Source organism: Streptomyces angustmyceticus (genome assembly GCF_040701845.1).
GTDB lineage: Bacteria > Actinomycetota > Actinomycetes > Streptomycetales > Streptomycetaceae > Streptomyces > Streptomyces angustmyceticus_A.
In genome coordinates this window covers 57240-114910 of the sequence record NZ_JBFBHQ010000020.1, presented here as the reverse complement: position 1 = coordinate 114910, position 57671 = coordinate 57240, and the positions used below count along the sequence as shown (strand labels likewise).

The window sequence follows — 57671 nt, the reverse complement described above, 5'->3', positions numbered from 1 at the left end:
CAACCGTGCCGCCTCGGACGTCCGCGTCGCCATGACCCGCAACGGCGGTTCGATGGCCGACCCGGGTTCGGTGTCGTACCTGTTCAACCGCAAGGGCGTGGTGATCGTCCCCAAGGGTGAGCTGACCGAGGACGACGTCCTGGGTGCGGTCCTGGACGCCGGCGCCGAGGAGGTCAACGACCTCGGCGAGTCCTTCGAGGTGCTCAGCGAGGCCACCGACCTGGTCGCGGTCCGCAGTGCCCTCCAGGAGTCGGGCATCGACTACGACTCGGCCGACGCCAACTTCGTCCCGACCATGCAGGTCGAGCTGGAGGAAGAGGGCGCGCGCAAGATCTTCAAGCTGATCGACGCGCTGGAGGACAGCGACGACGTGCAGAACGTCTTCGCCAACTTCGACGTCTCGGACGATGTGATGGCCAAGGTCGACGCCTGACAGGCGTGGCACGCTCGGTCGACTGACGGGCCGACGGGGACACACCCCGTCGGCCCGTCGGTTTGTCAGTGGCAGCCGTTACTGTGCTGATCAGGGGGCATCCGCCCCCACGAGCAGGAACAGCCGGGCGACAGTGCGAGGGGCGGGGACCGATGAAGGTGCTGGGGGTGGACCCGGGGCTGACGCGCTGCGGGGTCGGCGTGGTCGACGGGGTCGCGGGGCGCCCGCTGACGATGGTCGGTGTCGGCGTCGTCCGCACGCCCGCCGACGCCGACATCGCGCACCGCCTCGTCGAGATCGAGCGCGGAATAGACGCCTGGCTCGACGAGTACCGCCCGGAGTACGTCGCTGTGGAGCGGGTCTTCAGCCAGCACAACGTCCGTACGGTCATGGGCACCGCCCAGGCCAGCGCGGTCGCCATGCTGTGCGCGGCGCGGCGCGGACTGCCGGTCGCGCTGCACACCCCCAGTGAGGTCAAGGCGGCCGTCACCGGATCGGGCCGGGCCGACAAGGCCCAGGTGGGCGCGATGGTCACGCGTCTGCTGCGGCTCGACGCCCCGCCGAAGCCGGCCGACGCCGCCGACGCCCTGGCCCTCGCCATCTGCCACATCTGGCGCGCTCCCGCGGTCAACCGCCTCCAGCAGGCGCATGCCGCGGCCCGCCGCGCCGCTCCCGCCACCGTCCCGTCCGCCGCCCCGCGCCGGGCGGCTCCCCAGAAGGGCACCCGATGATCGCCTTCGTCTCCGGTCCGGTCGCGGCCCTCGCCCCGGACACCGCCGTCGTCGAGGTCGGCGGTGTCGGCATGGCCGTCCAGTGCACGCCGAACACCCTGTCGGCCCTGCGCATCGGACAGCAGGCCAAGCTCGCCACCTCCCTCGTCGTCCGCGAGGACTCGCTCACGCTCTACGGCTTCGCCGACGACGACGAGCGCCAGACCTTCGAGCTGCTGCAGACCGCCAGCGGCGTCGGCCCCCGCCTCGCCCAGGCGATGCTGGCCGTGCACTCCCCGGACACCCTGCGCCTGGCCGTCTCCCATGGCGACGAGAAGACCCTCACCGCCGTCCCCGGCATCGGCAAGAAGGGCGCGCAGAAACTGCTCCTGGAGCTCAAGGACCGGCTCGGGGAGCCGGTCGGCGGCGGCCGCGCGGGTGTCGGCAGCGCCGTCACGGCCGGCTGGCGCGACCAGCTGCACGCCGCCCTGATCGGCCTCGGTTACGCCACCCGCGAGGCGGACGAGGCGGTCGCCGCGGTGGCCCCGCAGGCCGAGGCGGCCGTCGCCGAGGGCGGCACGCCCCAGGTGCCGCAGCTGCTCAAGGCGGCCCTGCAGACCCTGAACCGGACGCGATGACCGTCGCCGGACGGGCCGCGCGCCCCCGACCGTACGACCACGCAGGCGGCCCGGCCGCCCCGACCCCGCGAGGCAATCCGCAGTGAACTGGGACGACACCGCACCGCACACCGCCGAGGACGCCCCGGGCGCGCCCGACCGGCTGGTCGGCGCCGACGCGGACGGCGAGGACACCGCCGTCGAGGCCGCGCTGCGGCCCAAGGACCTCGAGGAATTCGTCGGCCAGGAGCGGGTGCGCGAACAGCTCGACCTGGTGCTGCGCGCCGCCCGCGCCCGCGGCGCCACCGCCGATCACGTCCTGCTGTCCGGGGCGCCGGGCCTCGGCAAGACGACCCTCTCGATGATCATCGCCGCCGAGATGGGCGCCCCGATCCGGATCACCTCGGGCCCCGCCATCCAGCACGCCGGCGACCTCGCGGCGATCCTCTCCTCCCTCCAGGAGGGCGAGGTCCTCTTCCTCGACGAGATCCACCGGATGTCCCGGCCCGCCGAGGAGATGCTCTACATGGCGATGGAGGACTTCCGCGTCGACGTGATCGTCGGCAAGGGTCCGGGAGCCACCGCCATCCCGCTCGAACTCCCCCCGTTCACCCTGGTCGGGGCCACGACCAGGGCCGGTCTGCTGCCGCCCCCGCTGCGCGACCGCTTCGGCTTCACCGCCCATATGGAGTTCTACGCCCCCGCGGAGCTGGAGCGGGTCATCCACCGCTCGGCCGGGCTGCTGGACGTCGAGATAGAACCCGAGGGCGCCGCGGAGATCGCCGGCCGCTCCCGCGGCACGCCCCGTATCGCCAACCGCCTGCTGCGCCGCGTCCGCGACTACGCCCAGGTCAAGGCCGACGGCCTGATCACCCGCGAGATCGCCTCCCAGGCCCTCGGGGTCTACGAGGTCGACGCCCGCGGCCTGGACCGCCTCGACCGCGCCGTGCTCACGGCCCTGCTCAAGCTGTTCGGCGGCGGCCCGGTGGGCCTGTCCACCCTCGCGGTCGCGGTGGGGGAGGAGCGGGAGACCGTCGAGGAGGTCGCCGAGCCGTTCCTCGTACGGGAAGGACTGCTGGCCAGGACGCCCCGTGGCCGGATCGCGACGCCGGCGGCGTGGACGCATCTGGGGCTGGTGCCGCCGCAGCAGCAACCGGGCGCAAGCGGACAGCAGGGCTTGTTCGGGGCGTGACGGCGCGGGGACTCGCCCGGTCAGGAACTGCGGTGGGATGCTGTGCGTTGTTCCACTGGTGGGGACTCGCCTAGACTCCGCCGATGCCGTTCGTATGGGCGGCATACCCACCCCCGTATATGAGATCGCGCATCCGCGGTCGTGCGAAGGATTTCCGTCCCGTGAATATCGTGACTCTCCTCCCGTTCATCGTCCTCATCGGGGCCATGTTCCTGATGACGCGGTCCGCCAAGAAGAAGCAGCAGGCGGCCGCGCAGATGCGCAACGAAATGCAGGCCGGCACCGGCGTCCGGACGATCGGCGGCATGTACGCCACCGTCAAGGAAGTCCACGACGAGACCGTCCTTCTCGAGGTGGCCCCCGGCGTGCACGCCATCTACGCGAAGAACGCCATCGGCGCGGTGATCGCGGACGAGGAGTACAACCGCATCCTGGACGGTGCCGACCCGCTGCACGCCGACGAGCCGGTCGTCCCGGACGACGCCTCCTCGCTGACCGCCGGTGCGGCCACCGGAAAGGGTGACAAGATCGACCTGGGCAAGGCCGAGACCCCGGCCGCCGAGCCCGCCGGGGACAAGCCCGCCGCCGAGGCCGAGGACACCAAGGCCGCCGGCGATGCCAAGGACAGCGTCAAGGCCGACGCGGACACCGCCAAGGACGACAAGAAGTCCGGCGACGACGAAGCGAAGTAGTCCGCCCCACGGAACCGCGGAGCACGCGTGGTGAGTCGTGCGCCGCGGTTCCGGGACGGTCTAGGCTCCGGCGGGGGCACGTCCCCACAAGACTTCGTGGCCCCTCGGCCGGCATCCCTGGCCGAGGGGTTGGACAGGGAGATACGAGAAGGTGGCAGCACCGAAGAAGGGCCGCAGGGCGCCCGCGAGCCAGGGACATCCGGGCCGCACCCTGATCCTGGTCCTGATCGCCATGGCGGGGCTGATCGGAGGGATGTTCTACTCCGGCACGCTGACGCCGCGACTGGGCATCGACCTGGCCGGCGGCACCAGCTTCACGCTGGCGGCCCAGAACCAGCCGGGCAAGCCCAACGCGATCAACGAGACCAACATGAACACCGCCGCCGGCATCATGGAGCGACGGGTCAACGGTCTCGGTGTGACCGAGTCCGAGGTCCAGACGCAGGGCAGCAACCACATCATCGTGAACATCCCCAAGGGGACGGACGCGAAGCAGGCCCGCCAGCAGGTCGGCACCACCGCCCAGCTCGGGTTCCGGCCGGTGCTGACCACCACCGCGGGCACCAAGACCCCCGAGCCCAAGCCGAGCCCCTCCTCCAAGGGCGGCGCGAACGGCAAGGGCGACAAGGCCGCCGGTGACCAGGCGAAGAACACGCCGGGCACCCAGCAGAACGCCTCGTCCTCCCCGACGCCGGGCTCGAAGCCGACGACGCAGGGCCGCGCGGTGACGGACTCGCTGAAGAAGGCGCCGTCCGCCAAGCCCACTCCCTCCGGCCCGGCCAAGCCCTCCACGCCCCCGGCACCGACGCCCCCGGGCGGCGCGGACATCCCGCCGGCCCTCCAAAAGCAGCTCAACGCGCTGGACTGCTCCACCAAGAAGAGCCGCGCCGCCGCCGGTGAGAAGGCCGCCAACACCAAGCCGTCCGACCCGGTCGTGGCCTGCAAGGACGACGGCAGCCAGAAGTACGTGCTCGGCCCGGTCGGCGTCGAGGGCACGGACGTCAGCAGCGCCAAGGCCGTGTTCGACAGCCAGCAGGGCCAGGGCTGGATCGTCCAGATGGACTTCACCTCCGAGGGCGGCAAGAAGTTCGCGGACGTCACCGGCAAGCTCGCCAGCAAGGCGCCGCCGCAGAACCAGTTCGCGATCGTCCTGGACGGCGCGGTGGTCTCCGACCCGCGCGTCAACGAGCGGCTCAACGGCGGCAACGCCACCATCTCCGGCGGCTTCACCCAGCAGTCCGCCGAGGACCTGGGCAACATGCTGTCCTACGGTGCCCTGCCGCTCTCCTTCAAGATCGACGACGAGACCACGGTCACCGCGGCGCTCGGCGGCGAGCAGCTGCACGCCGGCCTGATCGCCGGTGCCATCGGCCTCGCGCTGGTCGTCATCTACCTCGTCGCCTACTACCGCGGGCTGGCGCTGGTCGCGCTGGCGAGCCTCGGCGTCTCGGCGGTCCTGACGTACACGATCATGACGTTGCTGGGCCCGGCCATCGGGTTCGCGCTGAACCTCCCGGCGGTCTGCGGCGCCATCGTGGCCATCGGCATCACCGCCGACTCGTTCATCGTCTACTTCGAACGCATCCGGGACGAGATCCGCGAGGGACGCACCCTGCGCCCGGCCGTCGAGCGCGGCTGGCCCCGGGCCCGCCGCACGATCCTGGTCTCCGACTTCGTGTCGTTCCTGGCCGCCGCGGTGCTCTTCATCGTCACCGTCGGCAAGGTGCAGGGCTTCGCCTTCACGCTCGGCCTGACCACCGTCCTCGACGTCGTCGTGGTCTTCCTCTTCACCAAGCCCCTGATGACGCTGCTGGCCCGCCGGAAGTTCTTCTCCGAAGGACATTCCTGGTCCGGCCTCGACCCCAAGCGCCTGGGCGCCAAGCCGCCGCTGCGCCGTCGTCGCGGCGCCGCCCCCACCACGAAGGAGGCGTGAGATGTCCAAGCTCGGCACCATCGGCGCCCGGCTCTACCGCGGCGAGGTCGGCTACGACTTCATCGGCAAGCGGAAGATCTGGTACGGCCTCTCGATCCTCATCACCATCGTGGCCATCGTCGGCCTCGGGGTGCGCGGCCTGAACATGGGCATCGAGTTCTCCGGCGGCGCGGTCTTCACCACCCCGAACACCTCCGTCTCCGCCTCGGAGGCGCAGCACAAGGCCGAGTCGGCGGCCGGCGGCCACCAGGCCGTGGTGCAAAAGCTCGGCGGCGGCGCGCTGCGCATCCAGATCAGCGGTCTGGACACCAAGCAGTCGGTGCCCGTCCAGGAAGAGCTCGCCAAGGACCTGAACGTCCCGGTCAAGGACGTCAATACCCAGCTGGTCGGCCCGAGCTGGGGCGAGCAGATCGCCAACAAGGCGTGGCTGGGCCTGGGCATCTTCATGGTCCTGGTGGTGCTCTACCTCGCCGTCGCCTTCGAGTGGCGGATGGCGGTCGCCGCCCTGATCGCGCTGATCCACGACCTGACGATCACGGTCGGCATCTACGCCCTGGTCGGCTTCGAGGTCACGCCCGGCACGGTCATCGGTCTGCTGACGATCCTCGGTTACTCCCTCTACGACACGGTCGTCGTCTTCGACAGCCTCAAGGAAGCCTCCAAGGACATCACCAAGCAGACCCGCTTCACCTACGGCGAGATCGCCAACCGCAGCATCAACGGCACCCTGGTGCGCTCCATCAACACCACCGTCGTGGCGCTGCTCCCGGTCGCCGGTCTGCTGTTCGTCGGCGGCGGTGTCCTGGGCGCGGGCATGCTCAACGACATCTCGCTGGCCCTGTTCGTCGGTCTCGCCGCCGGTGCGTACTCCTCGATTTTCATCGCGACCCCGCTGGTCGCCGATCTCAAGGAGCGCGAGCCGCAGATGAAGGCCCTGGCCAAGCGGGTCAAGGCGAAGCGTGCCGCGGCCGCCGCCAAGGGCGAGGGCCAGGAGGACGCGCAGGACGGGGCGGCGGACGCCGAGGACGACGACGGCACCGCGGTCGTCGGCCCGCGCCGGCAGCCCGCCTCCCGCAACCGCGGACGCGGCCGCCCGTCGGGCAAGCGCCGATGATCGCCGCGGCCGACCTGCGCGCGCTGCTGCTCAGCCGGATCGCGGACGTACCGGACCACCCGCAGCCGGGGGTGGTGTTCAAGGACATCACCCCGCTGCTGGACGACCCGGCCGCCTTCGGTGCGCTGACCGAGGCGTTCACCGACCTGTGCGGGCGCTACCGGGTCGACAAGGTCGTCGGCCTGGAGGCCCGTGGCTTCATCCTCGCCGCCCCGGTGGCGCTGCGGGCCGGCGTCGGCTTCGTCCCCGTGCGCAAGGCGGGCAAGCTGCCCCGCGAGACGCTGCGTCAGGCGTACGAGCTGGAGTACGGCACCGCCGAGATCGAGATCCACGCCGATGCGCTGGCCCCGGGCGAGCGGGTGCTGGTGATCGACGACGTCCTCGCCACCGGCGGCACCGCCGACGCCGCGCTGCAGCTGATCCGCCGCGCGGGCGCGGAGGTCGCGGGCGTGGCGGTCCTGCTGGAGCTGGGCTTCCTGGCCGGGCGGGAGCGGCTGGAGCCGGGTCTGAAGGGCGCTCCGCTGGAGGCCCTGATCACGGTCTGAGCCGCAGGCGCACCGCACCATCGAGCAAACAGGGGCATCCGGAAGAATTCGGGTGCCCCTGCTGCTGTGTCATGTACGGAACGGCGGCCGCGGGGGAGCGGCGGCCCCGAGGTCGATACCATGGCACCCCGGCCCGTTCGAGGTGCTGGGGTCCGGAACCGCCTGAGGAGTGCTCTTGCCAGACGAGGCCCAGCCGCTCTCCCCCGGACTGCGTCCGGCGGGATCCGACGCCGCGCGCCCGGACGAGCCGAAGCCGGCGAACGCGGCGTCCTCCGACGCGCCCCAGCCGGAGCGGCAGAGCGCGTCCGGCGGCACCGCCACGCCCCCGCCGCCGGCCGGCGGGTCCGCCGCGTCCCAGGCCCCCGCCGAACGGCGTACCGCGCCCAAGCCGGGGCCCGCCGCCTCGTCGCCCCAGCCGGCACAGCCGTCCCGCGCGCCCAAGCCGCCGGCCAAGGCCGACCAGCCCGCCCCGCCCAAGCCGCCGGCGCCCGCCCCCGTGGGCCGCTCCGGCTCACCCAACCGGGTCCGGGCCCGCCTCGCCCGGCTGGGCGTCCAGCGTTCCAGCCCGTACAACCCGGTCCTGGAGCCGCTGCTGCGGGCCGTCCGCGGCAACGACCCCAAGATCGAGACGGGCACGCTGCGCCAGATCGAGCGCGCCTATCAGGTCGCCGAGCGCTGGCACCGCGGCCAGAAGCGCAAGAGCGGCGACCCGTACATCACCCACCCCCTCGCGGTGACCACGATCCTCGCCGAGCTGGGCATGGACCCGGCGACCCTGATGGCCGGCCTGCTGCACGACACCGTCGAGGACACCGAGTACGGCCTGGACACCCTGCGGGGCGACTTCGGCGACCAGGTCGCGCTGCTGGTCGACGGCGTCACCAAGCTCGACCGGGTCAAGTTCGGCGAGGCCGCGCAGGCCGAGACGGTGCGCAAGATGGTCGTCGCGATGGCCAAGGACCCCCGCGTCCTGGTCATCAAGCTCGCCGACCGGCTGCACAACATGCGCACCATGCGCTACCTCAAGCGGGAGAAGCAGGAGAAGAAGGCCCGCGAGACGCTGGAGATCTACGCTCCGCTCGCCCACCGCCTGGGCATGAACACCATCAAGTGGGAGCTGGAGGACCTCGCGTTCGCGATCCTCTACCCCAAGATGTACGACGAGATCGTCCGGCTGGTCGCCGAGCGGGCGCCCAAGCGCGACGAGTACCTGGCCATAGTGACCGACGAGGTCCAGGCCGACCTGCGGTCCGCCCGCATCAAGGCCACCGTCACCGGCCGACCGAAGCACTACTACAGCGTCTACCAGAAGATGATCGTGCGCGGCCGCGACTTCGCCGAGATCTACGACCTGGTGGGCATCCGCGTCCTCGTCGACACCGTCCGCGACTGCTATGCCGCCCTCGGCACCATCCACGCGCGGTGGAACCCGGTCCCCGGCCGGTTCAAGGACTACATCGCGATGCCCAAGTTCAACATGTACCAGTCGCTGCACACGACGGTGATCGGCCCCAGCGGCAAGCCCGTCGAGCTCCAGATCCGCACCTTCGACATGCATCGCCGCGCCGAGTACGGCATCGCCGCGCACTGGAAGTACAAGCAGGAGGCGGTCGCCGGCGCGTCCAAGGTCCGCACGGACGTGCCGAAGAACGCCGGCAAGGGCCAGGACACGGTCAACGACATGGCCTGGCTGCGGCAGTTGCTCGACTGGCAGAAGGAGACCGAGGACCCGGGCGAGTTCCTGGAGTCGCTGCGCTTCGACCTGTCGCGCAACGAAGTCTTCGTCTTCACGCCCAAGGGCGACGTGATAGCGCTCCCGGCCGGCGCCACCCCGGTCGACTTCGCGTACGCGGTGCACACCGAGGTCGGTCACCGCACGATAGGGGCACGGGTCAACGGGCGCCTCGTCCCGCTCGAATCGACCCTGGACAACGGCGACTTGGTGGAGGTCTTCACCTCCAAGGCGACGGGCGCCGGGCCCTCCCGCGACTGGCTCGGCTTCGTCAAGTCCCCCCGCGCCCGCAACAAGATCCGCGGCTGGTTCTCCAAGGAGCGCCGCGACGAGGCCATCGAGCAGGGCAAGGACGCCATCGCGCGGGCCATGCGCAAGCAGAACCTGCCGATCCAGCGGATCCTGACCGGCGACTCGCTGGTGACCCTGGCGCACGAGATGCGCTACCCGGACATCTCCTCGCTCTACGCCGCCATCGGCGAGGGCCATGTCGCCGCCCAGGGCGTCGTCCAGAAGCTGGTGCAGGCGCTCGGCGGCCAGGACGAGGCCACCGAGGACATCGCCGAGTCCACGCCGATCCGGCCGCGCTCCAAGCGGCGTTCCAGCGCCGACCCCGGTGTGGTCGTCAAGGGCGTCGACGATGTGTGGGTCAAGCTCGCCCGCTGCTGTACGCCGGTGCCGGGCGATCCCATCATCGGCTTCGTCACCCGCGGCAACGGCGTCTCGGTGCACCGCGCCGACTGCGTCAACGTCGACTCGCTGTCCCGGCAGCCGGAACGGATCCTGGACGTCGAGTGGGCGCCCACCCAGTCCTCGGTCTTCCTGGTCGCCATCCAGGTCGAGGCGCTGGACCGCTCCCGCCTGCTGTCGGACGTCACCCGCATCCTGTCCGACCAGCACGTCAACATCCTGTCGGCCGCCGTCCAGACCTCCCGCGACCGCGTGGCCACCTCCCGCTTCACCTTCGAGATGGGCGACCCCAAGCACCTGGGGCATGTCCTGAAGGCCGTGCGGAGCGTGGAGGGCGTCTACGACGTGTACCGGGTGACGTCGGCCCGGCGGCCGTAGCGCCGCACACACGAAGGGCCCCGGTACGGAAATCCGTACCGGGGCCCTTCGCACCGGGTGCCTCAGCCATCAAGTGAGGAACCGCGACGGTGAGTACCACCTCCGCGAGAGCGGCGGTGGCTCAGCCGCAACGAGGGCATCAACCGCCGAACTCCTCCAGGCCCTTGACCGCCTGGTCCAGCAGCGCCTTGCGGCCCTCCAGCTCCCGGCCGAGCTTGTCGGCCTTGGCGTTGTTGCCCGCCGCCCGGGCCGTGTCGATCTGCTTCTCCAGCTTGTCGACCGCGTCCTGGAGCTGGCCGGTCAGCCCCGCGGCGCGGGCCCGCGCCTCGGGGTTGGTACGCCGCCACTCGTTCTCCTCGGCCTCCTGGATGGCGCGCTCGACGGCGTGCATCCGGCCCTCGATCTTGGGGCGGGCGTCCCGCGGGACGTGGCCGATGGCCTCCCACCGCTCGTTGATCGAGCGGAAGGCCGACCGCGCGGCCTTCAGGTCCGAGACGGGGAGCAGCTTCTCGGCCTCGACGGCCAGCTCCTCCTTGCGGGTCAGGTTCTCCCGCTGCTCGGCGTCCCGCTCCGCGAAGACCTCGCCGCGCGCCTGGAAGAAGATGTCCTGGGCGCCGCGGAAGCGGTTCCACAGGTCGTCCTCGTGCTCGCGCTGGGCGCGGCCCGCGGCCTTCCAGTCGGCCATCAGCTCGCGGTAGCGGGCCGAGGTGGCCCCCCAGTCCGTCGACTGCGACAGCGACTCGGCCTCGGCGACCAGCTTCTCCTTCGCCTTGCGGGACTCCTCGCGCTGGGCGTCCAGCGACGCGAAGTGCGCCTTGCGGCGCTTGGAGAACGCCGAGCGGGCATGCGAGAAGCGGTGCCACAGCTCGTCGTCCGCCTTGCGGTCGAGCCGCGGCAGGCCCTTCCAGGTGTCGACCAGCGCGCGCAGCCGCTCGCCGGCCACCCGCCACTGCTCGCTGGCCGCCAGCTCCTCCGCCTCGGCGACCAGCTTCTCCTTGGCGTGCCGGGCCTCGTCGTGCTGCCTGGCCTTCTGCGCCTTGCGCTCCTCGCGGCGCGACTCGACGGCCTCGACGAGCTTGTCCAGCCGCTTGCGCAGCGCGTCCAGGTCGCCCACCGCATGGTGTTCGTCGACCTGGGTGCGCAGATGATCGATCGCGGTCGTCGCGTCCTTCGCCGACAGGTCGGTGGTCTTGACCCGGCGCTCGAGGAGGCCGATCTCGACGACCAGGCCCTCATACTTGCGCTCGAAGTAGGCGAGGGCCTCCTCGGGAGTTCCCGCCTGCCACGATCCGACGACCTGCTCGCCGTCGGCGGTACGCACGTACACGGTCCCCGTCTCGTCGACGCGGCCCCATGGGTCGCTGCTCACAGCGCCTCCTCCACATGATGCCGACGGGGGCGTGCGGCCCCCCGGCATCGTCCACAGTTTCTGTCCGGCAGGGCCGCGCCCTGGCCGGTCCGACGGGCTGAATCGCGGGTGAGGGTGGCAGCCGTCGGAGCAGGCACCCTACCCAACGCCAATCTAGGCGACCGGCCGTCCGCTGTCCGCATCCAGCACGACGAATTTCCACGGTTCGCACGGGGCGGCGCCACCGCGCCGCCCCAGGTCGCCCGGCCGGTCAGGACTTCTGCACGGACGCCTTGTCGATCACGACGGTGGCGTTGGGCGCGCTGTTGCCGGTCTGCGGGTCGGTCGTCGCACCGGCCTTGGCGATCTTTTGCAGCACGTCCATACCGCCCGTGATCGTGCCGAACGGTGTGTAGTTCGGCGGCAGCTTGCTGTCCCGGTAGACGAGGAAGAACTGACTGCCGCCGGAGTTGCGGGTCTTCTCGCTGGTCCCGTCATAGCGGTTCGCCATCGCGACGGTGCCCGCCGGATAGACGCCGCCCTTGAGCCGCGGGTCCTTGAGGTTCTCGTCCGGGATCGTGTAGCCGGGGGTGCCGCGGCCGGTGCCCTTCGGGTCGCCGCACTGCAGGACGTAGAGGCCCCGGTCGACGAGGCGGTGGCACCTGCTGTGGTCGAAGTAGCCCTGGCCGGCCAGGAAGGCGAAGGAGTTGACCGTATGCGGCGCCTTGCCGGCGTCCAGTGTGATGCCGATGGTGCCGCAGGTGGTCGTCAGCTTCGCGGCGTAGGAGGCGGAGGTGTCGATCGACATCGCCGGCTCCTTCGGCCAGGTCTTCTTCGACGGGCTGCCCTTCGCGGGCCGGTCGCAGGGGTCCGGCGCCCTGGACGGCTTCGGGGCCGCGGCCCGGTCCTCCTGGTCGCTGCCGCCCGCGAGGCCCGCGGAGACGTAGACGACGGCGCCGGCGGCCAGGGCGACGGCCGCGACGGAGGCGATGATCACGTTGCGGCGTTTGGCCTTCACCTGGGCCGCGGACCGCCGTTGCTGCTGACGCTCGTACTTCTCGCGGGCGAGCTGCCGCCGCCGCTGATCTTTGCTGACCACCGGTCGTCTCCTTGTCCGATCATCGATCGCGCTCGTGCGCCGTGGCCGTACGGTATACGGGTTCGCCCTGCCGGGAGTCCCGCCGGTAGGCTCTGGAGCTGCCGAGATGTCCGGGAGGAGCGGCCTTGCCGGCCGACCTCCACACCGACCTTTAAGGACGAACGTGCTGATTGCCGGGTTCCCCGCCGGGGCCTGGGGCACCAACTGCTACTTGGTCGCCCCCGCCGCAGGCGAGGAGTGCGTCATCATCGACCCGGGCCACCAGGCGGCCCAAGGTGTCGAGGACGCGGTGAAGAAGCATCGGCTCAAGCCCGTCGCGGTCGTTCTCACGCATGGTCACATCGATCACGTCGCCTCGGTCGTGCCGGTGTGCGGCGCGCACGACGTCCCGGCCTGGATCCACCCCGAGGACCGCTACATGATGAGCGACCCGGAGAAGGCCCTCGGCCGCTCCATCGGTCAGCAGCTCATGGGCGAGCTCACGGTGGGCGAGCCGGACGACGTCAAGGAGCTGAGCGACGGTGCCGCCCTGGAACTCGCCGGGATGGAGTTCTCCGTCGCGCACGCGCCGGGCCATACCAAGGGGTCGGTGACCTTCCGGATGCCCGAGCGGGCCGACGTTCCGCCGGTCTTCTTCTCGGGCGACCTGCTGTTCGCCGGCTCCATCGGACGCACCGACCTGCCGGGCGGCGACCACGCCGAGATCCTGCAGTCGCTGGCGCGTGTGTGCCTGCCGCTGGAGGACTCCACCGTCGTCCTGTCCGGCCACGGCCCCCAGACCACCATCGGCCGCGAGCGCGCCACCAACCCCTTCCTGCGGGAAGTGGCCGCCGGCCTCGGAGACGGCTTCAGCGCCGCTCCACGACGAGGAATGTGACGAGAGCTTCCGTGAGCACCTTCAAGGCCCCCAAGGGCACGTACGACCTGATTCCGCCGCAGTCCGCCACCTATCTCGCGGTGCGCGAGGCGATCGCCGCGCCGCTGAAGAACTCCGGGTACGGCTACATCGAGACGCCCGGCTTCGAGAACGTGGAGCTGTTCGCGCGCGGTGTCGGGGAGTCCACCGACATCGTGACCAAGGAGATGTACGCCTTCGAGACCAAGGGCGGCGACCAGCTGGCGCTGCGCCCCGAGGGCACCGCGTCCGTGCTGCGCGCCGCGCTGGAGGCCAACCTCCACAAGGCGGGCAACCTCCCCGTCAAGCTCTGGTACTCCGGCTCGTACTACCGCTACGAGCGTCCGCAGAAGGGCCGTTACCGCCACTTCTCCCAGGTCGGTGCCGAGGCCATCGGTGCCGAGGACCCGGCGCTGGACGCCGAGTTGATCATCCTGGCCGACCAGGCCTACCGCGCGCTGGGGCTGCGGAACTTCCGCATCCTGCTCAACTCCCTGGGCGACAAGGAGTGCCGTCCCGTCTACCGTGCCGTGCTGCAGGACTTCCTGCGCGGGCTCGACCTGGACGAGGACACCCGGCGCCGGGTCGACATCAACCCGCTGCGCGTCCTGGACGACAAGCGCGAGGCGGTGCAGAAGCAGCTCGACGGGGCGCCCAAACTCCGCGACTACCTCTGCGAGGCCTGCAAGGCGTACCACGAGCAGGTGCGCGAGCTGCTGACCGCGGCGGGCGTGGCCTTCGAGGACGACGAGAAGCTGGTCCGCGGCCTGGACTACTACACCCGCACCACGTTCGAGTTCGTCCACGACGGCCTCGGCTCGCAGTCCGCGGTGGGCGGCGGCGGCCGCTACGACGGCCTCTCCGAGATGATCGGCGGCCCCGCGCTGCCGTCCGTCGGCTGGGCGCTGGGCGTCGACCGCACGGTGCTGGCCCTGGAGGCGGAGGGCGTCGCGCTCGACATCCCCGCCGCCACCGCCGTGTACGCCGTCCCGCTCGGCGAGGAGGCCCGCCGGGTGCTGTTCGGCGTGGTCACCGAGCTGCGCCGGGCCGGGGTCGCCACCGACTTCGCGTTCGGCGGCAAGGGCCTGAAGAACGCCATGAAGTCCGCCAACCGCTCGGGCGCGCGGCTGGCGCTCGTCGCGGGGGAGCGGGACCTGGCCGAGGGCCTGGTCCAGCTCAAGGACCTGGAGAGCGGCGAGCAGACCGCCGTGGCGCTCGACGGCGTGGCCGGGGAGGTCCGGCGCAGGCTGGGCTGAGCCCGCGCGCGGCACGACAGCGAGGGGCCCGGCGGCGATCTGCCGTCCGGGCCCCTCGTGCTGCCCGGCCCCCGGTGTCAACGCCGGCGGCGCCGTCATCCCGGCGGAGGGATTTGGGCGCGCCGCGCCACCGGCGGCGGCCGGCCCGCACCGGGCCGCGGGGCGGGCCGGAGGGCCGCGAACCTGAGAGAACCCTGTGTACGGAGGGTTCGGCTTTATGTTCATCGCACGGCAGGTCATGGTGGAGTTGGGGCAGAATGAACGGCGGTGCCGCGCTTGCGGACCCGCTTGCTCAGCCTCATCTCCCAAGGGATCGACGGAACGGCGATATGACGACGACAGCGCTTGACGACGTGTCCACCGACGACGACCACGCGAGCGGCGCGGGCACCATCGGTTCCGGCCGCGGCCTTGCGCTCCTCCTGGTGATCACCGGCGCGCTGGGCATCCTCGCGGCCTGGATCATCACCCTGGACAAGTTCGAGCTGCTGAAGGACCCGAGCTTCAAGCCGGCCTGCAGTCTCAACCCGATCATCTCCTGCACCAACGTCATGCAGAGCAAGCAGGCGGAGGTCTTCGGCTTCCCGAACCCGATGGCCGGGCTGGTCGGCTTCGGCGTCATCGTCGCGATCGGCATGGCCCTGCTGGCCGGCGCCCGCTTCCGCCGCTGGTACTGGATCGGCCTGAACATCGGCACCGGGCTCGCCTCGGTCTTCTGCATGTGGCTGATGTCCCAGTCGCTGTACAGCATCAACTCGCTGTGCCTGTGGTGCACGCTGACCTGGTGCGTCACCATCCTGATGTTCTGGTACACCACCGCGCACAACCTCAAGCACGGCATCATCCCGGCGCCCGAGGGGCTGCGCGCCGCGGTGGTCGAGTTCCACTGGGTCGTGCCCGTGCTCTGGTACGGCGTGATCGCGGTGCTGATCCTCACCAAGTGGTGGTCGTTCTGGAGCACGCTGCTCTAGTCGTCCGCGCGCATCCGCCGCACGCCCCGGCCGCCGTCAACGGCGCCCGGGGCGTTGTCAGTGGGGTGGCATAGGCTCGTGGACGTGGAGCCCGACCTGTTCACCGCCGCTGCCGAAGACCGTCAGGAGAAGGACCCCGCGGGGTCCCCGCTCGCCGTGCGGATGCGTCCGCGCACCCTCGACGAAGTCGTGGGCCAGCAGCATCTCCTCAAGCCGGGCTCGCCGCTGCGCCGGCTGGTCGGCGAGGGCAACGGCGGACCTGCCGGGCCGTCGTCGGTGTTCTTGTGGGGGCCGCCGGGGATCGGCAAGACGACCCTCGCGTACGTCGTCAGCCAGGCCACCAACAAGCGCTTCGTGGAGCTCTCGGCGATCACCGCGGGCGTCAAGGAGGTCCGCGCCGTGATCGACGGCGCCCGGCGCGCCTCGGGCGGTTTCGGCAAGGAGACCGTGCTCTTCCTGGACGAGATCCACCGCTTCAGCAAGGCCCAGCAGGACTCCCTGCTGCCCGCCGTGGAGAACCGCTGGGTCACCCTGATCGCCGCGACGACCGAGAACCCGTACTTCTCGGTGATCTCCCCGCTGCTGTCCCGCTCCCTGCTGCTGACCCTCGAACCCCTCACGGACGACGATCTGCGCGGACTGCTGCGCCGCGCGCTGACCGATGCGCGCGGGCTGGCGGGCGCGGTCACCCTCCCCGAGGACACCGAGGGGCATCTGCTGCGGATCGCCGGCGGCGATGCCCGGCGGGCGCTGACGGCCCTGGAGGCCGGGGCGGGATCCGCGCTGGCCAAGGGGGAGAAGGAGATCACCCTCCAGACGCTGGAGGAGTCCGTCGACCGGGCGGCGGTGAAGTACGACCGGGACGGCGACCAGCACTACGACGTCGCCAGCGCGCTGATCAAGTCCATCCGGGGCTCGGACGTCGATGCCGCGCTGCATTACCTGGCGCGCATGATCGAGGCGGGGGAGGACCCGCGCTTCATCGCCCGCCGGCTGATGATCTCGGCGAGCGAGGACATCGGCCTGGCCGATCCGACGGCCCTGCAGACCGCGGTGGCCGCGGCCCAGGCCGTGGCGATGATGGGCTTCCCGGAGGCCCGGATCACGCTGAGCCAGGCCACCATCGCGCTCGCCCTGGCCCCGAAGTCGAACGCCGCGTACACCGCGATCGACGCCGCCCTTGCGGACGTCCGGGCGGGCCAGGCGGGTGCGGTGCCGCCGCATCTGCGCGACAGCCACTACAAGGGCGCCCAGAAGCTCGGCCACGGCCAGGGCTATCAGTACCCGCACGACCTGCCGGGCGGTATCGCGGCCCAGCAGTACGCGCCGGACGAGGTGCACGGCAAGCGCTACTACGAGCCCACCCGCCACGGCGCCGAGGCCCGCTACGCCGATGTCGTGGAGCGGGTCCGCGTCCGCCTGCGCTCGGCCTCCGGCGAGGGCACCGCCGACTAGTCTCCGCACGGGCCGGGCGGGCGCGTGCGGGCCGGGACGGGGGAGCGCCGACCGGCCGCGGGCGACTCCCCGGACGGCCGTCCGCCCCGCCCCTACTCCGCCGATGCCTCGAAGAGCAGATGCATCGCCCGCCGCAGCTCCCTCACGTCCCGCACCGGCTCGGGGAAGTCGAACCGCGCGTCGAAGGACCGCTGCTCGGCGTCCGTGAAGCGGACCCGCAGCCCGAAGCGGTCCAGGCCCACCGGCACGGCCCGGTCGCGCAGCCCGCAGGCCTGCCCGCGGTCGCCCAGCAGCGCGCACAGCCCGCCCACCTGCTCGCTGTGCGCCGTGTGCAGATGCTGCAGCAGCTCCGCCTCGTGGGCGGCCAGCGGGTCGGGGGCCGCGTCGGCGAAGTCGTCGGGCTCGACGGACTCGGCGCCCCACAGGTCGTCCACCGCGCCCTCGCCGACCTCCAGGCGCAGCATCATCCAGGCGGTCCGCCCGTACAGGCCCGGACCGGGCTCCGGCTGCAGCGCCTCGCCGATGCCCAGCAGCTCGCCGACCGGGTGCCGCTCGGCGAGCAGCATCGCGGCCTCGGCGCGCTGGTCATTGCGTACGGGGGTCAGCCAGCCGGCCACCCAGGCCCGTCCGCGGATGCGATGAGGCACCGAAACGGGTGCGACGTCCGTGATCTCCATCACGGCTGTGAGGTCGTCGTCCTGTGCGTGTGCGGCCGCCCGAGCCGCCGCGGAGTCCCCAGGAACCAGCAACAGCACGTCTCCACCGGGTGTTACTGTCCGGCAGACGGGAGCCGAGAGGCCAGCTTCGTCGGGGTCCTCGACACCGGGGATGCTCAAGGACGCCATACCATGGGACTCGACGAGGGTTCGTATGCGCTCGGCGGCCGACGGCTGCTGGGCGTCTTCCACGGGACGCGGCTGACCCGCCTCGGTGCGGTGTGCACTGGGCAGGGGGATCCCAGGTCGAAACATGCGTCCTCCTCGCGCTAAGGTAAGCCTCACCTAACTTACATGGAGGAACGTTCCACGTGAACCAGTCGCGTCCCAAGGTCAAGAAGTCCCGCGCGCTCGGCATCGCGCTGACGCCGAAGGCCGTCAAGTACTTCGAGGCCCGTCCCTACCCGCCCGGCGAGCACGGCCGTGGCCGCAAGCAGAGCAGTGACTACAAGGTCCGTCTGCTCGAGAAGCAGCGCCTGCGTGCGCAGTACGACATCAGCGAGCGCCAGATGGCGCGTGCCTACGACCGCGCTCGGAAGGTCGAAGGCAAGACCGGCGAAGCGCTGATCATCGAGCTTGAGCGCCGTCTGGACGCGCTCGTCCTGCGGTCGGGCATCGCCCGCACCATTTACCAGGCCCGTCAGATGGTCGTCCACGGCCACATCTCGGTGAACGACCGCAAGGTCGACAAGCCGTCCTTCCGCGTCCGCCCCGGCGACGTCGTGATGGTCCGCGAGCGCAGCCGCGAGAAGCACCCCTTCCAGGTCGCGCGTGAGGGTGGCTACGCCCCCGACGGCGAGACCCCGCGCTACCTGGAGGTCAACCTGCAGGCTCTGGCGTTCCGCCTCGACCGGGACCCGAACCGCAAGGAGATCCCGGTGATCTGCGACGAGCAGCTCGTCGTCGAGTACTACGCCCGCTAAGCACCACCGCAGGCGCAGCACCACGCTCAGCCCGCCGTCTCCCCGCCGCTCGCGGAGGGGGAGGCGGCGGGCTCGTTCGTGCCCGGCGCGGGCCGCTGGGCGGGCAGCAGGCCGGCGGGCCGGAGGATCCGGGCCACCGCCGCGTCCAGGTCGAGCCGTTCGCCCGCGCGCCGGCAGTGCTCGTAGCGCTCGGCGCCCAGCAGCTCGCGCGCCTGCTCCTCGCACCGTGCGTGCGGCTGGTTGAAGTGGCGCGAGCCGAACAGCGGCAGCCCCACCGACGGCCAGATCCGCCCGGCGGCGCCCTGCAGCACCGCCGCCTCCTCCGCGTCGCCCTCGCCCAGCGTCACCATCGCCAGCAGCTCGATCGCCAGCACCGCCCCGAGCAGGTCGTGGAAGGTGTGGTCGATGGCCAGGCACTCCTCCAGCAGCCCGCGGGCCCGCTCGCCGTCGCCGCGGGTCCAGGCCGCGAAGGCCAGGACGTACTGGGCGTACGCCAGCGTCCAGCGCTCGCCGTGCTCCTCGCAGACCTCCAGGACGTCCTGGCACAGCCGCACCGCGTCCGCCAGCCCGCCCTGGAAGGCCAGCGCCATCGCCAGCTCGACCTGCCCCATCAGCACATTGCTGTTGAGTTCCCCGATCTCCTGGTAGCGCAGCAGGGCCGCGCGCAGCAGCCGCTCGGCGCGCGGCAGGTCGTCGCTGACCAGCGCCAGACAGCCGGTGCGGTGCAGGGCGTAGGCGGCCGCGGTGGCGTTGCCGGTCCGCTCGGCTCCGTCCCGGCACTCCTGCAGGGCCGCCAGCGCGCCGACGGTGTCCCCCTGGATCACCGCGACGTAGCCGGCCACCCACAGCGCCTTCAGCCGGGCCTCGTCGTGGTTGCTCTCCAGCTCCAGGGCCCGGTCCAGCCAGTGCCGGCCCTCCGAGAGCCGGCCGCAGCCCACCCAGTAGAACCACAGGGTGCCCGCCAGGTACTGGCCCAGGTGGGTCTCGGCGGGGCTCTCCAGGCTCTGCTCCAGGGCCACCCGCACATTGGGCAGCTCGGCCTCGATCCGGGCCGCGATCTCCGCCTGCCGGGAGCTGAACCAGTCCAGTTCGCACCAGGTCGCCAGCCCCAGGTACCAGTCGCGGTGCCGGCGCCGCAGCCGGTCGCCGTCGGGGGTCGCCGCCAGCCAGCCCGCGCCGTAGGCCCGTACGGTCTCCAGCATCCGGTAGCGCACCCCGGTCGGGGTCTCCTCGCGCACCAGGACCGACTGGGCGACCAACTCCGTGAGGACGTCGAGGAGTTCACCGGCAGGCAGCTCCGGGCCCGCGCAGACGTATTCGACGGCGTCCAGATCGAACTGCCCGGCGAAGACCGACAGCCGGGCCCACAGCAGCCGTTCCTCGGGCGTGCACAGCTCATGGCTCCAGCCGATCGCGCAGCGCAGCGTCTGGTGGCGGGGCGGGCGTCCGCCCTGCTCGGGCAGGTCCCCGTGCGCGGGCGGCGCAGGGGGCGGGTCCCGGCGCTCGGGTGCGCGCCGCGGGCGGGTGCCGGTCAGCAGCCGGAAGCGGTCGTCGAGCCGGTGCAGCACCTGGGCAGCGGACAGGGCGCGCAGCCGCCCGGCGGCCAGCTCCAGCGCGAGCGGGATGCCCTCCAGACGCTCGCAGAGCTCGGTGACCACGGCCTCGTCGGAGGGCCCGACGGTGAATCCGGCGACGACGGCGGCGGCGCGGTCGGCGAACAGGGCGGTGGCATCGGCGGTGTTCATCGGCGGCAGCGGCAGGTTCCGCTCGCCGTCCAGCCCGAGCGGCCGCCGGCCCGCCGCCAGCACCCGCAGCCCCGGGGCGCGGCGCAGCAGTTGTCCGGTCAGCTCGGCGCAGGCGTCGACCAGGTGCTCGTAGCCGTCCAGGACGAGCAGCAGGTCACGGTCGGCGAGGTGGTCGCCCAGGGAGGAGCGGGCCGGGCGGCCGCTGTGGTCGGCCACCCCCAGCGCCTCGGCGACCGCGTGGTCCAGGAGGTGCGGCTCGCGCAGGTCGGCCAGCTCGACCAGCCACGCCCCATCGCAGAAGCGATCCTGCAAGATCGCAGCAGCATGGCGGGCGAGCCGCGATTTCCCGATGCCGCCGAGACCGGTGAGCGTCACCAGGCGCGCGGATTCCAGCTGTCGCGCCAGTGTGGCCAGTTCGTCGTGGCGGCCGAAGAAGCCGTTGAGCTCCGCGGGAAGGTTCCCGGGCGGCTCCGGCGTCCGTAGCTGCGCCGGGGAGGGGCGGAAGACAGGGCCGGGGCGCGTGAGGCGTCGCATGGCACACGGAGCGTACTCGGCAGGATGCGGACCGTACAATCACGCCTCCGGATTCCTCCGGCGTCCGCTCCGCCGCACGGGGAACGGGGTACGGACGGACAGTCACGGCGCGATAAGGTCAAGGTTGCCGTTCGAGCAGGACGAAACCAGACCGAACCAGTCGGAGAGTGGTGCCAACGTGTCCGGTGGAGAGGTGGCCGGGATCCTCGTGGCCGTCTTCTGGGCCATCCTTGTGTCGTTCCTCGCCCTCGTGCTGGTGAGGCTCGCACAGACCCTCAAGGCGACCACCAAGATGGTGGCCGAGGTGTCCGAGCAGGCCGTGCCGCTCCTGGCCGACGCCTCCGCGACCGTCCGCTCCGCGCACACCCAGCTGGCCCGCGTCGACGCCATCGCCGCCGACGTCCAGGAGGTCACCGCCAACGCCTCCGCGCTCTCCTCGACCGTGTCCTCCGCCTTCGGGGGCCCGCTGGTCAAGGTGGCGGCGTTCGGCTACGGCGTGCGCCGCGCGATCGGCAAGAAGGGCGAGGCAGCCCCCGCCGCTGCGCGCGCACAGCGCACCGTCGTCCCCGGCCGTATCCTGCCCGGCGCCCGCCGCGGCGGGCGCCGCAACCGTCGCTCCAAGGACTGATCACAGCGATGTTCCGCCGCGCATTCTGGTTCACCACCGGCGCCGCCGCCGGCGTGTGGGCCACCAACAAGGTCCACCACAAGCTGCGCAAGCTGCAGCCCGACAGCCTCGCCGCGCAGGCCGCGGACAAGGCCGTCGAGACCGGACACCGGCTGCGCCAATTTGCATTGGACGTACGGACCGGAATGGCGGACCGTGAAGAGCAGTTGCACGAAGCCCTGGGCCTCGGCAGCACGGACGAGGCGCGCGAGCTGCCCGCGCCGCGCCGCGCGGTGCTCGAACCGCAGTACCGCACCACGAGAACAACCGGACACACCGGTCTGACCGGACCGACTGGAAAAGAGGACCACTGATGGAGTCGGCTGAAATCCGCCGCCGCTGGCTGCGCTTCTTCGAGGAGCGCGGGCACACCGTCGTGCCGTCGGCGTCGCTCATCGCGGACGACCCGACGCTGCTGCTCGTCAACGCGGGCATGGTCCCCTTCAAGCCGTACTTCCTCGGCGAGGTCAAGCCGCCCGCCGCGCGTGCCACCAGCGTCCAGAAGTGCGTCCGCACGCCGGACATCGAAGAGGTCGGCAAGACCACCCGGCACGGCACGTTCTTCCAGATGTGCGGCAACTTCTCCTTCGGCGACTACTTCAAGGAAGGCGCCATCAAGTACGCCTGGGAGCTGCTGACCGGCTCCCAGGCCGACGGTGGCTACGCCCTCGATCCGGAGCGCCTCTGGATCACCGTCTACCTGGAGGACGACGAGGCCGAGCGCATCTGGCACGAGGTCATCGGCGTGCCCAAGGAGCGCATCCAGCGCCTGGGCAAGAAGGAGAACTACTGGTCCATGGGCGTCCCGGGCCCCTGCGGCCCGTGCTCCGAGATCAACTACGACCGCGGCCCGGAGTTCGGCGTCGAGGGCGGCCCGGCCGTCAACGACGAGCGGTACGTGGAGATCTGGAACCTCGTCTTCATGCAGTACGAGCGGGGTGCGGGCACCGGCAAGGAGGACTTCGAGATCCTCGGCGAGCTGCCCAGCAAGAACATCGACACCGGCCTCGGCCTCGAGCGCCTGGCGATGATCCTGCAGGACGTCCCGAACATGTACGAGACGGACACCCTCCGTGTCGTCATCGACAAGGCCACCGAGCTCTCCGGCGTCCACTACGGCGACTCGCACGACTCCGACGTCTCGCTGCGCGTAGTCGCCGACCACATCCGTACGTCCACGATGCTCATCGGCGACGGCGTCACCCCCGGCAACGAGGGCCGCGGCTACGTCCTGCGCCGCATCATGCGCCGCGCCATCCGCAACATGCGCCTGCTCGGCGCCAGTGGCCTGGTCATCGGCGAGCTGCTGGACGTGGTCATCAAGACCATGGGCCAGCAGTACCCGGAGCTGCTGGAGGACCGCCGCCGCATCGAGACGGTCGCCCTCGCCGAGGAGGCCGCCTTCGTCAAGACGCTGAAGGCCGGCACCAACATCCTCGACAGCGCCGTCACCGACACCAAGACCGCCGGCGGCACGGTCCTGCCCGGCGAGAAGGCCTTCCTGCTCCACGACACCTGGGGCTTCCCGATCGACCTCACCCTCGAAATGGCCGCCGAACAGGGCCTTTCGGTGGACGAGGACGGCTTCCGCCGCCTGATGAAGGAGCAGCGCGACCGCGCCAAGGCCGACGCCCAGGCCAAGAAGAGCGGCCACGCCGACCTGTCCGCCTACCGCGAGGTCGCCGACAAGTCCGGCGCCACGGAGTTCACCGGCTACGGCGCCACCGAGGGCGAGTCCAGCATCGTGGGCCTGCTGGTCAACGGTGCTCCGGCGCCCGCCGCCCACGAGGGCGACGAGGTCGAGGTCGTCCTGGACCGCACCCCCTTCTACGCCGAGGGCGGCGGCCAGCTCGCCGACACCGGCCGGATCAAGCTGGACTCCGGCGCCGTCGTCGAGGTCCGCGACGTCCAGCAGCCGGTGCCCGGCGTCACGGTCCACAAGGGCGTCGTCCAGGTCGGCGAGGTGGTGCTCGGCTCCGCCGCGTACGCCACCATCGACGTCACCCGCCGGCGTGCCATCGCCCGCGCCCACAGCGCCACCCACCTCACCCACCAGGCGCTGCGCGACGCCCTGGGCCCGACGGCCGCGCAGGCCGGTTCGGAGAACTCCCCGGGCCGCTTCCGCTTCGACTTCGGCTCGCCGACGGCCGTGCCCGGCACGGTGCTGACCGACGTCGAGCAGAAGATCAACGATGTGCTCGCCCGTGAGCTCGACGTCCACGCCGAGGTCATGAGCATGGAGGACGCCAAGAAGCAGGGCGCCATCGCCGAGTTCGGCGAGAAGTACGGCGACCGGGTCCGCGTGGTCACCATCGGCGACTTCTCCAAGGAGCTGTGCGGCGGCACCCACGTCCACAACACCGCCCAGCTGGGCCTGGTGAAGCTGCTCGGCGAGTCCTCCATCGGTTCCGGCGTGCGCCGGGTCGAGGCGCTGGTCGGTGTGGACGCCTACAAGTTCCTGGCCCGTGAGCACACCGTCGTCTCGCAGCTCACCGAGCTGGTCAAGGGGCGCCCGGAAGAGCTGCCCGAGAAGATCTCCGGCGTCCTGGCCAAGCTGAAGGACGCCGAGAAGGAGATCGAGAAGTTCCGCGCGGAGAAGGTGCTGCAGGCCGCCGCCGGGCTGGCCGAGGGCGCCAAGGACGTCCGCGGTGTGGCGCTGGCCGCCGGCCAGGTCCCGGACGGCACCTCCGCCGACGACCTGCGCAAGCTGGTGCTCGACGTGCGCAGCCGGATCCAGGGCGGCCGCGCCGCGGTCGTGGCCCTGTTCACCGTCGCCAATGGCCGCCCGGTCACCGTCATCGCCACCAACGAGGCCGCCCGTGAGCGCGGCATCAAGGCCGGTGACCTGGTCCGCACCGCCGCCAAGACGCTCGGTGGCGGTGGCGGCGGCAAGCCGGACGTCGCCCAGGGCGGCGGCCAGAACGCCGCCGCGGTGCCCGAGGCCATCGAGGCCGTCGAGCGCCTCGTCGCCGAGGCGGCCTGACGGCGTGAGTGAGATGCGACGCGGACGGCGCATCGCGGTGGATGTCGGGGACGCCCGTATCGGGGTCGCCTCGTGCGACCCCGACGGGGTCCTCGCCACCCCCGTCGAGACCGTGCCGGGGCGTGACGTCCCGGCGGCGCACCGCCGGCTCCGGGCGATCGTCGAGGAGTACGAGCCGCTCGAAGTCGTGGTCGGCCTGCCCCGCTCCCTCAACGGGGGAGAGGGGCCGGCCGCGGCCAAGGTCCGGGCCTTCGCCCAGGAGCTGGCCCGGAACATCGCCCCCGTGGGGGTCCGGCTGGTCGACGAGCGGATGTCGACGGTCACCGCGACCCACGGCCTGCGGGCCTCGGGCGTGCGCAGCAAGAAGGGCCGCTCGGTGGTCGACCAGGCGGCCGCGGTGGTGATCCTGCAGAGCGCACTGGAGACCGAACGGGCCTCGGGGGCGCCTCCGGGCGAGAGCGTCGAAGTGGTCATCTGATCGCGGTACGGTAACGTTCCGCGCGATGTGCGGCGTTCGAACAGCCGCGCGTGCAAGTAGAGGCGGGTCGGATACAGCAAGCGCGCTGCCGGTCCGGAGCGCACCGCCTCTCGGCTCTAGGGGATCGATGACCGAGTATGGCCGGGGCTACGGCTCCGAACCGTGGCATCCCGAGGACCCGCTCTACGGTGAGCAGGGCTCCTCCAGAGGCCAGGCGCAGCAGCCCCCGTGGGACGGGCAGCAGGCCGCCGGGTACCCCCAGCAGCAGGCCGACCCGTATGCCCAGCACCAGTACAACAACGGGGGCTGGGACGGTACGCAGGGCGGGCAGCTGCCGTACGACCCGTACGACCCCTACGGGCAGCAGCCGCCGGTCGACCCGTACAGCGGGGCGAGCCCCGACTACTACGCCACACCCGACGCCTATCCGCCGCCCCAGCCCCAGCATCTGCAGCAGCAGGCGCAACAGCAGCAGGCGCAACAGCAGCAGATGCAGCAGCAACAGCACTACCAGCAGCCGCAGCAGCAGGACCCGTATCCGCCGCAGGCGGAGCCGCCCTACGGCGAGCACGACGGCTCCGGCGACGACTGGCGTGCCGACCCCGGGCCCCGCGAGCCGGAGCCGGAGCACGCCTTCTTCGCGGGCGACGGCGGGGACGACGACCACGACGACAACGACCCGCGCGAGGCGCGCCGGGCCGGCCGCGAGCGCCGCAACAAGAAGAACAAGCGGCGCAGCGGTACCGCCTGCCTGGTCGTCACGCTGGTCTTCGCCGGCGCCGTGGGCGTGGTCGGCTACTTCGGCTACGACTTCTTCATGGCGCACTTCGGCTCGGCCCCCGACTACGAGGGGGAAGGGTCCGGCGAGATCCAGGTCGACATCCCGGACGGTTCGCCGCTCTCGGAGATGGGCCAGATCCTCCAGCGCGAGGGCGTCCTCAAGAGCGCCGGCGCCTTCACCGAGGCGGCCGGCGAGAACCAGAAGGCGAAGAGCCTGCAGGCGGGGACGTACACCCTGCGCAAGCACATGTCGGGTGCCGCGGCCATCGAGCTGATGCTGGACCCCAAGAGCCGCAACGGCCTCACGATCCGCGAGGGGCTGCGGTCCGGCGACGTCTACAAGCTCATCGACACGAAGCTGCACCTCAAGGCGGGGACGACCAAGGCCGTCGCCAAGAGCGACGCCAAGAAGCTCGGGCTGCCGTCCTGGGCCGACGACTCGCCGAAGATAAAGGACCCGCTGGAGGGCTTCCTCTACCCGTCGACCTACAGCGTCGGCGGCAAGGCGAAACCGGCCGAGGTCCTGAAGCAGATGGTGGCGCGGGCGAACCAGGTCTATACGAAGTACGACCTGGAGGGCAACGCCCGCAAGCTCAAGCTCGACTCGCCGATGCAGCTGCTCACCGTCGCCAGCCTCACGCAGGCCGAGGGCAAGTACAAGCATGACTTCGTCAAGGTCGCGCGGGTCGTCTACAACCGCCTCAAGCCGGACAACACCGAGACGTACGGCCTGCTGGACTTCGACTCGACGGTGAACTACGCGAAGTCCCAGAGCACGCTGGACACCGGGTCCGTCGACAACCTGCGGAACTTCAACGACCCCTACAACACCTACAAGTTCAAGGGGCTGCCGCCGGGTCCGATCGGCAACCCGGGCGAGGTGGCGCTCAAGTCGGCCATCGACCCGGCCAAGGGCAACTGGTACTACTTCGTCTCGATCAACCCGGAAAAGACGCTGTTCGCCGAGACGAACGAACAGCACGAGCGCAACCGGCGCATCTACGAAAAGGAACAAGAGAAGAACAAGCAATGAGCGCCACCCGTCGAGCCGCGGTGCTCGGCTCCCCGATCGCCCACTCCCTCTCGCCGGTGCTGCACCGCGCCGCCTACCGGGAACTCGGGCTGAACGACTGGACGTACGACCGGCACGAGGTCGACGAGGCGGCGCTGCCCGCCTTCATGGAGCGCCTGGACGCCACCTGGGCGGGCCTGTCGCTGACCATGCCGCTCAAGCGGGCGGTGATCCCGTTGCTCGACGAGATCAGCCCCACGGCGGCCTCGGTCGAGGCGGTGAACACCGTCGTCCTCACCGGCGACGGGCGCCGCCTCGGCGACAACACCGACATCCCCGGCATGCTCGCCGCACTGCGCGAGCGCGGGGTGCGGCAGGTCGAGCGGGCGTCGGTGCTGGGCGCCGGCGCCACCGCCTCCTCGGCGCTCGCCGCGCTCGCCCGCATCTGCACCGGCGAGGTCACCGCGTACGTCCGCAGCCGGACGCGCGCCGACGAGATGCGCGGCTGGGGCGAGCGGCTGGGCATCCCGGTCCGCACCGCCGCCTGGGAGGACGCCGGCGCGGCCTTCGAGGCGCCGCTGACCGTCGCCACCACCCCGGCGGGCACGACCGACGCGCTCGCCGCCGCCGTTCCCGAGCGGCCCGGCACGCTCTTCGACGTCCTCTACGAGCCCTGGCCGACGACGCTCGCCACCGCCTGGGCCGCCCGCGGGGGCGCCGTGGTGGGCGGCCTGGACCTGCTGGTCCACCAGGCCGTGCTGCAGGTGGAGCAGATGACCGGGCGGTCCCCGGCGCCTCTCGACGCGATGCGCACGGCCGGGGAGGCGGCGCTCGCCGCCCGCTGACCCGTCCGGTGTGCCCCTTTCGCCCCCGCTGTCCGCGCACGCCCGGTCCGCCCCCTGGACTGGGCGCCGCCCGCCGTGCGCGACGTGGGAGGATCGGGGGGAGACACCGTACGCGGATGAGCAGTACATGAGGAGCACCGTTGAGCAGGTTGCGCTGGCTGACGGCGGGGGAGTCGCACGGCCCCGCACTCGTGGCGACGCTGGAGGGCCTTCCGGCCGGAGTCCCGATCACCACGGAGCTGGTGGCGGACGCCCTGGCCCGGCGCCGGCTCGGCTACGGCCGCGGTGCCCGGATGAAGTTCGAGCAGGACGAGGTCACGTTCCTGGGCGGGGTGCGGCACGGCCTGTCGCTGGGCTCGCCGGTGGCCGTGATGGTCGGCAACACCGAGTGGCCCAAGTGGGAGCAGGTGATGGCGGCCGACCCGGTGGACCCGGAGGAGCTGGCCGCGCTGGCCCGTAACGCGCCGCTGACCCGTCCCCGCCCCGGCCACGCCGACCTCGCCGGCATGCAGAAGTACGGCTTCGACGAGGCCCGCCCGATCCTGGAACGCGCCTCGGCCCGCGAGACCGCCGCCCGGGTCGCCCTCGGCGCGGTCGCCCGCTCCTTCCTCAAGGAGACGGCCGGTATCGAGATCGTCTCGCACGTCGTCGAGCTGGCCGCGGCCAAGGCCCCGTACGGGGTCTACCCGCAGCCCTCCGACGTGGCGAAGCTGGACGCCGACCCGGTGCGCTGCCTGGACGCGGACGCGAGCAAGGCGATGGTCGCCGAGATCGACCAGGCCCACAAGGACGGCGACACCCTCGGCGGTGTGGTCGAGGTGCTGGCGTACGGCGTGCCGGTGGGCCTCGGCTCGCACGTCCACTGGGACCGGCGCCTGGACGCCCGGCTGGCCGCCGCCCTCATGGGCATCCAGGCGATCAAGGGCGTCGAGGTCGGTGACGGCTTCGACCTGGCGCGGGTGCCGGGCTCGAAGGCCCACGACGAGATCGTCTCCACCGACGACGGCATCAAGCGCAGCTCGGGCCGCTCCGGCGGCACCGAGGGCGGGCTGACGACCGGCGAGCTGCTGCGGGTGCGCGCCGCGATGAAGCCGATCGCGACGGTGCCGAAGGCGCTGGCGACCATCGACGTGAGCACCGGCGAGGCGGCCAAGGCGCACCACCAGCGCTCGGACGTCTGCGCCGTGCCGGCCGCGGGCATCGTCGCCGAGGCGATGGTGGCCCTGGTCCTGGCCGACGCGGTGGTGGAGAAGTTCGGCGGCGACAGCGTGCCCGAGACCCGCCGCAACGTGCGGACCTACCTCGACCACCTGGCGATCCGATGACCTCGCCGGTCGTCGTGCTGATCGGCCCGCCCGGGGCCGGCAAGTCGACGGTGGGCGCGCTGCTGGCCGAGCGGCTGGGCGTCGGCTACCGGGACACCGACGCCGACATCGTCGCCACGGCCGGCCGGCCGATCGCCGAGATCTTCATCGACGAGGGCGAGCCGTACTTCCGCGAGCTGGAGCGGACGGCGGTGCGCGAGGCGCTGGAGAGCCACCCCGGTGTGCTCTCGCTCGGCGGCGGCGCGATCCTGGACGGCGGCACCCGCACGCTGCTGACCGGGCTGCCGGTGGTCTTCCTGGACGTGCAACTCGCCGACGCCGTCAAGCGGGTGGGCCTCGACGCGCCCCGCCCGCTGCTGGCCGTCAACCCCCGCAAGCAGTGGCGCGAACTGATGGAACACCGCCGCCCGCTGTACACCGGGGTCGCGCGCGCCGTGATCGGAACGGGGGAGCGCACCCCCGAGCAGGTCGCCGAGGCGATCCTGGACGCTTTGGAGCTAGGGCAGGCCGCGGGAAGCCCGCAGGCCGCCCACAGGGAGGAACAGGCATGACGGAGCAGGCCACCCGTATCCAGGTCGGCGGCACGGCGGGCACCGACCCGTACGAGGTGCTCGTCGGGCGGCAGCTGCTCGGCGAGCTTCCGGGCCTGATCGGCGAGAGTGCGAAGCGGGTCGCGGTGCTGCACCCGGAGGCGCTGGCCGCCACCGGCGAGGCGCTGCGCGAGGACCTGGCCGGCCAGGGCTACGAGGCGATCGCCATCCAGCTCCCGAACGCCGAGGAGTCCAAGACCGCCGAGGTCGCGGCCTACTGCTGGAAGGCGCTGGGCCAGTCCGGCTTCACCCGCAGCGACGTGATCGTCGGGGTCGGCGGCGGCGCCACCACCGACCTCGCCGGTTTCGTCGCCGCGACCTGGCTGCGCGGGGTGCGCTGGATCGCGGTGCCGACCACCGTGCTCGGCATGGTGGACGCCGCGGTCGGCGGCAAGACCGGCATCAACACCGCCGAGGGCAAGAACCTCGTCGGCGCCTTCCACCCGCCGGCCGGGGTGCTCTGCGACCTGGCCGCGCTGGACTCGCTGCCGGTGCACGACTACGTCTCCGGCCTGGCCGAGGTCATCAAGGCCGGTTTCATCGCCGACCCGGCGATCCTCGAACTGATCGAGTCCGACCCCGAGGCCGCCAAGCGCCCGGACGGCGCCCACACCGCCGAGTTGATCGAGCGGGCGATCCGGGTCAAGGCCGAGGTCGTCTCCGCCGACCTCAAGGAGTCCGGTCTGCGCGAGATCCTCAACTACGGCCACACCCTGGCGCACGCCATCGAGAAGAACGAGCGCTACAACTGGCGGCACGGCGCCGCCGTCTCCGTCGGCATGGTCTTCGCCGCCGAACTCGGCCGGATCGCCGGCCGCCTGGACGACGCCACCGCCGACCGCCACCGCTCCGTCCTGGAGTCCGTCGGACTGCCGCTGACCTACCGCGGCGACCAGTGGCCCAAGCTGCTGGAGACCATGAAGGTCGACAAGAAGTCCCGCGGCGACCGGCTGCGCTTCATCGTCCTGGACGGCCTCGCCAAGCCGACCGTCCTGGAGGGCCCGGACCCGGCGATGCTGCTCGCCGCCCACGCGGAGATCGCCGCATGACCCGGCGGGTGCTGGTCCTCAACGGGCCCAACCTCGGCCGGCTGGGCTCCCGCGAGCCCGACGTCTACGGCGCCACTTCCTACGCCGGACTGGTCCAGGAGTGCGCCCGGCTCGGCAAGGAGCTGGGGTTCGAGGCCGAGGTCCGGGAGACCAACGACGAGGGGGAGATGATCCGCTGGCTGCACGAGGCCGCCGACGGATCGGTCCCGGTCGTCATCAACCCCGGTGCCTTCACGCACTATTCGTACGGCATGCGGGACGCGGCCGCCCAGCGCACCGCCCCGCTGATCGAGGTGCACATCTCGAACCCGTACGCGCGCGAGGAGTTCCGCCACAACTCGGTCCTCGCGGCCGTCGCCAGCGGTACGGTCGCCGGCTTCGGCATCGGCTCGTACCGCCTCGCGCTCCGTGCGCTGGCCGAGGAGCTCGACGCCTGACGCCCCTCGGGCACGTTGTCCCGCCCCCGGCCGTTCACCCAGCGGGCGCCGGGGGCACCGGGCGCTTGTGCCGCGTCCGGGAGGGTACCGTTCGCAGCAGTACCCCCCCCACGGCGGCGGCCGTGGGGCCCAACGGCCCTCCGGGGCCGGTGGGTTACCGCCCCGCGCACCGGGCCGCCGGTCCCGGCGCCCGGGCACCCCCGCCCGGGAGGGACCGGGGGGAGCACCGCACCACACCGACCGCACGAGACGGAGAGCCACCGGATGCAGTACGCAGTGGGGGCTCCGCTGCCACCGCCCCGCGGGCAGGCATCACCGGGGGCCGCCATGAACTGGACGCCCCAGCAGGGACCGCACACCCCGCCCCTCTCGCCGCAGGCCCCCGCCGTCCCGCCCCCGCCCGCGCAACAGCCCGCCCCCGGTCAGGGCTGGCACGGGCCCGCGCCCCAGCAGGCCCCGCCCCCGCAGCACAGCGCGGAGGTCACCGGCCAGGTGCAGCTGCCCCCGGGCGCCCCGGTGCCGCTGCCCAGCCCGCCCACCGACACCGCGGCGCCGGACGCCTCGCACGCCGCCGTCGCGGTGCTGCTCATCGGCCCGGCCGGCGCGGGCAAGACCAGCGTGGCGCGCCACTGGGCCGACACCCGGCGGGTCCCGACCGCGCACATCAGCCTCGACGACGTCCGCGAATGGGTCCGGTCCGGCTTCGCCGACCCGCAGGCCGGCTGGAACGACCACTCCGAGGCGCAGTACCGTCTCGCCCGTCGGACCTGCGGCTTCGCGGCCCGCAACTTCCTCGCCAACGGCATCTCCTGCATCCTCGACGACGCCGTCTTCCCCGACCGGCCGGTCGTCGGCCTCGGCGGCTGGAAGCGCCACGTGGGACCCGGCCTGCTGCCGATCGTGCTGCTGCCCGGTCTGGAGATCGTCCTGGAGCGCAATGCCCGGCGCAGCGGCAACCGCAGGCTGTCCGACGAAGAGGTGGCCAGGATCCACGGCCGGATGGCCGGCTGGTACGGCTCCGGCCTGCCGATCATCGACAACTCCCAGCACGACGTCGCCACGACGGTGCGGGTGCTGGACGACGTCGTCGCCCGCAGCATCGCCAGCCCGCCGAGCTGGTAGCGGCCGCAAGCGGCCCTCCCCCGGGCGGCCCCGCTCGACCGGCCGCCTCGGGGGAGCCGCCGTACGCTCGTGATATGTCCGAGTTGTACGCGGTCCGACGCACGCGGCTGCGCGACCGCTGTGCCGCAACCGGAAGCGCCGCCGCCCTGATCTCGCGCCCCGCGAACGTCCGCTACCTGACCGGTTGCGCACCGCCCGGTGCCGCGCTGCTGCTCGGCCCGGCCGACGATGTGCTGCTGTGCGGCAGACCGTTGAGCGGCGATCCCGCCGAGGGGCGGCCGGCCGACGACGTACGGGTCTCGGTGCTGCCGACCCGTGGCGGCGACCCGGTGGTGGCCGGCGCCGACCTGGCCGCGACGGCCGGCGCGGACACCCTGGCCGTCGAGGAGCACCACCTCACCGTCACCCGGCACCGTGCGCTCTCCCAGGTCGCGCCCCGGCTGCGGCTGACCGACCTGGCCTGCGCGGTCGAGGGGCAGCGGCTGGTGAAGGACGACGACGAGATCGCCTGTCTGCGGATCGCCGCCGAGATCGCCGACCAGGCCCTGGGCGAGCTCCTGGAATCGATCCTGGTCGGCCGCACCGAGCGGCACCTCGCCCTGGAACTGGAGCGCCGTCTGGTGGACCACGGGGCGGACGGGCCGGCCTTCCCCACATCCGTCGCGACCGGCCCGAACGCCGGCCGCCCCGGACATCTGCCCACCGACCGGCGGGTCGAGGAGGGCGACTTCCTCAGCGTCTGCCTGGGGGCCAATTACCGCGGCTACCGCTGCGAGATCGGCCGGACCTTCGTCATCGGCACCACCCCCTCGGACTGGCAGATCGAGTTGTACGATCTCGTTTTCGCAGCCCAGCGGGCCGGGCGCGAGGCGCTCGCGCCGGGTGTGGAGTGCCGCGAGGTGGACCGGGTGACCCGCCACGTACTGGACGCCGCGGGCTACGGGGAGCGGCTCGGACCGTGGACCGGGCACGGTGTGGGGCTCGAAATCGACGAGGACCCTCAATTGTCGCCTGCCGCCATGGGTAAACTGGACGCTTGCGTGCCGGTCACCGTCGAGCCGGGGGTTCACATCCCGGGCCGTGGGGGTGTCCGGATCGACGACACACTCGTCGTCCGCCCCGAGGCGGACGGCGGGCCCGAGCTACTCACGATCACGACCAAGGAGCTGCTCGCACTCTGAGCCGTAGGGGTTCGGCGTGTGCGTGCTCCGGGGTCCCACCACCTGCAGTCCAGGAGATTCCGCAACCGTGGCATCCACGAACGACCTCAAGAACGGCATGGTGCTCAAGCTCGACGGCGGCCAGCTCTGGTCCGTCGTCGAGTTCCAGCACGTCAAGCCCGGCAAGGGCCCGGCCTTTGTCCGCACCAAGCTCAAGAACGTGCTGTCCGGCAAGGTGGTGGACAAGACCTTCAATGCCGGCGTGAAGGTCGAGACGGCCACCGTCGACAAGCGCGGGATGCAGTTCTCGTACATGGACGGCGACTACTTCGTCTTCATGGACATGGACACCTACGACCAGCTGCACGTCGACCGCAAGGCCGTCGGCGACGCCGCGAACTACCTCATCGAGGGCTTCGAGGCGGTCGTGGCGCAGCACGAGGGCGAGGTGCTCTACGTCGAGCTGCCCGCCGCGGTCGAGCTGACCATCAAGCACACCGAGCCCGGTGTCCAGGGCGACCGCTCCACCGGCGGTTCCAAGCCCGCCGAGCTGGAGACCGGCTACTCCATCCAGGTGCCGCTCTTCATCACGACCGGCGAGAAGATCAAGGTCGACACCCGCACGGGCGACTACCTCGGCCGGGTGAACAGCTAACCGTGGCTGCCCGCACCAAGGCCCGTAAGCGCGCCTTCCAGATACTCTTCGAGGCCGACCAGCGCGGTGCCGATGTGCAGTCCGTGCTCGCGGACTGGATGCGGCACGCCCGGACCGACTCCCGACAGCCGCCGGTGAACGAATACACCCTGCAGTTGGTCGAGGGGTACGCGGACCATGTCGCCCGGATCGACGAACTGATCTCCACCTACGCGGTCGACTGGGACCTGGACCGGATGCCCGCGGCCGACCGCAGCATCCTGCGGCTCGGCGCCTATGAGCTGCTCTGGGTGGACGAGACGCCGGACGCGGTGGCGATCGACGAAGCCGTGCAGCTCGCCAGGGAGTTCTCCACGGACGACTCCCCGGCCTTCGTCAACGGCCTGCTCGGCCGGTTCAAGGAGCTGAAGCCGGGCCTGCGGCGCGAGGCGCAGTAGGCGGTCGGCAGAGCGTGTGAACGGGCCCGGAGCGATGGGTGATGCTCCGGGCCCTTCGCATGCCCGCAGAACGGCGTACGGGGGCTCTCCTGGCGCCCTGTGCGCCCCCGGCGTGCGCCGCCAGTGCGCCGGTACACGAAAACCGCCGCCCCGGAAGCCCGGAGCGGCGGTACGTTTCTGCAGGTGGTGCAGGGGTTCAGAGCTCGTCGTGCTGCACGGCGCGGCGCGCCTCGGCGTCGAGCACGCCCCAGCTGATCAGCTGCTCGGTCAGCACCGAGGGCGACTGGTCGTAGATCACCGCGAGGGTGCGCAGGTCGTCCTGGCGGATCGAGAGGACCTTGCCGTTGTAGTCACCGCGCTGGCTCTGGATGGTGGCGGCGTAGCGCTGCAGCGGGCCGGCCTTCTCCTGCGGGACATGGGCGAGGCGCTCCAGGTCGAGCACCAGCTTCGGCGGCGGCTCGGCCGCTCCGCCCGGTGTCGTGCCCGGCAGCAGCTCCTGCACCGGGACGCCGTAGAAGTCCGCCAGCTCGGCAAGGCGCTGCACGGTCACGGCGCGGTCACCGCGCTCGTACGAACCGACCACCACGGCCTTCCAGCGGCCCTGGGACTTCTCCTCGACGCCGTGGAGAGAAAGGCCCTGCTGGGTGCGGATGGCGCGGAGCTTGGCCCCGAGCTGTTTGGCGTATTCGCTGGACATAAAACTCCCCAGACGGCTGTATCGACATGCGGCTCCGCCGCGGGCTGGTAACTCACTGTGAGGTTACGCAGCGTAATCTGACTTCGTCAAGCGGAACGGGGCAGACCCTCACCCGTCAGGGGTGCGGACGGGCCCCGGGAGGGCCCCTGGTAACCTGACCGCGTAATTCCGACGTCCTTTAAGGTCCGTCCCGTGAGGCGGAGAAGGAGGTCCGTTTCATATGGACGCAAGCAGTTCCGACACGAGGGCTCAGCTCCCCGCCCGGCCGGTGCTCGAAGGCCCGGACATCGCGCGGATGCTCACCCGTATCGCCCACGAGATCGTCGAGCGCGCCAAGGGCGCGGACGATGTGGTGCTCCTGGGGATCCCCACCCGCGGCGTGTTCCTCGCCCGACGGCTCGCCGCCAAGCTCGAAGAGATCACCGGCCGCACGGTCCCGGTCGGCTCGCTCGACATCACGATGTACCGCGACGACCTGCGCCTGGGCCCGGCCCGCACGCTCGCCCGCACGGACATCCCCGCCGACGGCATCGAGGGCCGCGTCGTCCTCCTCGTCGACGACGTCCTCTTCTCCGGCCGCACCATCCGCGCCGCGCTGGACGCCCTGGGCGACATCGGCCGGCCGCGCGCCGTACAGCTCGCGGTCCTCGTCGACCGCGGCCACCGCGAACTGCCGATCCGCGCCGACTACGTGGGCAAGAACCTCCCCACGTCGCTGCGGGAGACGGTCAAGGTCCAGCTCACCGAGGAGGACGGCCGGGACGCCGTGCTGCTCGGCGTGAAGCACACCGCCCCGGCCGGCGAGCGCTGACGCATCGCGCGCGGACCCGGTGATCCCGGGCCCGCAGGCATGCCCGCTCGACGGACATTCCCGTACACCTCCATCACTCACGGAGAAAACCGGATGAAGCGTCACCTCATCTCGGCCGCCGACCTCACGCGCGACGACGCCGTCCTGATCCTCGACACCGCCGAGGAGATGGCCCGGGTCGCCGACCGGCCGATCAAGAAGCTCCCCACCCTGCGCGGACGCACCGTCTGCAACCTCTTCTTCGAGGACTCGACCCGGACCCGGATCTCCTTCGAGGCCGCCGAGAAGCGGCTCTCCGCGGACGTGATCAACTTCGCGGCGAAGGGATCCAGCGTCTCCAAGGGCGAGTCCCTCAAGGACACCGCCCAGACCCTGGAGGCGATGGGCGTGGACGCCGTCGTCATCCGGCACAGCGCCTCCGGCGCCCCCTACCGGCTCGCCACCTCCGGCTGGATCGACGCCCCGGTCATCAACGCCGGTGACGGCACCCACCAGCACCCCACCCAGGCCCTGCTCGACGCCTTCACCATGCGCCGCCGGCTGATCGGGCCGGACGCCGGGCTCGGCCAGGACCTCGCCGGCCGGCAGATCACCCTGGTCGGCGACGTCCTGCACAGCCGGGTCGCGCGCTCCAACGTCGACCTGCTGCACACCCTGGGCGCCGAGGTCACCCTCGTCGCGCCGCCCACCCTGGTGCCGGTCGGGGTGGAGAACTGGCCGTGCGAGGTCTCCTACGACCTCGACGCGGTGCTGCCCAAGTCCGACGCCGTGATGATGCTGCGGGTGCAGCGCGAGCGGATGAACGCCGCCTTCTTCCCGACCGAGCGGGAGTACTCGCGCCGCTACGGCCTGGACGGCGAGCGGATGGCGCGGATGCCCGGGCACGCGCTGGTGATGCACCCCGGCCCGATGGTCCGCGGCATGGAGATCACCGCCGAGGTCGCCGACTCCGACCGCTGCACGGTCATCGAGCAGGTGACCAACGGCGTCTCCATCCGGATGGCCGTCCTGTACCTGCTCCTGGGCGGCAACGAGCCCGCCCTCACCCACCCCCGTACCGAGGAGAAGTAAGAACCATGAGCAAGATCCTGATCCGCGGTGCCAGGGTGCTGGGCGGGGAGCCGCAGGACGTCCTGATCGACGGGGAGTTCATCGAGGCCGTCGGTACCGGGCTGAGCGCCGAGGGCGCCGAGGTCGTCGAGGCCGACGGCAAGATCCTGCTGCCCGGGCTCGTCGACCTGCACACCCACCTGCGCGAGCCCGGCCGCGAGGACTCCGAGACGGTGCTCACCGGCACCCGGGCCGCCGCCTCCGGCGGCTACACCGCCGTGTTCGCCATGGCCAACACCTTCCCGGTCGCCGACACCGCCGGCGTCGTCGAGCAGGTCTACCGGCTCGGCAAGGAGCACGGCTACTGCGACGTGCAGCCCATCGGCGCGGTGACCGTCGGCCTGGAGGGCAGGAAGCTCGCCGAGCTGGGCGCCATGCACGAGTCCGCGGCCGGCGTCACGGTCTTCTCCGACGACGGCAAGTGCGTCGACGACGCCGTGATCATGCGCCGGGCGCTGGAGTACGTGAAGGCCTTCGGCGGCGTCGTCGCCCAGCACGCCCAGGAGCCGCGGCTGACCGAGGGTGCCCAGATGAACGAGGGCGTGGTCTCCGCCGAGCTGGGGCTGGGCGGCTGGCCGGCCGTCGCCGAGGAGTCGATCATCGCCCGCGACGTGCTGCTCGCCGAGCACGTCGGCTCGCGGGTGCACATCTGCCACCTGTCGACCGCCGGGTCCGTGGAGATCGTGCGCTGGGCCAAGTCCCGCGGCATCGACGTGACCGCCGAGGTCACCCCGCACCACCTGCTGCTGACCGACGAGATGGTGCGCAGCTACAACCCCGTCTACAAGGTCAACCCGCCGCTGCGCACCGAGCGCGACGTGCTGGCCCTGCGCGAGGCGCTGGCCGACGGCACGATCGACATCGTCGCCACCGACCACGCCCCGCACCCGCACGAGGACAAGGACTGCGAGTGGGCCGCCGCCGCCATGGGCATGGTGGGCCTGGAGACCGCGCTCTCCGTCGTCCAGCGGACGATGGTCGACACCGGCCTGCTGACGTGGGCGGACGTCGCGGACCGGATGTCCTTCGCGCCGGCCCGGATCGGCAGCGCGGCCGGCCACGGCCGTCCCGTCTCGGCCGGTGAGCCCGCCAACCTCACGCTGGTCGATTCCGCTTACCGTGGAGAGGTGGACCCCGCGGGCTTCGCCTCCCGCAGCCGCAACACCCCCTACGAGGGCCGTGAGCTGCCGGGACGCGTCACCCACACCTTCCTGCGGGGCCGGGCAACGCTCGTCGACGGGAAGCTGGCGTGACACCTGCACTGAGCATTCTGGCCGCGGCGCCGCACTCGGCGCCGGTCACCGACTGGGCCGGGCGGATCGCCTGGGTCGCCGGCCTCCTGGTCTTCGTCGTCTTCGTCTACTGGCTGATGCGCCAGGGCTGGAAGTGGCGCGGCACGCTCCAGGGCGACCTGCCCGAGCTGCCCACCGCTCCCGCCGACGCGGGCGAGCCGCAGCTGACCCTGTCCGGCCGCTACCACGGTTCCACCACCGCAGGGCAGTGGCTCGACCGGATCGTGGCGCGCGGCCTGGGGACCCGCAGCCGCGCCGAGCTGACCCTGACGGAGCAGGGCCTGGACGTCGTACGGCCGGGCGCGACGGACTTCTTCGTGCCGGCCGCCGCACTCCGCGGCGCCCGCCTCGACAAGGGCATCGCCGGCAAGGTCCTGACCGAGGGCGGCCTGCTGATCGTCACCTGGGAGCACGGCGGCCGGCAGATCGACTCCGGCTTCCGCTCCGACCGGGCGGAGACACACCCGGCCTGGGTCGGGGCCGTCAACCGGCTGAGCACCACCGAGCACACCACCAGCACCACCGAGCACACCGAAACGGAAGGCGCACGATGACGACCTCCACCAGGGGCACCGCCCACGGCACAAGGGGGCTGCCCGCCGTACTCGTCCTGGAGGACGGCCGCTCCTTCCGCGGCCGCGCCTACGGCGCCGTGGGGGAGACCTTCGGCGAGGCGGTGTTCTCCACCGGCATGACCGGCTACCAGGAGACGCTGACCGACCCCTCGTACCACCGCCAGGTGGTCGTCATGACCGCCCCGCACATCGGCAACACCGGTGTGAACGACGAGGACCCCGAGTCGCAGCGGATCTGGGTCTCCGGCTACGTCGTCCGCGACCCCGCCCGCATCCCGTCCAACTGGCGCTCGGTGCGCTCGCTCGACGACGAACTGGTCGCCCAGGGCGTCGTCGGCATCAGCGGCGTCGACACCCGCGCCCTGACCCGCCATCTGCGCGAGCGCGGTGCCATGCGGGTCGGCATCTTCTCCGGCGACGCGCTGCCCGACGAGGGCACGATGCTGGCCAAGGTCCGCCAGGCCCCCGAGATGCAGGGCGCCGACCTGTCCACGCAGGTCGCCACCAAGGAGTCCTACGTCGTCCCGGCGATCGGCACCAAGAAGTTCACCGTCGCCGCGATCGACCTGGGCATCAAGGGCATGACCCCGCACCGGATGGCCGAGCGCGGCATCGAGGTGCACGTCCTGCCGGCCACCGCCACCGTCGAGGACGTCTACGCGGTGAACCCCGACGGCGTGTTCTTCTCCAACGGTCCCGGCGACCCGGCCACCGCCGACCACCCGGTCTCCGTGATGCAGGGCGTCCTGGAGCGGAAGACGCCGCTGTTCGGCATCTGCTTCGGCAACCAGATCCTGGGCCGCGCGCTGGGCTTCGGCACGTACAAGCTCAAGTACGGGCACCGCGGCATCAACCAGCCGGTGCAGGACCGCACGACCGGCAAGGTCGAGGTCACCGCGCACAACCACGGGTTCGCCGTCGACGCCCCGCTCGACAAGGTCTCCGACACCCCCTTCGGCCGCGCCGAGGTCTCCCACGTCTGCCTCAACGACAACGTGGTGGAGGGCCTGCACCTCCTCGACCAGCCGGCCTTCAGCGTCCAGTACCACCCCGAAGCCGCCGCGGGTCCGCACGACGCCGCGTACCTCTTCGACCGCTTCGTTTCCCTGATGGAGGGCCAGCGTGCCTAAGCGCACCGATATCCAGTCCGTCCTGGTCATCGGCTCCGGCCCGATCGTCATCGGCCAGGCCGCCGAGTTCGACTACTCCGGCACCCAGGCCTGCCGGGTCCTCAAGTCCGAGGGCCTGCGCGTCGTCCTGGTGAACTCCAACCCGGCGACGATCATGACCGACCCGGAGATCGCCGACGCCACCTACGTCGAGCCGATCACCCCGGACTTCGTCGAGAAGATCATCGCCAAGGAGCGCCCCGACGCGCTGCTGCCGACCCTGGGCGGCCAGACCGCGCTCAACACCGCGATCTCGCTGCACCAGTCCGGCACCCTCGACAAGTACGGCGTCGAGCTGATCGGCGCGAACGTCGAGGCGATCAACAAGGGCGAGGACCGCGACCTGTTCAAGGAGGTCGTCGCGGCGGTCAACGCCAAGATCGGCCACGGCGAGTCCGCCCGCTCGGTGATCTGCCACTCCATGGACGACGTCCTGGCGGGCGTCGACGAGCTCGGCGGCTACCCCGTCGTCGTCCGCCCCTCCTTCACCATGGGCGGCGCCGGCTCCGGCTTCGCGCACGACGAGGAGGAGCTGCGCCGGATCGCCGGCCAGGGCCTGACGCTCTCGCCGACCACCGAGGTGCTCCTGGAGGAGTCCATCCTCGGCTGGAAGGAGTACGAGCTGGAGCTGATGCGCGACAAGAACGACAACGTCGTGGTCGTCTGCTCCATCGAGAACTTCGACCCGATGGGTGTGCACACCGGCGACTCGATCACCGTCGCGCCGGCGATGACGCTCACCGACCGTGAGTACCAGACCCTGCGGGACGTCGGCATCGCCGTGATCCGCGAGGTCGGTGTCGACACCGGCGGCTGCAACATCCAGTTCGCGGTGAACCCCGAGGACGGCCGGGTCATCGTCATCGAGATGAACCCCCGCGTCTCGCGCTCCTCGGCGCTGGCGTCCAAGGCCACCGGCTTCCCGATCGCGAAGATCGCCGCCCGGCTCGCCGTCGGCTACACCCTCGACGAGATCCCCAACGACATCACCGAGAAGACGCCGGCGTCCTTCGAGCCGACCCTCGACTACGTCGTCGTCAAGGTGCCCCGCTTCGCCTTCGAGAAGTTCCCGGCCGCCGACGCCACCCTCACCACGACCATGAAGTCGGTCGGCGAGGCGATGGCCATCGGCCGCAACTTCCCCGAGGCGCTCAACAAGGCCCTGCGCTCCCTGGAGAAGAAGGGCAGCCAGTTCGACTTCGTCGGCGAGCCGGGCGACAAGGCCGCGCTGCTGGAGAAGGCCCGGATCCCCACCGACGGCCGGATCAACACCGTCATGGCGGCGATCCGCGCCGGTGCCACGCCCCAGGAGGTCTTCGACGCCACGAAGATCGACCCCTGGTTCGTCGACCAGCTCTTCCTCGTCAAGGAGATCGCCGACGAGATCGCCGCCGCCGAGAAGCTCCACCCGGAGATCCTTGCGGACGCAAAGCGCTACGGCTTCTCCGACGCCCAGATCGCCGCGATCCGCGGACTGCGCGAGGACGTCGTCCGCGAGGTCCGGCACGCCCTCGGTGTCCGCCCGGTCTACAAGACGGTCGACACCTGCGCCGCCGAGTTCGCCGCGAAGACCCCGTACTTCTACTCGTCCTACGACGAGGAGACCGAGGTCGCCCCGCGCGAGAAGCCGGCCGTGATCATCCTCGGCTCCGGCCCCAACCGCATCGGCCAGGGCATCGAGTTCGACTACTCCTGCGTCCACGCCTCGTTCGCGCTCAGCGACGCCGGCTACGAGACCGTGATGGTCAACTGCAACCCGGAGACCGTCTCGACGGACTACGACACCTCCGACCGCCTGTACTTCGAGCCGCTGACGCTGGAGGACGTGCTGGAGATCGTGCACGCCGAGACCCAGGCGGGCCCGGTCGCCGGCGTCGTCGTCCAGCTCGGCGGGCAGACCCCGCTGGGCCTGGCGCAGGCGCTCAAGGACAACGGCGTGCCGATCGTCGGCACCTCGCCCGAGGCGATCGACCTCGCCGAGGAGCGCGGCGCCTTCGGCCGGGTGCTCACCGAGGCCGGACTGCCCGCCCCCAAGTACGGCACCGCCTTCTCCTTCGACGAGGCCAAGCGGATCGCCGCCGAGATCGGCTACCCGGTCATGGTCCGCCCGTCCTACGTGCTCGGCGGCCGCGGCATGGAGATCGTCTACGACGAGCCGTCGCTGGGCGAGTACCTCACCCGCCACGCCGGCCTCATCGACCGGCACCCGGTCCTGATCGACCGGTTCCTCGACGACGCCATCGAGATCGACGTCGACGCGCTCTACGACGGCCACGAGCTCTACCTCGGCGGCGTCATGGAGCACATCGAGGAGGCCGGCATCCACTCCGGCGACTCCGCCTGCGCGCTGCCCCCCATCACGCTGGGCGGCTACGACATCAAGCGGCTGCGCGCCTCGACGGAGGCCATCGCCAAGGGCGTCGGCGTCCGCGGACTGATCAACATCCAGTTCGCCATGGCCGGCGACATCCTCTACGTGCTGGAAGCCAACCCCCGCGCGTCCCGTACGGTGCCCTTCACCTCGAAGGCCACCGCGGTACCGCTGGCCAAGGCCGCCGCCCGGATCTCGCTGGGCGCGACCGTCGCCGAGCTGCGCGCCGAGGGCATGCTGCCCAAGTCGGGCGACGGCGGCACGCTGCCGCTGGACGCGCCGATCTCCGTCAAGGAAGCCGTGATGCCCTGGTCGCGCTTCCGCGACATCCACGGCCGCGGCGTGGACACCGTCCTCGGCCCGGAGATGCGCTCCACCGGCGAGGTCATGGGCATCGACTCGGTCTTCGGCACCGCCTACGCCAAGTCGCAGACCGGCGCCTACGGGGCGCTGCCCACCAAGGGCCGCGCCTTCGTCTCCGTCGCCAACCGCGACAAGCGCTCGATGATCTTCCCGGCCCGTGAGCTGGTCGCGCACGGCTTCGAGCTGCTCGCCACCTCCGGCACCGCCGAGGTGCTGCGCCGCAACGGCATCAACGCCACCGTGGTGCGCAAGCAGTCCGAGGGCGAGGGGCCGGACGGCGAGAAGACCATCGTCCAGCTCATCCACGACGGCCAGGTCGACCTGATCGTCAACACCCCCTACGGCACCGGCGGCCGGCTGGACGGCTACGACATCCGCACCGCGGCCGTGGCCCGCGCCGTGCCCTGCCTGACCACCGTCCAGGCGCTGGCCGCCGCGGTCCAGGGCATCGAGGCCATGTCCCGCGGGGACGTCGGCGTGCGGTCCCTCCAGGAACACGCCGAACATCTCACCGCGGCCCGCGAGGAGTAGCGGCCAGGAGGGGGACACCGACGCGGTGTCCCCCTCTTCGTGCCCCCTCGCTCCTCACCCCGGAAGGCCCACCCGACGATGTACCGCCTCTTCTTCCACCTGATCTTCAAGCGCATGGACCCCGAGCAGGCCCACCACCTGGCCTTCCGCTGGATCCAGCTGGCCGTGCGCATCCCCGTGCTGCGCACCTTCCTCGCGGCCGCCCTCGCGCCCCGCTACAAGGAACTGCGCACCGAGGCCCTGGGCCGCCGGATGCACGGCCCCTTCGGCCTGGCCGCCGGCTTCGACAAGAACGCCGTCGCCATCGACGGGATGACCATGCTCGGCTTCGACCACGTCGAGATCGGCACGGTCACCGCCCAGCCGCAGCCCGGCAACCCCAAGAAGCGCCTGTTCCGGCTCGTGGCGGACCGCGCGCTGATCAACCGCATGGGCTTCAACAACGACGGCTCCGCGTCCGTGGCAGCCCGCCTCGCGGCCCGCCGCCCGGTCTTCCCGGCCACCGTCGGCGTCAACATCGGCAAGACCAAGGTCGTCCCGGAGGCCGAGGCCACCGCCGACTACGTCACCTCCACCGAGCGGCTCGCCCGGCACGCCGACTACCTGGTGGTCAATGTCTCCTCCCCGAACACCCCGGGGCTGCGCAACCTCCAGGCCGTCGACCACCTGCGCCCGCTGCTGACGGCCGTGCGCGAGGCCGCCGACCGCACGGTCACCGACCGCCGGGTCCCGCTGCTGGTCAAGATCGCGCCCGACCTCGCCGACGCGGACGTCGACGCGGTCGCCGACCTGGCCGTCGAGCTGGGCCTGGACGGGATCATCGCCACCAACACCACCATCGCCCGCGAGGGCCTCGGCCTGGTCTCCGACCCGACGCTGACCGCCGAGACCGGCGGACTGTCCGGCGCGCCCGTCAAGGAGCGCTCCCTGGAGGTGCTGCGCCGCCTCTACGCCCGCGTCGGCGACCGGATCACCCTCATCGGGGTGGGCGGCATCGAGAACGCCGAGGACGCCTGGCAGCGCATCCTCGCCGGCGCCACCCTCGTCCAGGGCTACAGCGCCTTCATCTACCAGGGCCCGTTCTGGTGCCGCGCGATCCACAAGGGCCTCGCCGCCCGCCTGCGCAACAGCCCGTACGCCACCCTCGCCGACGCCGTCGGCGCCGAGCACAAGAAGGTGACCGCATGACCCAGGAAGCGTTCGGTGCCCGTCTGCGCCGCGCCATGGACGAGCGCGGCCCGCTCTGCGTCGGCATCGACCCGCACGCCTCGCTGCTGGCCGACTGGGGCCTGAACGACGACGTCGCGGGCCTGGCGCGGTTCACCCGGACCGTGGTGGAGGCCCTCGGCGAGTCGGTCGCGGTCTTCAAGCCGCAGTCGGCCTTCTTCGAGCGCTTCGGCTCGCGCGGCCTGGCCGTGCTGGAGACCGCCGTCGAGGAGGCGCGCGAGCGCGGCGCGCTGGTCCTGATGGACGCCAAGCGCGGCGACATCGGCTCGACCATGGCCGCCTACGCCGAGACCTACCTGCGTCCGGACTCGCCGCTGTTCTCCGACGCGCTGACCGTCTCCCCGTACCTCGGCTACGGCTCGCTGCGCCCGGCCGTCGACCTGGCCCGCGAGAGCGGCTGCGGGCTCTTCGTCCTCGCCCTCACCTCCAACCCGGAGGGCGCCGAGGTCCAGCGCGCGGTGCGCGAGGACGGCCGCACGCTCGGTGCGACCATGCTCGGCCACCTCGCCGCCGAGAACGCCGGTGCCGGGCCGCTGGGCTCCTTCGGCGCGGTCGTCGGCGCCACGCTCGGCGATCTCTCCTCGTTCGACCTGGCGATCAACGGCCCGCTGCTCGCCCCCGGCATCGGCGCCCAGGGCGCCACCCCCGCCGACCTCCCGAAGGTCTTCGGCGACGCCGTGCGCAACGTCGTGCCGAGCGTCAGCCGGGGGGTGCTCCGGCACGGCCCGGACACCTCCGCACTGCGCGCCGCGGCCGACCGATTCACCGGCGAAGTGCGCACCGCGCTCGATTGAGACCCTTCCGACGGGGACTTTGGTCCCGAATTGTCCTGGTCAGCAGAGTCTGACCAGGACTTTTCGCTTGTTCTCGCTGACTCCGGCGCCCTCTGGCGCTAGTCTCCGACGAGAGCACTGCACGTAAGCGCGTTGCTCGTTGCTCCGCAGGTGCGGGGCGACTAGGTTCCACACCGGTCCGTATCCGACAGTTCGACATCCGAGGTGACGTAGGCGTGGCTCTTCCGCCCCTTACCCCTGAACAGCGCGCAGCCGCGCTCGAGAAGGCCGCCGCGGCTCGCCGGGAGCGCGCCGAGGTCAAGAATCGGCTCAAGCACTCCGGTGCTTCCCTCCATGAGGTCATCAAGCAGGGCCAGGAGAACGACGTCATCGGCAAGATGAAGGTCTCCGCCCTTCTCGAGTCCCTGCCGGGCGTCGGCAAGGTCCGCGCCAAGCAGATCATGGAGCGTCTCGGGATCTCCGAGAGCCGCCGTGTCCGGGGTCTTGGCTCCAACCAGATCGCGTCACTGGAGCGCGAGTTCGGCAGCACTGCTTCCTGAATTTTCCGGCATCACCGGGAAGCTGGAATAATCGCTGCATGAGTTCTGCAGTCCCCGGGGGGACGACCCCCGCGCCCCCGGCCAGACAACCGCGACTGACCGTGCTCTCCGGCCCCTCCGGGGTCGGCAAGAGCACGGTCGTCGCGCATCTGCGCAAGGTCCACCCCGAGGTCTGGCTCTCGGTTTCGGCCACCACCCGCAAGCCGCGCCCCGGGGAGCGGCACGGCGTCCAGTACTTCTTCGTCGACGACGGAGAGTTCGACAAGCTCATCGCCAACGGTGAGCTGCTCGAATGGGCCGAGTTCGCAGGCAACCGGTACGGCACCCCCCGCAAGGCGGTGCTGGACCGCCTGGAGTCCGGGGAGCCCGTCCTGCTGGAGATCGACCTGCAGGGCGCCCGCCAGGTCCGCGAGTCCATGGCGGAGGCGAACCTGGTCTTCCTGGCCCCGCCGAGCTGGGACGAGCTGGTCCGCCGGCTCACCGGCCGGGGCACGGAGGCGCCGGAGGTCATCGAGCGCCGGCTGGCCGCCGCCCGGATCGAACTGGCGGCGGAGAAGGAGTTCGATGTGACGCTTGTCAACACCTCCGTCGAGGACGTCAGCCGTGAGCTGCTAGCCTTGATGCTGAATCGATCCGGAGACGAGAACGCCAGCGGCTGACCGCGCAGCTCCCCGGACCGTCGAAGACTTTTGCGTCACACCCCCGCTTCATCCCCCTTCGGAAGGTAGAGAGTGTCCTCTTCCATCACCGCACCCGAGGGCATCATCAACCCGCCCATTGATGAGCTCCTCGAGGCCACTGACTCGAAGTACAGCCTGGTGATCTACGCCGCCAAGCGTGCGCGCCAGATCAACGCCTACTACTCGCAGCTCGGCGAGGGCCTGCTCGAGTACGTCGGCCCGCTCGTGGACACCCACGTCCACGAGAAGCCCCTGTCGATCGCGCTGCGCGAGATCAACGCGGGCCTGCTGACCTCCGAGGCCATCGAGGGCCCGGCGCAGTAAGCAGCGGCACCTTCACCAAGGGCCCGGCGGAGCTCCCCCGGCTAACGCTGGGAGGGGCCTCCAGCCGGGCCCTTGGTGTGTCATAGGGGCATACGTAGGGACCTAGGCCCGGGGAGCGGCGAAGCGATGGACAGGCGTGAGCGGGAGCGGCCCAGGGTCGTCCTGGGGGTGAGCGGCGGGATCGCCGCCTACAAGGCGTGTGAACTGCTGCGACGGCTGACCGAGTCCGGTCACGACGTACGGGTCGTGCCGACCGCCTCGGCGCTGCACTTCGTCGGCGAGGCCACCTGGTCGGCGCTGTCCGGCAACCCGGCCGGCACCGAGGTCTGGGAGTCCGTCCACGAGGTCCCGCACGTCCGGATCGGCCAGGGCGCCGACCTCGTCGTGGTCGCCCCCGCCACCGCCGACCTGCTGGCCAAGGCCGCCCACGGCCTCGCCGACGACCTGCTGACCAACACCCTGCTCACCGCGCGCTGCCCGGTGGTCTTCGCTCCGGCGATGCACACCGAGATGTGGGAGCACCCCGCCACGCAGGAGAACGTCGCCACGCTGCGCCGCCGCGGCGCGCTCGTCATCGATCCGGCGGTCGGCCGGCTGACCGGTGTCGACACCGGCAAGGGCCGCTTCCCCGACCCGGCCGAGATCTTCGCGTTCTGCCGCCGGGTGCTGGCCCGTGGCGCCCGGGCGGCGGAGCAGGACCTCGCCGGCCGCCATGTCGTGGTCAGCGCGGGCGGCACCCGCGAGCCGCTGGACCCCGTCCGCTACCTGGGCAACCGGTCCTCCGGCAAGCAGGGCTACGCGCTCGCCCGTACGGCCGCGGCCCGCGGCGCCCGGGTCACGCTGGTCGCCGGCAACACCGAGCTGCCGGATCCGGCCGGGGTGGACGTGCTGCACATCGGCACCGCCCGGCAGCTCCACGAGGCGGTCCTGAAGGCCGCCGCTGACGCCGACGCGGTGGTCATGGCCGCCGCCGTCGCCGATTTCCGGCCCGCCGTCTACACCACCGGCAAGATCAAGAAGGTCGAGGGCCAGGAGCCGGAACCGGTCACTCTGGTGAGGAATCCGGACATTCTTGCCGAGCTCTCCGCCGAGCGGGCCCGCCCCGGACAGCTCGTGGTCGGCTTCGCCGCGGAGACCGACGACGTGCTCGCCAACGGACGCGCCAAGCTCGCCCGCAAGGGGTGTGACCTGCTGGTCGTCAACGAGGTGGGGGAGCACAAGGCCTTCGGTTCGGCGGAGAACGAGGCGGTGATCCTGGCGGCCGACGGAACCGAGACCCCGGTCCCGTACGGACCCAAGGAAGACCTGGCCGACACCCTCTGGGACCTGGTTGCCCCGCGTCTGGCCGAGACTCGCCCCTGACGTGTCCGCAAGGGGCCCGTGCTCACTCCAGCGGCCCCCTAAAATCCGCCATGTCCCCTTGACCCGGCCCATGCTCAATGGTGATCGTCCTACCGCGAGCCGTGGTGTCCCAGGTCACGGGGGGTCCATAAATCGAGACCGCGTGCCCGAACACCGCACACGACCGATAAACTGGCGAGCGGATCGGGCCGAGCGCAGCTCTCGGCCCCTCCGCCAATGATCAGCCAGCAGCCGCTGCAACCCCAGGGAGCGATGTGTCCCGCCGCCTCTTCACCTCGGAGTCCGTCACCGAGGGCCACCCCGACAAGATCGCTGACCAGATCAGCGACACCATTCTCGACGCGCTCCTCAAGGAGGACCCGACCTCCCGGGTCGCCGTGGAGACGTTGATCACCACCGGCCTGGTGCACGTGGCCGGCGAGGTGACGACGAAGGCGTACGCCGACATCCCCAACCTCGTCCGCAACAAGATCCTGGACATCGGCTACGACTCGTCCAAGAAGGGCTTCGACGGCGCCTCCTGCGGCGTCTCGGTGTCCATCGGCGCGCAGTCCCCGGACATCGCCCAGGGTGTCGACACCGCGTACGAGAACCGTGTCGAGGGCGACGACGACGAGCTGGACCGACAGGGCGCGGGCGACCAGGGCCTGATGTTCGGCTACGCCTGCGACGAGACGCCGGAGCTGATGCCGCTCCCGATCAACCTCGCGCACCGCCTGTCCAAGCGCCTGTCCGAGGTCCGCAAGAACGGCACCATCCCCTACCTCCGTCCCGACGGGAAGACCCAGGTCACCATCGAGTACGACGGCCACAAGGCCGTCCGCCTCGACACCGTCGTGGTCTCCTCGCAGCACGCCAGCGACATCGACCTCGACTCGCTGCTCGCACCCGACATCCGCGAGTTCGTCGTCGAGCACGTCCTGAACCAGCTCGTCGAGGACGGCATCAAGCTGGACACCGACGGCTACCGGCTGCTGGTCAACCCGACCGGCCGCTTCGAGATCGGCGGCCCGATGGGCGACGCCGGCCTCACCGGCCGCAAGATCATCATCGACACCTACGGCGGCATGGCCCGCCACGGTGGCGGCGCCTTCTCCGGCAAGGACCCCTCCAAGGTCGACCGCTCGGCCGCCTACGCGATGCGCTGGGTCGCCAAGAACGTCGTCGCCGCCGGCCTCGCGGCCCGCTGCGAGGTCCAGGTCGCCTACGCCATCGGCAAGGCCGAGCCGGTCGGTCTCTTCGTCGAGACCTTCGGCACCGCGACCGTCGACACCGACAAGATCGAGCAGGCCATCGGCGAGGTCTTCGACCTCCGCCCGGCCGCCATCATCCGCGACCTCGATCTGCTCCGCCCGATCTACTCCCAGACCGCCGCCTACGGCCACTTCGGCCGTGAGCTGGAGGACTTCACCTGGGAGCGCACGGACCGCGTGGAGGCGCTGAAGAAGGCCGCGGGGCTCTGAGTCCCACCGGACGCCCGTGACCTGACCACGGCCCCGGACCGCTCGGCGGTCCGGGGCCGTGGGCTGTCCACAGGCGCCCCGCGCTGTCCGAGCCATCTGCTAAGACTGATGCTGTGAGCAGGGAGAACGGGCGACCGGAGGCGGGGGCGTCGGGTGCGGGCGAGCAGTTGGCCCTCATCCGGGAGGCCGTGCGGGAGACCAAGACGGAGCGGGCGAAGCCGCGGACGTGGCGGGGCGCCGAGCCGGCCGCCGAGCTGCCGGTGGCCCGGGTACTGGTCGACAAGGGGCTGGTGCACCTCGACCGGTATTTCGACTACGCGGTGCCCGCGGCCATGGACGCCGAGGCGCAGCCCGGCGTGCGGGTGCGGGTGCGGTTCGGGGCGGGGGAGAAGGGCGGCCGCCGCGAGGGCGGCAAGCTGGTCAGCGGGTTCATCGTGGAGCGGGTCGCGGAGAGCGACTACCGCGGGGTGCTCGCCCCGATCGCGCAGGTGCTCTCGTCCGAGCGGGTGCTGACGCCCGAGCTGCTGGCCCTGTGCCGGGCGGTGGCGGACCGCTATGCCGGGACGCTCGCCGATGTGGTGCAGCTGGCCGTGCCGCCGCGCCGGGCGCGGGCGGAGGCCAAGCCGTCTCCGGCGCCGCTGCCGCCCAACGCGCCTCCGGATCCCGGCAGTTGGGAGCGCTACGGGGCCGGCCCCGGGTTCCTGGCGGCGCTGACCCGCGGGGATGCGCCGCGGGCGGTGTGGACGGCGCTGCCCGGGCCGACCTGGCCGCAGGAGCTGGCGCGGGCGGCGGCCGCGACGCTGGCGGGCGGGCGCGGTGCGCTGGTGGTGGTGCCGGACGGGCGGGCCGCGGCGCGGGTGGACGCGGCGCTCGGCGAGCTGATCGGGGAGGGCCGGCATGTGCTGCTGACCGCCGACGCCGGGCCCGAGGAGCGCTACCGCCGCTGGCTGGCGGTCAGCCGGGGCGCGGTGCGCGCCGTGGTCGGGACGCGCGCCGCGATGTTCGCGCCGGTAGCCGATTTGGGCCTGGTCGCCCTGTGGGACGACGGCGACGCCAGCCACAGCGACCCGCACGCACCCCAGCCGCACGCCCGTGAGGTCCTCGTCCAGCGGTCGGTCAATGAGCGAGCCGGCTGTCTGCTGGGCGGGCTGAGCTGCACGGTCGAGGCGGCGCAGCTGGTCGAGACGGGCTGGGCGCGCCCGCTGACCGCCGAGCGCGCTGCGGTGCGGGCCGCGGCGCCCCTGGTGCGTACGGTCGGCGACGGCGACGAGGCGCGGGACGCCGCCGCGCGTGCCGCCCGGCTGCCGACGATGGCCTGGCAGGTGGTGCGCGAGGGGCTCCGGAGCGGGCCGGTGCTCGTCCAGGTCCCGCGGCGCGGATATGCGCCCCGGCTGGCCTGCGAACGCTGCCGTACCCCCGCGCGCTGCCGGGCCTGCGCGGGCCCGCTGGAGTCGCAGGACAGGGGTGAGCTGGCCTGCGGGTGGTGCGGGCGGCCCGAGGGGGACTGGCACTGTGCCGAGTGCGGCGGTGCGCGGCTGCGGGCCCAGGTCGTGGGGGCGCGGCGGACGGCCGAGGAGCTGGGCCGGGTGTTCCCGTCGGTCCCGGTGCGCACCTCGGGGCGTGATCACGTGCTGGCCTCGGTTCCGGGCGCTCCCGCGCTCGTGGTGAGCACGCCCGGAGCGGAGCCGGTGGCCGAGGACGGCGGATATGCGGCGGCGCTGCTGCTGGACGGCTGGGCGCTGCTGGGGCGGCCGGACCTGCGGGCGGGGGAGGAGGCGCTGCGCCGCTGGCTGGGCGCCGCCGCGCTGGTCCGCGGCCAGGCGGAGGGCGGCACCGTCGCGGTGATCGCGGAGCCGACGCTGCGGCCGGTGCAGGCGCTGGTGCGCTGGGATCCGACCGGCCATGCGGTCCGTGAGCTGGCCGAGCGGGCCGAGCTGGGGTTCCCCCCGGTATCGCGGATGGCCTCCGTCGCCGGCCGTGCGGAGGATGTCGCCGAGCTGCTGCGGGACGCCGAACTCCCGGCGGAGGCCGAGGTGTTGGGACCCGTCCCGCTGCCGGTGGCGGACCCCTCGCGTCCGCGCCGGCCGGGCGATCCCCCACCGGGCGAGCAGTGGGAACGCGCACTGGTCCGGGTCCGCCCCGGCCAGGGCGCCGCCCTCGCCGCGGCGCTCAAGGCCGCCCGCGCGGCCCGGCTGGTCAAACGGGAGGGGGAGGCGGTCCGGGTCCGGATCGACCCGCCCGACCTGGGGTGAGGGGCCGGCGGATGGGCGGGGCGCGGCGCCTGCGGGGGCGTCCCGACGGGGAGTTCGCCGGATCGCGGCTCAGGAGGCACCGGCGCCCGCCCGGGTACGGCGCCGTTCCGGATGTGGGGGTCCGCTCGCCGCGTGGTGGCGGCGCGACGTATGCGGCGCTTTCCGTACGTGGCGCCGCCTCGTGTGTGGCGCTGCCCGCGCGTGGCGTCACTCCTGCCCAGGCGTCACTCCGGCCAGGACGCCGCCCGGGACACCGCGTCACTCCGGCCAGGACGCCGGCCGGATAGCGCGCCATTCCGGGGATGGCGCCGCCCGTAAGCGACTCCGCCTCGCACGTGCTCCCTGCCCCGTCCCTGGCGCCGCTCCGTCCACGGCACCGCCCCGCCCACGGTGCCGCCCCGGGCATGGCGCCGCCCCGGGACCGAGGTCGGCGGGTGGTCCCGGGGCGTTGGCGCGTGGCGGTGCGGGGGAGCGGAGGGCGTTCGGTTCCGGGCGGCTCAGCCGTTGCGGGGGCCGGGGAAGGCGCCGGGGCGGGCGGCCGGCTCGTCGCGGGAGACCGCGGAGGGCTGGGCGGGCATGGCACGGGCGGCCGGGACGGAAGCGGAGCCGGGCAGGCCCGCGGCCACGGTCACCGCGCGGGTCGCCGGCGCATCGGCCGGACGCACCGCCGGCTCACCGCCGTTGGTCTCCGCGGAGTTCTGGGCGGCGGCCCTGCGGGCACCGTAACGGCGGTGCACCGCCTGTTTGGTGACGCCGAGCGCCGAGCCCACCGCGTCCCAGGAGAACCCCAGCGACCGGTCGAAGTCGACGGCGGCCGTGACGAGCGTTTCGACGCTGTCCCGCAGTTCCTGGGCGAGGCGCACCGTCGGGGCGGGGGCACGTCCGTAGACGACGAAGCCCGCGGAGGGGCCGGTGCGCCGCGGCCGGTAGACGTTGCCGAGCTGAGCGGTCAGCGTGCGCAATGCGTCCACCTGCCGGCGCACCCGTTCGATGTCCCGCACCAGGAGATGCAGGCTGGCGCGCGCCTGGGCGTCGTGGGTTGCGTGGTCGGCCATGAGCAAGCCTCTCGAACCGGCGTGGAAAAGGAAGAGTGAAAGCGGGCGGGCCGTCAGAGCGGCCCGGTCCGGGTCAATGCTGTTTGACCAACGCGACAGCAGCGGCTCTGGTCACGGTATGGGGGCGTGCGGGCTTCCGTACGAGGCGCGGGAAATCTTGTACGCCCCCTCGATCCACGGCCCATGGCCTGCGGCGGGACCCATAGACTGGTGTGTCGTTCCGCTGCGTGTGAGAGGTAGTTCGCCACCCATGAGGCTTGTCTTCGCCGGCACCCCCGAGGTCGCCGTACCCGCCCTCGATGCCCTGATCGCCTCGGACCGGCACGAGGTCGTGGCCGTCGTCACCCGGCCCGACGCGCCCGCGGGGCGCGGCCGCAAGCTGGTCGCCAGCCCCGTCGCGGAGCGCGCGGAGGAGGCGGGCATCGAGGTGCTCAAGCCCGTCAAGCCGCGCGACGAGGACTTCCTGGCCCGGCTGCGGGAGATCGCGCCGGACTGCTGCCCGGTGGTCGCCTACGGTGCGCTGCTGCCGAAGGCCGCGCTCGACATTCCCGCCATGGGGTGGGTCAACCTGCACTTCTCGCTGCTGCCCGCGTGGCGGGGCGCGGCGCCCGTGCAGCACGCGGTGCTGGCGGGCGACGAGGTGACCGGTGCCTCGACGTTCCAGATCGAGACCGGACTGGACTCGGGCCCGGTCTTCGGGGTGCTGACCGAGCAGGTCCGGCCGACGGACACCAGTGGCGATCTGCTCACCCGGCTGGCGTTCGCCGGCTCCGGGCTGCTCGTGGCGACGATGGACGGCATCGAGGACGGCACGCTGCAGGCGGTGCCGCAGCCGGCCGAGGGCATCACGCTCGCGCCGAAGATCGAGGTCGAGGACGCCAAGGTGGACTGGACGGCGCCCGCGCTGCGGGTCGACCGGGTGATCCGCGGCTGCGCGCCGGCACCCGGGGCCTGGACGGTCTTCCGCGGGGAGCGCCTGAAGCTGATGTCGGCCGTGCTCGCCGCCGGGCACACCGAGCCCGCCCTCGGGCCCGGCGAACTCGCCGTCACGAAGAAGTCGGTGTGCGTCGGCACCGGCAGCCACCCCGTCGAGCTCGTCTGGGTCCAGCCGCAGGGCAAGAAGCCGATGAAGGCGGCGGATTGGGCGCGCGGGGTGCGCATCGAGGGCGGGGAGCGGCTGGGGGACTGACCCGGCGTCCGCCGGCGGGACGCGGCAGCCGCCGTCCTCGGCGGTCCCGGTCCCGGCCCGGCCTCCCGCGCGTTCCGGTCGGGGGTCCGCGTAGGCTGGGACGGACCCCTCATCTCGTATCCGGAGCACCTTTTCTGTGAGCCAGCAGCCGCGTCGCCGTCCCAGCAAGCCCTACCGCCGCCCGCAGAAGGACCCGGTCCGGATCCTGGCGTTCGAGGCGTTGCGGGCGGTCGACGAGCGGGACGCCTATGCGAACCTCGTGCTGCCGCCGTTGCTGCGCAAGGCGCGCGAGGGCGGCGACTTCGACGCCCGCGACGCGGCGCTGGCGACCGAGCTGGTCTACGGCTCGCTGCGGTGGCAGGGCACCTACGACGCGATCATCGCGCGGTGCGTGGACCGGCCGCTGCGGGAGGTGGACCCGCCGGTCCTGGACGTGCTGACGCTCGGGGCGCACCAGTTGCTCGGCACCCGCATCCCCCCGCACGCGGCGGTGAGCGCCAGCGTCGAGCTGGCGCGGGTGGTGCTGGGCGACGGGCGGGCGAAGTTCGTCAACGCGGTGCTGCGCAAGGTCACCGCCCATGACCTGGACGGCTGGTTGGAGCGGGTCGCCCCCGAGTACGACGAGGACCCCGAGGAACACCTCGGCATCGTGCACGCCCACCCCCGCTGGATCGTCTCGGCGCTGTGGGACGCGCTCGGCGGGGGCCGGGCCGGTATCGAGGACCTGCTGGAGGCGGACAACGAACGCCCCGAGGTGACCTTGGTGGCCCGGCCCGGCCGGAGCACCGCCGACGAACTGGTGGCGGCGGCCGGCGGCGAGGAGAGCACGCTCCCCGGGCGCTGGTCCCCGTACGCGGTGCGGCTCGTGGAGGGCGGGGAGCCGGGCGCCCTGGACCCGGTCCGCGAAGGGCGCGCGGGGGTGCAGGACGAGGGCAGTCAGCTCGTCGCCCTCGCGCTGGCGAACGCGCCCGTCGAGGGCACCGACCGCGCCTGGCTCGACGGCTGCGCGGGCCCCGGCGGCAAGGCGGCGCTGCTGGCGGCGCTCGCGGCCGAGCGCGGTGCCGCCCTGCTGGCGTCGGAGAAGCAGCCGCACCGCGCACGCCTGGTGGCGCGGGCGCTCGACGGCAACCCGGGCCCGTACGCGGTCATCGCCGCCGACGGCACCCGACCGGCCTGGCGGCCCGGCTCCTTCGACCGGGTACTGGTGGACGTGCCCTGCACCGGCCTCGGCGCGCTGCGGCGCCGCCCGGAGGCACGCTGGCGCCGCCGCCCCGAGGACCTGGACGGCTTCGCCCCGCTCCAGCGCGAACTCCTGCACCAGGCCCTCGCGGCCGTACGCGTCGGTGGCGTCGTCGGCTACGCGACCTGCTCCCCGCACCCGGCCGAGACCCGGGCCGTGGTGGACGACGTCCTCAAGGCCCGCGGCGGCGAGCCGGTCCGGGCGGAGTGGGTGGACGCCCGCCCCCTGATGCCCGGCGTCCCCGCCCTCGGCGACGGCCCGGACGTCCAACTCTGGCCCCACCTGCACGGCACGGACGCGATGTACCTGGCCCTGCTGCGCCGGACGCGCTGAGGGAGAGCCGCCCGACAGCCGCGAGCCCCGGGGCCGGCCGCGCGATCGGCCCGCCGCGTCCCCTGAACACGACCCGGCGGGCCGGGATGTGGCGGTCGGTCCGGGTCCGGGGGTTCGGCCGGCCGTGCGCGGGGTGCCGAACGGGGCGCCGGTCACCGGGCCGGCCGCCGGGCCGACCAGCCGGTGTCCGCCCCGGCCCGGGGCTCGCCCACCCCTCCCTCGGCCCCGCCTCCACGCGCTCCCGTTCCGTTCCCCTCCCGTCCCCCCTCCGCCCGTCCCGGGTCCTCGCGCCATACTGGGGGCATGGCCTTGATCAACCCCAGCATCCTGTCCGCAGACTTCGCCCGCCTCGCCGAGGAGGCACGTGCCGTCGAGGGCGCCGACTGGCTGCACGTCGACGTCATGGACAACCACTTCGTCCCGAACCTCACCCTCGGTGTGCCGGTGGTCGAGTCGCTGAGCAAGGCGACGGACACCCCCCTCGACCTGCATCTGATGATCGAGGACCCGGACCGCTGGGCGCCGCAGTACATCGAGGCCGGGGCCGGGTCGGTGACCTTCCACGTGGAGGCGGCGGCCGCGCCGGTGCGGCTGGCGCGGGAGATCCGGGCCAAGGGCGCCCGGGCGTCCATGGCGCTGAAGCCGGCCACGCCGATCGAGCCGTACGAGGATCTGCTCCCCGAGCTCGACATGCTGCTGATCATGACCGTGGAGCCCGGCTTCGGCGGCCAGGCGTTCCTGGACATCATGCTGCCGAAGATCCGTCGCACCCGTGAACTGATCTCCCGGCACGGCTTGCAGCTGGCGCTGCAGGTGGACGGCGGGGTCTCGGCGGACACCATCGAGCGGTGCGCGGAGGCGGGCGCCGACGTGTTCGTGGCGGGCTCCGCGGTGTACGGCGCGGACGACCCGGCCAAGGCGGTCCGTGACCTGCGGGAGAAGGCCGAGGCGGCGACCGCGGCGGCGGGCTGGGGCTGCGCGCACTGACGGCGGCCGGCGGGAACCGGCGGCCCGATGGATTCACGCCAGGGAAATCCGGGCGGGACGGGGGCCGCGCCGCTCGTTGTGCGGGGCGCTACCCAGCGTTCACGAGGGTCGGGGCGGTCGTGGTCCCCGTTGCCGCCGGGTTTCTGAAAGGATGAGCAAAGACTCGATCACATGCGCAAAAGGGGAGAATTTCGTGGTAGCCAGCCGCCCACAGTCCGGAATGGGCCCTGCCGAGCTGGTGCAGGCCGCGGCCATGGCCCGCCGTTTCTATCTTGAGGGCAAGTCGAAGATCCAGATCGCGGAGGAATTCGGCGTCAGCCGGTTCAAGGTCGCGCGCGTGCTGGAGACCGCCCTGGAACGTGATCTTGTGCGGATCGAGATCCGGGTGCCCTCCGAACTGGACGCCGAACGCTCCGACGCCCTGCGGGCCCGCTACGGCCTGCGCCACGCGGTGGTCGTCGAGTCGCCCGCGGACGCTCCCCCCGCCTTCGGCGGCCAGACCCCGCCCGAGGACGCCGCCGACCCCGAGAACCTCGGCGAGGTCGCGGCCGATCTGCTCGGCGAGCTGGTCACCGAGGGAGACGTGCTCGGACTGGCCTGGGGCCGGTCGACCATTCACATGGCGGCCGCGCTGCACCGCCTTCCGCCGTGCACCGTCGTGCAGTTGACCGGTGTGTACGACGCGGGCACCGCCGACCGCGGCTCGGTCGAGGCGGTGCGCCGGGCGGCCGATGTCTCCGGCGGCGAGGCGCACCCGATCTATGCGCCGATGCTGCTGCCGGACTCGGC

Annotated in this window: 52 protein-coding genes (2 of these 52 cut by a window edge); 46 read left to right on the top strand and 6 right to left on the bottom strand. The window is 72.1% G+C overall.

The features are described from left to right. The 9 genes from AB0411_RS29145 to AB0411_RS29105 form a co-directional block, all read left to right on the top strand. On the top strand, positions 1–433 hold the 3' portion of the coding sequence (locus tag AB0411_RS29145; RefSeq protein WP_030076370.1) for a YebC/PmpR family DNA-binding transcriptional regulator. It extends 320 nt beyond the left edge of the window; the window shows 433 of its 753 coding nt (coding positions 321–753); its start codon lies off the left edge, out of view; the stop codon is at positions 431–433. 152 nt (positions 434–585) lie between these two features. Then, positions 586–1164 (top strand): crossover junction endodeoxyribonuclease RuvC, encoded by a 579-nt coding sequence (ruvC, locus tag AB0411_RS29140; protein ID WP_086720418.1) that lies wholly within the window; start codon positions 586–588, stop codon positions 1162–1164. Beyond that, positions 1161–1781 (top strand): Holliday junction branch migration protein RuvA, encoded by a 621-nt coding sequence (gene ruvA / locus AB0411_RS29135; RefSeq protein ID WP_366420262.1) that lies wholly within the window; start codon positions 1161–1163, stop codon positions 1779–1781. Before ruvC ends, ruvA begins: the two co-directional genes overlap by 4 nt. Before the next feature lie 82 nt (positions 1782–1863). Next, positions 1864–2952, top strand: coding sequence for a Holliday junction branch migration DNA helicase RuvB (gene ruvB / locus AB0411_RS29130; RefSeq protein ID WP_366420261.1), 1089 nt, complete (start codon positions 1864–1866; stop codon positions 2950–2952). Positions 2953–3113: 161 nt separating this feature from the next. Beyond that, positions 3114–3644 (top strand): preprotein translocase subunit YajC, encoded by a 531-nt coding sequence (yajC, locus tag AB0411_RS29125; RefSeq protein WP_366420260.1) that lies wholly within the window; start codon positions 3114–3116, stop codon positions 3642–3644. A 151-nt stretch (positions 3645–3795) separates the two neighbouring features. Next, on the top strand, positions 3796–5577 hold the full coding sequence (gene secD, locus AB0411_RS29120) for a protein translocase subunit SecD (protein ID WP_366420259.1): 1782 nt from the start codon (positions 3796–3798) through the stop codon (positions 5575–5577). A gap of 1 nt (position 5578) precedes the next feature. Beyond that, positions 5579–6691, top strand: a complete 1113-nt coding sequence (secF, locus tag AB0411_RS29115) for a protein translocase subunit SecF (protein ID WP_366420258.1) — start codon at positions 5579–5581, stop codon at positions 6689–6691. Continuing rightward, the gene (locus tag AB0411_RS29110) at positions 6688–7236 is read left to right on the top strand and encodes an adenine phosphoribosyltransferase (protein ID WP_366420257.1); all 549 of its coding nucleotides are present in this window, start codon (positions 6688–6690) and stop codon (positions 7234–7236) included. Before secF ends, AB0411_RS29110 begins: the two co-directional genes overlap by 4 nt. A gap of 175 nt (positions 7237–7411) precedes the next feature. After that, positions 7412–10036 (top strand): RelA/SpoT family protein, encoded by a 2625-nt coding sequence (locus AB0411_RS29105; protein ID WP_366420256.1) that lies wholly within the window; start codon positions 7412–7414, stop codon positions 10034–10036. A 139-nt stretch (positions 10037–10175) separates the two neighbouring features. Here the strand turns inward: AB0411_RS29105 and AB0411_RS29100 are convergent, their stop codons facing one another. Continuing rightward, positions 10176–11405 (bottom strand): DUF349 domain-containing protein, encoded by a 1230-nt coding sequence (locus AB0411_RS29100; protein ID WP_366420255.1) that lies wholly within the window; start codon positions 11403–11405, stop codon positions 10176–10178. 250 nt (positions 11406–11655) lie between these two features. Next, positions 11656–12483: a peptidylprolyl isomerase gene (locus AB0411_RS29095; protein ID WP_366420254.1), complete on the bottom strand. Its 828-nt coding sequence runs from the start codon at positions 12481–12483 to the stop codon at positions 11656–11658. A gap of 163 nt (positions 12484–12646) precedes the next feature. Between AB0411_RS29095 and AB0411_RS29090 the strand changes: the two genes are divergently transcribed. The 4 genes from AB0411_RS29090 to AB0411_RS29075 all read left to right on the top strand — a co-directional run bounded on the left by AB0411_RS29090 (position 12647) and on the right by AB0411_RS29075 (position 17060). Continuing rightward, the gene (locus AB0411_RS29090; RefSeq protein ID WP_366420253.1) at positions 12647–13360 is read left to right on the top strand and encodes an MBL fold metallo-hydrolase; all 714 of its coding nucleotides are present in this window, start codon (positions 12647–12649) and stop codon (positions 13358–13360) included. Between the two features lie 11 nt (positions 13361–13371). Continuing rightward, the gene (gene hisS / locus AB0411_RS29085; RefSeq protein WP_366420252.1) at positions 13372–14634 is read left to right on the top strand and encodes a histidine--tRNA ligase; all 1263 of its coding nucleotides are present in this window, start codon (positions 13372–13374) and stop codon (positions 14632–14634) included. 329 nt (positions 14635–14963) lie between these two features. Further along, on the top strand, positions 14964–15605 hold the full coding sequence (locus AB0411_RS29080; RefSeq protein WP_366420251.1) for a vitamin K epoxide reductase family protein: 642 nt from the start codon (positions 14964–14966) through the stop codon (positions 15603–15605). An 84-nt stretch (positions 15606–15689) separates the two neighbouring features. After that, the gene (locus AB0411_RS29075; protein ID WP_366420250.1) at positions 15690–17060 is read left to right on the top strand and encodes a replication-associated recombination protein A; all 1371 of its coding nucleotides are present in this window, start codon (positions 15690–15692) and stop codon (positions 17058–17060) included. Between the two features lie 92 nt (positions 17061–17152). On the opposite strand, the gene AB0411_RS29070 is transcribed toward AB0411_RS29075, so the two are convergent. Further along, positions 17153–17905 (bottom strand): DUF2470 domain-containing protein, encoded by a 753-nt coding sequence (locus AB0411_RS29070; protein ID WP_366420265.1) that lies wholly within the window; start codon positions 17903–17905, stop codon positions 17153–17155. A gap of 182 nt (positions 17906–18087) precedes the next feature. Here AB0411_RS29070 and rpsD point away from each other — a divergent pair, with 182 nt between their 5' ends. After that, a complete protein-coding gene (rpsD, locus tag AB0411_RS29065) occupies positions 18088–18699 on the top strand; it encodes a 30S ribosomal protein S4 (RefSeq protein ID WP_086718482.1) in 612 nt (203 codons plus the stop codon). Positions 18700–18725: 26 nt separating this feature from the next. Here rpsD and AB0411_RS29060 read toward each other — a convergent pair whose 3' ends face one another. Then, positions 18726–20978, bottom strand: a complete 2253-nt coding sequence (locus tag AB0411_RS29060) for an ATP-binding protein (RefSeq protein WP_366420249.1) — start codon at positions 20976–20978, stop codon at positions 18726–18728. A gap of 178 nt (positions 20979–21156) precedes the next feature. Here AB0411_RS29060 and AB0411_RS29055 point away from each other — a divergent pair, with 178 nt between their 5' ends. The 14 genes from AB0411_RS29055 to nusB all read left to right on the top strand — a co-directional run bounded on the left by AB0411_RS29055 (position 21157) and on the right by nusB (position 34518). Next, the gene (locus AB0411_RS29055) at positions 21157–21606 is read left to right on the top strand and encodes a DUF948 domain-containing protein (RefSeq protein WP_366420248.1); all 450 of its coding nucleotides are present in this window, start codon (positions 21157–21159) and stop codon (positions 21604–21606) included. An 8-nt stretch (positions 21607–21614) separates the two neighbouring features. After that, positions 21615–21959: a DUF6167 family protein gene (locus AB0411_RS29050; protein WP_366420247.1), complete on the top strand. Its 345-nt coding sequence runs from the start codon at positions 21615–21617 to the stop codon at positions 21957–21959. Continuing rightward, positions 21959–24628 carry an alanine--tRNA ligase gene (gene alaS, locus AB0411_RS29045; RefSeq protein WP_366420246.1) on the top strand — a complete coding sequence of 890 codons (2670 nt, stop codon included), beginning with the start codon at positions 21959–21961 and terminating at the stop codon, positions 24626–24628. The genes AB0411_RS29050 and alaS overlap by 1 nt, the downstream gene beginning before the upstream one ends. A gap of 13 nt (positions 24629–24641) precedes the next feature. Continuing rightward, complete coding sequence (ruvX, locus tag AB0411_RS29040; RefSeq protein ID WP_366420264.1) at positions 24642–25106, top strand: Holliday junction resolvase RuvX; 465 nt, start codon at positions 24642–24644, stop codon at positions 25104–25106. Positions 25107–25233: 127 nt separating this feature from the next. Beyond that, entirely contained in the window at positions 25234–26919 is a 1686-nt protein-coding gene (mltG, locus tag AB0411_RS29035; protein ID WP_366420245.1) for an endolytic transglycosylase MltG, read from the top strand. Next, on the top strand, positions 26916–27743 hold the full coding sequence (locus AB0411_RS29030) for a shikimate dehydrogenase (protein ID WP_366420244.1): 828 nt from the start codon (positions 26916–26918) through the stop codon (positions 27741–27743). The genes mltG and AB0411_RS29030 overlap by 4 nt, the downstream gene beginning before the upstream one ends. A 140-nt stretch (positions 27744–27883) precedes the next feature. Then, positions 27884–29068, top strand: a complete 1185-nt coding sequence (gene aroC / locus AB0411_RS29025) for a chorismate synthase (RefSeq protein WP_366420243.1) — start codon at positions 27884–27886, stop codon at positions 29066–29068. After that, entirely contained in the window at positions 29065–29619 is a 555-nt protein-coding gene (locus AB0411_RS29020; RefSeq protein ID WP_366420242.1) for a shikimate kinase, read from the top strand. Before aroC ends, AB0411_RS29020 begins: the two co-directional genes overlap by 4 nt. Further along, positions 29616–30707: a 3-dehydroquinate synthase gene (gene aroB / locus AB0411_RS29015; RefSeq protein WP_366420241.1), complete on the top strand. Its 1092-nt coding sequence runs from the start codon at positions 29616–29618 to the stop codon at positions 30705–30707. Before AB0411_RS29020 ends, aroB begins: the two co-directional genes overlap by 4 nt. Further along, on the top strand, positions 30704–31144 hold the full coding sequence (gene aroQ, locus AB0411_RS29010) for a type II 3-dehydroquinate dehydratase (RefSeq protein WP_366420240.1): 441 nt from the start codon (positions 30704–30706) through the stop codon (positions 31142–31144). Before aroB ends, aroQ begins: the two co-directional genes overlap by 4 nt. 264 nt (positions 31145–31408) lie before the next feature. Next, entirely contained in the window at positions 31409–32266 is an 858-nt protein-coding gene (locus AB0411_RS29005) for a Pro-rich N-terminal domain-containing protein (protein WP_366420239.1), read from the top strand. A gap of 74 nt (positions 32267–32340) precedes the next feature. Further along, positions 32341–33447: an aminopeptidase P family protein gene (locus AB0411_RS29000; protein ID WP_366420238.1), complete on the top strand. Its 1107-nt coding sequence runs from the start codon at positions 32341–32343 to the stop codon at positions 33445–33447. A gap of 67 nt (positions 33448–33514) precedes the next feature. Next, positions 33515–34081: an elongation factor P gene (gene efp / locus AB0411_RS28995; RefSeq protein ID WP_129245034.1), complete on the top strand. Its 567-nt coding sequence runs from the start codon at positions 33515–33517 to the stop codon at positions 34079–34081. 2 nt (positions 34082–34083) lie between these two features. Next, positions 34084–34518, top strand: coding sequence for a transcription antitermination factor NusB (gene nusB / locus AB0411_RS28990; protein ID WP_366420237.1), 435 nt, complete (start codon positions 34084–34086; stop codon positions 34516–34518). A 196-nt stretch (positions 34519–34714) separates the two neighbouring features. Here the strand turns inward: nusB and bldD are convergent, their stop codons facing one another. Further along, on the bottom strand, positions 34715–35215 hold the full coding sequence (gene bldD, locus AB0411_RS28985; protein WP_030076442.1) for a transcriptional regulator BldD: 501 nt from the start codon (positions 35213–35215) through the stop codon (positions 34715–34717). A 220-nt stretch (positions 35216–35435) separates the two neighbouring features. Between bldD and pyrR the strand changes: the two genes are divergently transcribed. From pyrR to AB0411_RS28915, 14 genes are all read left to right on the top strand, one after another. Continuing rightward, entirely contained in the window at positions 35436–36026 is a 591-nt protein-coding gene (gene pyrR / locus AB0411_RS28980) for a bifunctional pyr operon transcriptional regulator/uracil phosphoribosyltransferase PyrR (RefSeq protein WP_366420236.1), read from the top strand. A 93-nt stretch (positions 36027–36119) separates the two neighbouring features. Further along, positions 36120–37097, top strand: coding sequence for an aspartate carbamoyltransferase catalytic subunit (locus AB0411_RS28975; protein WP_366420235.1), 978 nt, complete (start codon positions 36120–36122; stop codon positions 37095–37097). A 5-nt stretch (positions 37098–37102) separates the two neighbouring features. Continuing rightward, entirely contained in the window at positions 37103–38389 is a 1287-nt protein-coding gene (locus AB0411_RS28970; protein ID WP_366420234.1) for a dihydroorotase, read from the top strand. Further along, positions 38386–38982 carry a PH-like domain-containing protein gene (locus tag AB0411_RS28965; RefSeq protein ID WP_366420233.1) on the top strand — a complete coding sequence of 199 codons (597 nt, stop codon included), beginning with the start codon at positions 38386–38388 and terminating at the stop codon, positions 38980–38982. The genes AB0411_RS28970 and AB0411_RS28965 overlap by 4 nt, the downstream gene beginning before the upstream one ends. Beyond that, positions 38979–40133: a glutamine-hydrolyzing carbamoyl-phosphate synthase small subunit gene (gene carA, locus AB0411_RS28960; RefSeq protein ID WP_366420232.1), complete on the top strand. Its 1155-nt coding sequence runs from the start codon at positions 38979–38981 to the stop codon at positions 40131–40133. The genes AB0411_RS28965 and carA overlap by 4 nt, the downstream gene beginning before the upstream one ends. Continuing rightward, on the top strand, positions 40126–43437 hold the full coding sequence (gene carB / locus AB0411_RS28955) for a carbamoyl-phosphate synthase large subunit (RefSeq protein WP_366420231.1): 3312 nt from the start codon (positions 40126–40128) through the stop codon (positions 43435–43437). Before carA ends, carB begins: the two co-directional genes overlap by 8 nt. 78 nt (positions 43438–43515) lie before the next feature. Next, entirely contained in the window at positions 43516–44625 is a 1110-nt protein-coding gene (locus tag AB0411_RS28950; RefSeq protein ID WP_366420230.1) for a quinone-dependent dihydroorotate dehydrogenase, read from the top strand. Then, positions 44622–45458 (top strand): orotidine-5'-phosphate decarboxylase, encoded by an 837-nt coding sequence (pyrF, locus tag AB0411_RS28945; RefSeq protein ID WP_366420229.1) that lies wholly within the window; start codon positions 44622–44624, stop codon positions 45456–45458. Before AB0411_RS28950 ends, pyrF begins: the two co-directional genes overlap by 4 nt. 215 nt (positions 45459–45673) lie before the next feature. Next, on the top strand, positions 45674–45997 hold the full coding sequence (locus tag AB0411_RS28940) for an integration host factor (RefSeq protein WP_006607450.1): 324 nt from the start codon (positions 45674–45676) through the stop codon (positions 45995–45997). Positions 45998–46035: 38 nt separating this feature from the next. Further along, on the top strand, positions 46036–46656 hold the full coding sequence (gmk, locus tag AB0411_RS28935) for a guanylate kinase (RefSeq protein WP_366420228.1): 621 nt from the start codon (positions 46036–46038) through the stop codon (positions 46654–46656). 72 nt (positions 46657–46728) lie between these two features. Then, positions 46729–47001, top strand: coding sequence for a DNA-directed RNA polymerase subunit omega (gene rpoZ / locus AB0411_RS28930; protein WP_005319902.1), 273 nt, complete (start codon positions 46729–46731; stop codon positions 46999–47001). Positions 47002–47127: 126 nt separating this feature from the next. Next, complete coding sequence (coaBC, locus tag AB0411_RS28925) at positions 47128–48363, top strand: bifunctional phosphopantothenoylcysteine decarboxylase/phosphopantothenate--cysteine ligase CoaBC (RefSeq protein WP_366420227.1); 1236 nt, start codon at positions 47128–47130, stop codon at positions 48361–48363. Positions 48364–48617: 254 nt separating this feature from the next. After that, a complete protein-coding gene (gene metK, locus AB0411_RS28920; protein WP_086717153.1) occupies positions 48618–49826 on the top strand; it encodes a methionine adenosyltransferase in 1209 nt (402 codons plus the stop codon). Positions 49827–49939: 113 nt separating this feature from the next. Beyond that, entirely contained in the window at positions 49940–52078 is a 2139-nt protein-coding gene (locus tag AB0411_RS28915) for a primosomal protein N' (RefSeq protein WP_366420226.1), read from the top strand. Between the two features lie 497 nt (positions 52079–52575). On the opposite strand, the gene AB0411_RS28910 is transcribed toward AB0411_RS28915, so the two are convergent. Then, positions 52576–53133, bottom strand: a complete 558-nt coding sequence (locus AB0411_RS28910; RefSeq protein ID WP_366420225.1) for a hypothetical protein — start codon at positions 53131–53133, stop codon at positions 52576–52578. A 250-nt stretch (positions 53134–53383) separates the two neighbouring features. On the opposite strand from AB0411_RS28910, the gene fmt reads away from it, so the two are divergent. The 4 genes from fmt to AB0411_RS28890 form a co-directional block, all read left to right on the top strand. Beyond that, positions 53384–54322, top strand: coding sequence for a methionyl-tRNA formyltransferase (gene fmt, locus AB0411_RS28905; protein ID WP_366420224.1), 939 nt, complete (start codon positions 53384–53386; stop codon positions 54320–54322). A 136-nt stretch (positions 54323–54458) separates the two neighbouring features. Next, a complete protein-coding gene (locus AB0411_RS28900; protein ID WP_366420223.1) occupies positions 54459–55895 on the top strand; it encodes an RsmB/NOP family class I SAM-dependent RNA methyltransferase in 1437 nt (478 codons plus the stop codon). Positions 55896–56198: 303 nt separating this feature from the next. After that, positions 56199–56882: a ribulose-phosphate 3-epimerase gene (gene rpe / locus AB0411_RS28895; protein WP_366420222.1), complete on the top strand. Its 684-nt coding sequence runs from the start codon at positions 56199–56201 to the stop codon at positions 56880–56882. Positions 56883–57102: 220 nt separating this feature from the next. Next, positions 57103–57671: the 5' portion of a sugar-binding transcriptional regulator gene (locus AB0411_RS28890; protein ID WP_366420221.1), read on the top strand. The gene runs 448 nt beyond the window's last position; only the first 569 of its 1017 coding nucleotides appear in the window; its start codon is at positions 57103–57105; its stop codon lies off the right edge, out of view.

Coding starts and splice junctions, on each gene's coding strand:
- AB0411_RS28975 (WP_366420235.1), top strand. CDS start 36,120: ATGAAGCGTCACCTCATCTCGGCCGCCGACCTCACGCGCGACGACGCC.
- aroQ (WP_366420240.1), top strand. CDS start 30,704: ATGACCCGGCGGGTGCTGGTCCTCAACGGGCCCAACCTCGGCCGGCTG.
- AB0411_RS29080 (WP_366420251.1), top strand. CDS start 14,964: ATGACGACGACAGCGCTTGACGACGTGTCCACCGACGACGACCACGCG.
- rpe (WP_366420222.1), top strand. CDS start 56,199: ATGGCCTTGATCAACCCCAGCATCCTGTCCGCAGACTTCGCCCGCCTC.
- AB0411_RS29020 (WP_366420242.1), top strand. CDS start 29,065: ATGACCTCGCCGGTCGTCGTGCTGATCGGCCCGCCCGGGGCCGGCAAG.
- pyrR (WP_366420236.1), top strand. CDS start 35,436: ATGGACGCAAGCAGTTCCGACACGAGGGCTCAGCTCCCCGCCCGGCCG.
- AB0411_RS29060 (WP_366420249.1), bottom strand. CDS start 20,978: ATGCGACGCCTCACGCGCCCCGGCCCTGTCTTCCGCCCCTCCCCGGCG.
- coaBC (WP_366420227.1), top strand. CDS start 47,128: ATGGACAGGCGTGAGCGGGAGCGGCCCAGGGTCGTCCTGGGGGTGAGC.
- carA (WP_366420232.1), top strand. CDS start 38,979: ATGACGACCTCCACCAGGGGCACCGCCCACGGCACAAGGGGGCTGCCC.
- gmk (WP_366420228.1), top strand. CDS start 46,036: ATGAGTTCTGCAGTCCCCGGGGGGACGACCCCCGCGCCCCCGGCCAGA.
- AB0411_RS28910 (WP_366420225.1), bottom strand. CDS start 53,133: ATGGCCGACCACGCAACCCACGACGCCCAGGCGCGCGCCAGCCTGCAT.
- AB0411_RS29000 (WP_366420238.1), top strand. CDS start 32,341: ATGTCCGAGTTGTACGCGGTCCGACGCACGCGGCTGCGCGACCGCTGT.
- alaS (WP_366420246.1), top strand. CDS start 21,959: ATGGAGTCGGCTGAAATCCGCCGCCGCTGGCTGCGCTTCTTCGAGGAG.
- AB0411_RS29070 (WP_366420265.1), bottom strand. CDS start 17,905: ATGGCGTCCTTGAGCATCCCCGGTGTCGAGGACCCCGACGAAGCTGGC.
- mltG (WP_366420245.1), top strand. CDS start 25,234: ATGACCGAGTATGGCCGGGGCTACGGCTCCGAACCGTGGCATCCCGAG.
- AB0411_RS29005 (WP_366420239.1), top strand. CDS start 31,409: ATGCAGTACGCAGTGGGGGCTCCGCTGCCACCGCCCCGCGGGCAGGCA.
- AB0411_RS29110 (WP_366420257.1), top strand. CDS start 6,688: ATGATCGCCGCGGCCGACCTGCGCGCGCTGCTGCTCAGCCGGATCGCG.
- pyrF (WP_366420229.1), top strand. CDS start 44,622: ATGACCCAGGAAGCGTTCGGTGCCCGTCTGCGCCGCGCCATGGACGAG.
- ruvC (WP_086720418.1), top strand. CDS start 586: ATGAAGGTGCTGGGGGTGGACCCGGGGCTGACGCGCTGCGGGGTCGGC.
- ruvX (WP_366420264.1), top strand. CDS start 24,642: ATGCGACGCGGACGGCGCATCGCGGTGGATGTCGGGGACGCCCGTATC.
- AB0411_RS28950 (WP_366420230.1), top strand. CDS start 43,516: ATGTACCGCCTCTTCTTCCACCTGATCTTCAAGCGCATGGACCCCGAG.
- AB0411_RS28970 (WP_366420234.1), top strand. CDS start 37,103: ATGAGCAAGATCCTGATCCGCGGTGCCAGGGTGCTGGGCGGGGAGCCG.
- AB0411_RS29050 (WP_366420247.1), top strand. CDS start 21,615: ATGTTCCGCCGCGCATTCTGGTTCACCACCGGCGCCGCCGCCGGCGTG.
- ruvA (WP_366420262.1), top strand. CDS start 1,161: ATGATCGCCTTCGTCTCCGGTCCGGTCGCGGCCCTCGCCCCGGACACC.
- secF (WP_366420258.1), top strand. CDS start 5,579: ATGTCCAAGCTCGGCACCATCGGCGCCCGGCTCTACCGCGGCGAGGTC.
- bldD (WP_030076442.1), bottom strand. CDS start 35,215: ATGTCCAGCGAATACGCCAAACAGCTCGGGGCCAAGCTCCGCGCCATC.
- fmt (WP_366420224.1), top strand. CDS start 53,384: ATGAGGCTTGTCTTCGCCGGCACCCCCGAGGTCGCCGTACCCGCCCTC.
- aroB (WP_366420241.1), top strand. CDS start 29,616: ATGACGGAGCAGGCCACCCGTATCCAGGTCGGCGGCACGGCGGGCACC.
- AB0411_RS29030 (WP_366420244.1), top strand. CDS start 26,916: ATGAGCGCCACCCGTCGAGCCGCGGTGCTCGGCTCCCCGATCGCCCAC.